This window comes from Bacteroides difficilis (assembly GCF_048319815.1).
GTDB classification, from domain to species: domain Bacteria; phylum Bacteroidota; class Bacteroidia; order Bacteroidales; family Bacteroidaceae; genus Bacteroides; species Bacteroides zhangwenhongii.
This window is the reverse complement of sequence record NZ_CP182814.1, coordinates 2825899-2883569: the sequence shown is the minus strand read 5'-3', so window position 1 is coordinate 2883569 and position 57671 is coordinate 2825899. Positions and strand designations below refer to the sequence as shown.

At 42.0% G+C, this 57671-nt stretch carries 48 protein-coding genes and 1 pseudogene (2 of these 49 only partly in view); 19 read left to right on the top strand and 30 right to left on the bottom strand.

Annotation, left to right across the window (positions count from 1 at the left end; genetic code table 11):
• Positions 1-1237, top strand: partial view of a YncE family protein gene (locus tag ACNOGP_RS10770; RefSeq protein WP_418212860.1) — the 3' portion only. It extends 782 nt beyond the left edge of the window; only the last 1237 of its 2019 coding nucleotides appear in the window; its start codon lies beyond the left edge, outside the window; the stop codon is at positions 1235-1237.
• 34 nt (positions 1238-1271) lie between these two features.
• Positions 1272-2555: a DUF5074 domain-containing protein gene (locus ACNOGP_RS10765; RefSeq protein WP_186968097.1), complete on the top strand. Its 1284-nt coding sequence runs from the start codon at positions 1272-1274 to the stop codon at positions 2553-2555.
• A 211-nt stretch (positions 2556-2766) separates the two neighbouring features.
• Here ACNOGP_RS10765 and ACNOGP_RS10760 read toward each other — a convergent pair whose 3' ends face one another.
• The 4 genes from ACNOGP_RS10760 to mutY form a co-directional block, all read right to left on the bottom strand.
• Positions 2767-3399, bottom strand: coding sequence for a 4'-phosphopantetheinyl transferase family protein (locus ACNOGP_RS10760; protein ID WP_186968096.1), 633 nt, complete (start codon positions 3397-3399; stop codon positions 2767-2769).
• Position 3400: 1 nt separating this feature from the next.
• Complete coding sequence (locus ACNOGP_RS10755; RefSeq protein WP_022275550.1) at positions 3401-4753, bottom strand: gliding motility-associated protein GldE; 1353 nt, start codon at positions 4751-4753, stop codon at positions 3401-3403.
• 77 nt (positions 4754-4830) lie between these two features.
• On the bottom strand, positions 4831-5298 hold the full coding sequence (locus ACNOGP_RS10750; protein WP_418212859.1) for a single-stranded DNA-binding protein: 468 nt from the start codon (positions 5296-5298) through the stop codon (positions 4831-4833).
• An 87-nt stretch (positions 5299-5385) separates the two neighbouring features.
• On the bottom strand, positions 5386-6447 hold the full coding sequence (mutY, locus tag ACNOGP_RS10745; RefSeq protein WP_186968093.1) for an A/G-specific adenine glycosylase: 1062 nt from the start codon (positions 6445-6447) through the stop codon (positions 5386-5388).
• A 171-nt stretch (positions 6448-6618) separates the two neighbouring features.
• Between mutY and ACNOGP_RS10740 the strand changes: the two genes are divergently transcribed.
• Together ACNOGP_RS10740 and ACNOGP_RS10735 are read left to right on the top strand one after the other, a co-directional pair.
• The gene (locus ACNOGP_RS10740) at positions 6619-6894 is read left to right on the top strand and encodes an HU family DNA-binding protein (protein ID WP_004300646.1); all 276 of its coding nucleotides are present in this window, start codon (positions 6619-6621) and stop codon (positions 6892-6894) included.
• A gap of 283 nt (positions 6895-7177) precedes the next feature.
• Positions 7178-8752: an Rne/Rng family ribonuclease gene (locus ACNOGP_RS10735; RefSeq protein ID WP_007749668.1), complete on the top strand. Its 1575-nt coding sequence runs from the start codon at positions 7178-7180 to the stop codon at positions 8750-8752.
• A gap of 52 nt (positions 8753-8804) precedes the next feature.
• Here the strand turns inward: ACNOGP_RS10735 and ACNOGP_RS10730 are convergent, their stop codons facing one another.
• The 10 genes from ACNOGP_RS10730 to ACNOGP_RS10685 all read right to left on the bottom strand — a co-directional run bounded on the left by ACNOGP_RS10730 (position 8805) and on the right by ACNOGP_RS10685 (position 22166).
• Positions 8805-9521, bottom strand: coding sequence for an HAD family hydrolase (locus ACNOGP_RS10730; RefSeq protein WP_186968092.1), 717 nt, complete (start codon positions 9519-9521; stop codon positions 8805-8807).
• A complete protein-coding gene (locus ACNOGP_RS10725) occupies positions 9518-10507 on the bottom strand; it encodes a lysylphosphatidylglycerol synthase transmembrane domain-containing protein (RefSeq protein WP_418211846.1) in 990 nt (329 codons plus the stop codon). The genes ACNOGP_RS10730 and ACNOGP_RS10725 overlap by 4 nt, the downstream gene beginning before the upstream one ends.
• Before the next feature lie 5 nt (positions 10508-10512).
• On the bottom strand, positions 10513-11418 hold the full coding sequence (locus ACNOGP_RS10720; RefSeq protein ID WP_287669457.1) for a CDP-alcohol phosphatidyltransferase family protein: 906 nt from the start codon (positions 11416-11418) through the stop codon (positions 10513-10515).
• Positions 11415-12287, bottom strand: a complete 873-nt coding sequence (locus ACNOGP_RS10715; protein WP_418212858.1) for a hypothetical protein — start codon at positions 12285-12287, stop codon at positions 11415-11417. Before ACNOGP_RS10715 ends, ACNOGP_RS10720 begins: the two co-directional genes overlap by 4 nt.
• Positions 12284-13003, bottom strand: a complete 720-nt coding sequence (locus ACNOGP_RS10710) for a nucleotidyltransferase family protein (protein ID WP_418212857.1) — start codon at positions 13001-13003, stop codon at positions 12284-12286. The genes ACNOGP_RS10715 and ACNOGP_RS10710 overlap by 4 nt, the downstream gene beginning before the upstream one ends.
• Before the next feature lie 18 nt (positions 13004-13021).
• Positions 13022-14311 (bottom strand): inositol-3-phosphate synthase, encoded by a 1290-nt coding sequence (locus ACNOGP_RS10705; RefSeq protein WP_007765839.1) that lies wholly within the window; start codon positions 14309-14311, stop codon positions 13022-13024.
• Positions 14312-14419: 108 nt separating this feature from the next.
• Entirely contained in the window at positions 14420-16972 is a 2553-nt protein-coding gene (locus ACNOGP_RS10700; RefSeq protein ID WP_418212856.1) for a DUF5686 family protein, read from the bottom strand.
• Positions 16973-17089: 117 nt separating this feature from the next.
• On the bottom strand, positions 17090-19699 hold the full coding sequence (locus ACNOGP_RS10695) for an ATP-binding protein (RefSeq protein WP_186968089.1): 2610 nt from the start codon (positions 19697-19699) through the stop codon (positions 17090-17092).
• Between the two features lie 128 nt (positions 19700-19827).
• Entirely contained in the window at positions 19828-21177 is a 1350-nt protein-coding gene (locus ACNOGP_RS10690) for an NAD(P)/FAD-dependent oxidoreductase (protein WP_186968088.1), read from the bottom strand.
• An 83-nt stretch (positions 21178-21260) separates the two neighbouring features.
• Positions 21261-22166, bottom strand: coding sequence for a glucosaminidase domain-containing protein (locus tag ACNOGP_RS10685; RefSeq protein WP_418212855.1), 906 nt, complete (start codon positions 22164-22166; stop codon positions 21261-21263).
• Between the two features lie 111 nt (positions 22167-22277).
• On the opposite strand from ACNOGP_RS10685, the gene ACNOGP_RS10680 reads away from it, so the two are divergent.
• From ACNOGP_RS10680 to ACNOGP_RS10645, 8 genes are all read left to right on the top strand, one after another.
• Positions 22278-22760 carry a cytidine deaminase gene (locus ACNOGP_RS10680; RefSeq protein ID WP_418212854.1) on the top strand — a complete coding sequence of 161 codons (483 nt, stop codon included), beginning with the start codon at positions 22278-22280 and terminating at the stop codon, positions 22758-22760.
• A gap of 2 nt (positions 22761-22762) precedes the next feature.
• Entirely contained in the window at positions 22763-23602 is an 840-nt protein-coding gene (locus ACNOGP_RS10675; RefSeq protein WP_418212853.1) for a helix-turn-helix domain-containing protein, read from the top strand.
• Between the two features lie 87 nt (positions 23603-23689).
• Positions 23690-24271 (top strand): DUF417 family protein, encoded by a 582-nt coding sequence (locus ACNOGP_RS10670; RefSeq protein ID WP_007765824.1) that lies wholly within the window; start codon positions 23690-23692, stop codon positions 24269-24271.
• Positions 24272-24370: 99 nt separating this feature from the next.
• On the top strand, positions 24371-25744 hold the full coding sequence (locus ACNOGP_RS10665; protein ID WP_418212852.1) for an FAD-dependent oxidoreductase: 1374 nt from the start codon (positions 24371-24373) through the stop codon (positions 25742-25744).
• A 117-nt stretch (positions 25745-25861) separates the two neighbouring features.
• Positions 25862-26350, top strand: a complete 489-nt coding sequence (locus ACNOGP_RS10660) for an N-acetyltransferase family protein (protein ID WP_418212851.1) — start codon at positions 25862-25864, stop codon at positions 26348-26350.
• A 366-nt stretch (positions 26351-26716) separates the two neighbouring features.
• Entirely contained in the window at positions 26717-28417 is a 1701-nt protein-coding gene (locus ACNOGP_RS10655) for an ABC-F family ATP-binding cassette domain-containing protein (protein WP_418212850.1), read from the top strand.
• A gap of 47 nt (positions 28418-28464) precedes the next feature.
• Positions 28465-29301 (top strand): NAD(+) diphosphatase, encoded by an 837-nt coding sequence (nudC, locus tag ACNOGP_RS10650; RefSeq protein WP_418214756.1) that lies wholly within the window; start codon positions 28465-28467, stop codon positions 29299-29301.
• A gap of 17 nt (positions 29302-29318) precedes the next feature.
• Positions 29319-30494 carry a DUF418 domain-containing protein gene (locus tag ACNOGP_RS10645; protein WP_418212849.1) on the top strand — a complete coding sequence of 392 codons (1176 nt, stop codon included), beginning with the start codon at positions 29319-29321 and terminating at the stop codon, positions 30492-30494.
• A 338-nt stretch (positions 30495-30832) separates the two neighbouring features.
• Here ACNOGP_RS10645 and ACNOGP_RS10640 read toward each other — a convergent pair whose 3' ends face one another.
• From ACNOGP_RS10640 to ACNOGP_RS10625, 4 genes are all read right to left on the bottom strand, one after another.
• Entirely contained in the window at positions 30833-32488 is a 1656-nt protein-coding gene (locus tag ACNOGP_RS10640; RefSeq protein ID WP_418212848.1) for an IS1182 family transposase, read from the bottom strand.
• A gap of 169 nt (positions 32489-32657) precedes the next feature.
• Positions 32658-34403: a phospho-sugar mutase gene (locus tag ACNOGP_RS10635; RefSeq protein ID WP_418212847.1), complete on the bottom strand. Its 1746-nt coding sequence runs from the start codon at positions 34401-34403 to the stop codon at positions 32658-32660.
• 123 nt (positions 34404-34526) lie between these two features.
• The gene (locus tag ACNOGP_RS10630) at positions 34527-36164 is read right to left on the bottom strand and encodes a C69 family dipeptidase (protein ID WP_418212846.1); all 1638 of its coding nucleotides are present in this window, start codon (positions 36162-36164) and stop codon (positions 34527-34529) included.
• 23 nt (positions 36165-36187) lie between these two features.
• The gene (locus tag ACNOGP_RS10625; protein ID WP_418212845.1) at positions 36188-37843 is read right to left on the bottom strand and encodes a M23 family metallopeptidase; all 1656 of its coding nucleotides are present in this window, start codon (positions 37841-37843) and stop codon (positions 36188-36190) included.
• Positions 37844-38029: 186 nt separating this feature from the next.
• Between ACNOGP_RS10625 and ACNOGP_RS10620 the strand changes: the two genes are divergently transcribed.
• The 3 genes from ACNOGP_RS10620 to ACNOGP_RS10610 are packed head-to-tail and all read left to right on the top strand — an operon-like array spanning position 38030 to position 45374.
• Positions 38030-40663, top strand: a complete 2634-nt coding sequence (locus ACNOGP_RS10620) for a zinc-dependent metalloprotease (RefSeq protein WP_418212844.1) — start codon at positions 38030-38032, stop codon at positions 40661-40663.
• Positions 40664-40693: 30 nt separating this feature from the next.
• Complete coding sequence (locus tag ACNOGP_RS10615) at positions 40694-44017, top strand: SusC/RagA family TonB-linked outer membrane protein (RefSeq protein WP_418212843.1); 3324 nt, start codon at positions 40694-40696, stop codon at positions 44015-44017.
• 13 nt (positions 44018-44030) lie between these two features.
• Positions 44031-45374 carry a RagB/SusD family nutrient uptake outer membrane protein gene (locus tag ACNOGP_RS10610; protein WP_418212842.1) on the top strand — a complete coding sequence of 448 codons (1344 nt, stop codon included), beginning with the start codon at positions 44031-44033 and terminating at the stop codon, positions 45372-45374.
• Positions 45375-45457: 83 nt separating this feature from the next.
• Here the strand turns inward: ACNOGP_RS10610 and ACNOGP_RS10605 are convergent, their stop codons facing one another.
• A complete protein-coding gene (locus ACNOGP_RS10605) occupies positions 45458-46534 on the bottom strand; it encodes an alpha/beta hydrolase (protein ID WP_229099143.1) in 1077 nt (358 codons plus the stop codon).
• Positions 46535-46819: 285 nt separating this feature from the next.
• Here ACNOGP_RS10605 and ACNOGP_RS10600 point away from each other — a divergent pair, with 285 nt between their 5' ends.
• From ACNOGP_RS10600 to ACNOGP_RS10590, 3 genes are all read left to right on the top strand, one after another.
• Positions 46820-47725 carry a helix-turn-helix domain-containing protein gene (locus ACNOGP_RS10600; RefSeq protein WP_418212841.1) on the top strand — a complete coding sequence of 302 codons (906 nt, stop codon included), beginning with the start codon at positions 46820-46822 and terminating at the stop codon, positions 47723-47725.
• 7 nt (positions 47726-47732) lie between these two features.
• The gene (locus ACNOGP_RS10595; protein ID WP_186968073.1) at positions 47733-48635 is read left to right on the top strand and encodes a helix-turn-helix domain-containing protein; all 903 of its coding nucleotides are present in this window, start codon (positions 47733-47735) and stop codon (positions 48633-48635) included.
• 318 nt (positions 48636-48953) lie between these two features.
• Positions 48954-49637, top strand: coding sequence for a WG repeat-containing protein (locus ACNOGP_RS10590; protein ID WP_418212840.1), 684 nt, complete (start codon positions 48954-48956; stop codon positions 49635-49637).
• Between the two features lie 170 nt (positions 49638-49807).
• Here the strand turns inward: ACNOGP_RS10590 and ACNOGP_RS10585 are convergent, their stop codons facing one another.
• The 7 genes from ACNOGP_RS10585 to ACNOGP_RS10555 form a co-directional block, all read right to left on the bottom strand.
• Positions 49808-50743 (bottom strand): NAD(P)H-dependent flavin oxidoreductase, encoded by a 936-nt coding sequence (locus ACNOGP_RS10585; protein ID WP_418212839.1) that lies wholly within the window; start codon positions 50741-50743, stop codon positions 49808-49810.
• 36 nt (positions 50744-50779) lie between these two features.
• Positions 50780-51385: a DUF4858 domain-containing protein gene (locus ACNOGP_RS10580; RefSeq protein WP_418212838.1), complete on the bottom strand. Its 606-nt coding sequence runs from the start codon at positions 51383-51385 to the stop codon at positions 50780-50782.
• A 38-nt stretch (positions 51386-51423) separates the two neighbouring features.
• Positions 51424-51948: a DUF4943 family protein gene (locus ACNOGP_RS10575; protein WP_029425789.1), complete on the bottom strand. Its 525-nt coding sequence runs from the start codon at positions 51946-51948 to the stop codon at positions 51424-51426.
• Between the two features lie 11 nt (positions 51949-51959).
• Positions 51960-53009 carry a porin family protein gene (locus ACNOGP_RS10570; RefSeq protein ID WP_418212837.1) on the bottom strand — a complete coding sequence of 350 codons (1050 nt, stop codon included), beginning with the start codon at positions 53007-53009 and terminating at the stop codon, positions 51960-51962.
• A complete protein-coding gene (locus ACNOGP_RS10565) occupies positions 52993-53544 on the bottom strand; it encodes an RNA polymerase sigma factor (protein WP_007765761.1) in 552 nt (183 codons plus the stop codon). The genes ACNOGP_RS10570 and ACNOGP_RS10565 overlap by 17 nt, the downstream gene beginning before the upstream one ends.
• 215 nt (positions 53545-53759) lie before the next feature.
• Positions 53760-54608, bottom strand: coding sequence for a carboxylating nicotinate-nucleotide diphosphorylase (nadC, locus tag ACNOGP_RS10560; RefSeq protein WP_195476264.1), 849 nt, complete (start codon positions 54606-54608; stop codon positions 53760-53762).
• A complete protein-coding gene (locus ACNOGP_RS10555; RefSeq protein ID WP_143866527.1) occupies positions 54601-54993 on the bottom strand; it encodes a DUF4783 domain-containing protein in 393 nt (130 codons plus the stop codon). The genes nadC and ACNOGP_RS10555 overlap by 8 nt, the downstream gene beginning before the upstream one ends.
• 128 nt (positions 54994-55121) lie before the next feature.
• Between ACNOGP_RS10555 and rlmH the strand changes: the two genes are divergently transcribed.
• Positions 55122-55595, top strand: a complete 474-nt coding sequence (gene rlmH, locus ACNOGP_RS10550; protein WP_418212836.1) for a 23S rRNA (pseudouridine(1915)-N(3))-methyltransferase RlmH — start codon at positions 55122-55124, stop codon at positions 55593-55595.
• A 17-nt stretch (positions 55596-55612) separates the two neighbouring features.
• On the opposite strand, the pseudogene ACNOGP_RS10545 reads toward rlmH, so the two are convergent.
• The 4 genes and pseudogenes from ACNOGP_RS10545 to queC all read right to left on the bottom strand — a co-directional run.
• Positions 55613-55825, bottom strand: a pseudogene (locus ACNOGP_RS10545) (hypothetical protein); the annotation flags it as partial.
• Positions 55824-56123 (bottom strand): DUF6922 domain-containing protein, encoded by a 300-nt coding sequence (locus ACNOGP_RS10540; protein WP_418212835.1) that lies wholly within the window; start codon positions 56121-56123, stop codon positions 55824-55826. The pseudogene ACNOGP_RS10545 and the gene ACNOGP_RS10540, both read right to left, overlap by 2 nt.
• Positions 56124-56206: 83 nt before the next feature.
• A complete protein-coding gene (gene queF / locus ACNOGP_RS10535; RefSeq protein WP_143866531.1) occupies positions 56207-56662 on the bottom strand; it encodes a preQ(1) synthase in 456 nt (151 codons plus the stop codon).
• Between the two features lie 572 nt (positions 56663-57234).
• Positions 57235-57671 carry the 3' portion of a 7-cyano-7-deazaguanine synthase QueC gene (queC, locus tag ACNOGP_RS10530; protein WP_418212834.1) on the bottom strand. It continues 223 nt past the right edge of the window, so the window shows 437 of its 660 coding nt (coding positions 224-660); the start codon falls outside the window, past its right edge; the stop codon is at positions 57235-57237.

Below are 57671 nucleotides of genomic sequence, written 5' to 3'. Positions count from 1 at the left end.
AACAGATGAAGTAGCACATATTCATGACGAAAAAGTCATGAATTTTGCAATCAGTGGCAATATCGCTTATTTATATAATTACAACTACAATACAGAGTCATCTTCTATCAAGGTTTTCAATCTAAAGACCGGACAGACTATACGCGACAACTTTATCACAGACGGAACCCGGATCAACACCCCTTACGGTATTAATATCAATCCATACAGTGACAATATCTACATAACGGAAGCATATAGTTACACCATAACCGGTGACATACTTTGCTTCAATCAGAACGGACAGTTGCAATTCAGAATCAACCGTGTCGGACTGAACCCTAATACCGTTGTGTTCAGCAACAAAGTATCATCAGGAGACAGCAGTGAAGAGGACTCGGATTCGAATGCCCCCTCTGCATTTGCCACTAGAGTATTGGAATACAGACCGGCTCCCTGCCAGTTTATGAATACATCCACAACTGCTTATAACGAAAACTATACATCTGAAGATGTGAGAAAATACGCAGAAGAGCTACTCAAAGATCCAGACCTATGTCTTCTTAGTCTTGGAGCATACGGAGGTTATATCACGGTAGGATTTGATCATACAGTACCTAACGTTCCCGGACAATATGATTTCAAAATATATGGCAACGCGTACTATGACGCATTCGGGACATTAACCGGAAAGCTTGGTGGAAGCTCAGAGCCAGGCATTGTATTAGTTTCGAAAGATGTTAATGGTAACCAGTTACCTGATGATGAATGGTATGAGCTTGCCGGCAGCGAATATACGTCTTCCGCAACTATAAAAAATTATACTATTACTTATCACCGTCCCACATCAATATTGGATAAAGTTAAATGGACAGATAATCAAGGAAACGAGGGATATGTAAACAGAAATGATTTCTATACTACCAATTCATATTATCCATTATGGATAGAAGAGAACGAGATGACATTCCATGGTAGCCGTTTGAAAGATAACGCTGTGAATGAACCTCGTGAAGATATGCCAGAACATTGGGTAGGATACTGCTATCCATACGGATATGCAGACAATCACCCTAATAACACAGAAAAAAGTAAATTTCAAATAGACTGGGCAGTAGACAAAAATGGACATCCCGTTCAATTAGATGGCATTGATTTCGTTAGAATTTACACAGCTGTCAATCAAAATACAGGGTGGATGGGAGAAATTTCAACCGAAATACAAGCTGTTGAAGATTTACATTTTGGGAAACAATAAACAATTATGTATAAATTATTTAATTAAAAGAAGAATGAAAAAGATGAAATTCTTAGTTAGCCAACTATATATGTTGGCATTGCTGGCATTGCCATTCATTTCATCATCATGTAGTGACGATGATGATGATCCAAAAGTTGAAATCACTAGTCTAGGTATTGAAGATGGTGCAACAGTTAATGCAGGGCAAGCTGTTGAACTAAAAGCGCAGATCAACAATAATCACGGAACAACTAGTTACTCATGGGTTATAAATGGAAAAGAAGTTTCTACAGAAAACATATATACTTTCCAAAGTGACACTGTCAAAACCTACACAATACAACTAACAGTTAATAACGAATATAATACTGTTAAAAAAGAGATAAATATCACTGTTGCATATCCAGCCTCATTCTATGTCATTAACGAAGGAAAAGAATATTCCTCTATTAATCAATACAAGGAAGGCAAATGGAACAAAAAGATTATTGAAGACTTAGGTCTAACCGCAACAATAGGAGTAATCTACGAAAACTATATGTACATTGTCTCTAAAGTTTCACCAAACTTAACCAAAATGAATATGGACAATTTCAGTAATACAGGTCAAATCGATAATATAGATGGACAAGGATACAATATTTGCATTATCAATCAAGAGACAGCTGTCATGACCACCAGCAGTGGGGCATACAAAGTGAAATTAAATCCACTTACAGTTGAAGATAAACTCACTAATACTAGCAATAGTAAGGACATATATAAAATAAAGGAGCAGCTATTCATTTTGGACGGGAATACGATAAAAGTATATAATATAAATGATTTTAGTTTTAAAAAAGGCCTTACCAACCAAGCAAATGCAGGCTTTGCCCAAGCCAAAGACGGTTCATTATGGGCTGCAAATGGTAACAAACTAGTCAAAATTGATACTAACAAATTAGAGAGCGAGGAGATTCAATTGCCAAACGACTTAAACATCTTTTTTGACAAATTTGCTTACAGACCAAGCGGTTTATGCGCTTCTACTACAGAAAATGCTCTATATTTTGCTCATGCACCCAATTTCAGCGGCACAGATATCTATAAATTTGATATTACTACCCAAAGCGTAAATAAATTCTTCACTGCTCCAACAAATTACTCCGGATATGGTGCAGGCATACAGGTAAATCCCCAAAATGGTGACGTATACCTCATTTATACAGAAGACGGATGGGGAGCACATTATTTAAATACCTATATTTACGTAGTCGATGGAGTGACCGGAACCCAAAAAGCTATTATTGATTACACCGGTGAATATTGGTTCCCGTCAACCATAACTTTCCAATAACAAGAGTGTGATTTATAGATAAAAAGACAAATAGTCGCAAAAATAATAAGAAAGCGTTAGGCTACTTCTTGGGAAGTCTGACGCTTCTTTTTATTCTCTACCATATGTTCTTGTGGGTACAAATCGAGAATATAACAACAGAAGAATTAATTACACAAATCAGTAAATGTCCGTCAAAAGCATTAGTGAACATTTCTTATTCAGCCTGCACTCAGTTCTCCGCCCACGTCAACACAAAATCCGGCTCAATACGATAACCAACCGTATAGAGTTTTTGCTGCTGCGTTGCGAATTCCTGAACCTGAAATGTTCCCTCCACTTGAGGAATAAAATGCGCCAGACGAAGTTTACGGAGATCTGCATCGGCGTTCTCCATGCGCTTGAAGATTGTTTCTTTAGCAGACCAATACAACAACAGCCCCCAAGTCAGATCTTCCTGATAAGATTCTACCTGTTCGTCAGGGCGGATATAACGGTCGGATACTCGATGAACCCGTTGCCCGTATTGCTCAATATCAATGCCAACAGGATTCAAAGAACTAAGTGCTACCGCCACATATCCTCTTGTATGAGAAATACTGATATAAAAGGAATGATCTGAAAGAAACGGTTTTCCTTCGGAAGAGTAAACAATCTCTTTGTCTTCCTGTAACATCGAATACAACAAAACACGAACAGACAACCATTCCATCTTCCGGCGTTCAGAAGTAAAACGCAGTAATTCCTTTTCACAAGATATTTTCCGTGTATTGGGCAACAAAGACAATAATACGTCCAAAGACTCTTCCATCTTCCAGACAGCCCATTGTATGCCGTCTTCCCTATGTCGCAGGTATAACGCCATCTTATTCTTTTCCTTCCGACACTTCGGGTTCTTTTGGCAAAATCGTAAACTTCACTTTCAAGATACGGCGACTGTCCATCTCCAGTACTTCGAATTCATAATTATGATAAGTCACCTTCTCGTGTAAGGCAGGAAATTCACCTTTTATCTCAAGCAACATACCAGCCAAAGTATCCGCATCCCCTATCACCTTCTCAAACTCATCTTCGTCTACTTTTACAATCTTATAGAAATCGGTCAATTGTGTCTTCGCTTCAAAAATCCAAGTATGGTCGTTCAATACAACGTATGTACGTTCTTCATCGTCATATTCATCATGAATCTCACCCACAATTTCTTCAATAATATCTTCCATCGTCACCAATCCGGACGTTCCTCCGAATTCATCAACAACAATGGCTATATGAATCTTATTCGCCTGAAAATCACGCAACAAATCATCGATCATCTTCGTCTCCGGCACAAAATAAGCCGGACGAATCAACGATTGCCAACGAAAGTTATCCCCTTTGTTCACATGAGGCAGAAGATCCTTGATATACAACACTCCCTTGATATTATCCCGCGAACCGGAATAGATAGGAATACGCGAATAAGCATTCTCAATGATACATTGCATCACTTCCTTGAAAGGTGTACGGATATCCAAATCGACCATATCCAGACGTGATGTCATCACCTCCTTCACTGTTTCTCCGCCAAAACGGATAATTCCTTCCAAGATATTATTCTCCTCAGACAATTCCGCCTTATCTGTCAGTTCCAATGCGTGCGACAACTCGTCAACAGAGATATTATGACTCTTTTTGGCGAAATGCTTATTAAGAAAAGCCGTTGAACGTACCAAGACAGTAGCCACCGGACGGAATATCTTCTCTAGATAATAAATTCCCGGTGCGGAGAAACGGCAAAAAGCCAAAGTTTTCTGTGCAGAATAGATCTTCGGCATTATTTCACCGAACAACAATAACAGAAAAGTAAGTATTACAGTCAGTATAAGAAACTCTGCCAATGGAGAATGGAAGATAAACACATTCATGAAAAAGAAATTGCAGAGCATGATAATAGTCACGTTCACAAAGTTATTAGTGATCAGTATCGTCGCCAGAAGGCGTTCGGAATCACCAAGAAGTGCACTTATTTTTTCATCGGAAGGATGATTGCGTTCGTCAATATCATTCCGGTCCGAAGGAGAAAGCGAGAAAAAAGCTATTTCAGAAGCCGAAGCAAAACCGGAAGCAAGCAGGAGCACACCAGCCAATACTATGGCGATAATAGCAGAGATAGAAGGAGTAAGTACGGTAATACCGTCGAAAATGCCAGCTAACTGGCTTAAATAACCATCTGAGTCCAAAGATTCTATATTTTAGTTAAACAAAAGATAATGTGCCTATAAGTTTGCGAAAGCCAGTCGGCACACTACCATATTATCTAGAACGGCAAATCATCCGCCGAATTATCTTGTATTGATTGAGCCTGCGATTGCTGTGACTGTTGCGGCTGCTGTACCGGAGCGGCAACGGGTTGCTGCGTGGAAGCTGTAGCTCCCGCACCGGGGCTAGTTCCTTTCGGAGTCAGCATTTCCATATTATCTACATAAATTTCTGTAGTATAACGTGTAGCACCAGCCTGGTCTGTGTACGAACGGGTTCTAATCTTTCCTTCCAGATACAACTTGTCACCTTTGTGTACGTATTTGTCTACAATCTCAGCCAAACGGTTGGATGCAACGATATTATGCCACTCTGTCCTGTCGGGAATCTGAGTCCCATTTGCTAACGTATAACCGCGTTCTGTTGTTGCCAACGGAAAAGTAGCTACAGCCGAGCCTGCATCGAAGTATTTTACACGTGGATCCTGACCCACGTTTCCTAACAATATCACTTTATTTACTGACATATACGTATCAAGTTTATGATTCTTAAATTCAAATCTGCTGCCAAAATTAAACAGAATAACAATAGAATGCAAGAATTGTTATAACTTTTATTTCAGACCGATATACTTCTCAATGAAAGCGTGCACCAAGCGGGAAACAGCGTATCGCTCCAATTCCTCAGCTTTTATTTTTTGGAATTTACCGAAAGAAGCAGTTCCTTCGGGCAATATCACTTCATAAAAATTAGCATAAATCACCCGATGCGACAATACATGTTTTACCTCTCTGCATACCGAACGCACCACAGGTTGCTCTCCGGCTGCAAACAACGTCTGAAATTCCGGCAAAGCCAAAAACTCTTCTTCCGGCAAAGAGGATGAAGTCTCTATTAAAGGCAGTTCAAACAGATTCTTCCAGATATCATTATCCGTCCGTTTATTAATAAAGGTATGCGCGCCCGCACGTACATAGATATAATTGAAGTAACGATTCGTTGTCTTCGTCTTATGCTGTTTCACCGGAAGCACGGTAACCAGCCCCTTCAATAAAGCCGAACAGCCGGCAGATAACGGGCAAAACAGACAGTCGGGTGACTGCGGTGTACATTGAATCGCCCCGAAATCCATAATACCCTGATTATACAGGGCAGGCTGTTTCTTGTCCAACATCTCGTTCGCCAATTCTGTAAACAGTTTCTTCCCTGCTGTCGAGTCAATCGGTGTTTCAATACCAAAATAGCGCGAAAGTACACGATACACATTCCCGTCCACCACCGCATAAGGCATATTATATGCAAACGAACAGATGGCAGCCGCCGTATATTCCCCTACTCCTTTCAAAGCCAGTACCTCCGGATACGTTTTCGGGAAAACACCATTCATGCTTTTTGCCGCCGCATGAAGATTGCGGGCACGGGAATAATATCCCAACCCCTGCCAATACTTCATCACCTCGTCCTCCTCCGCATCCGCCAATGTAGATACATCGGGAAAGCGTCCGATAAAACGAAGGAAATAATCATATCCTTGAGCTACACGCGTCTGTTGAAGAATAATTTCCGAAATCCATATCAAATAAGGATCAGAAGAATCACGCCACGGCAAATCACGTTTATTTTCTTTATACCATTCTATAATCGTTTCCGTAAACATATTAGCATATTGGCACATCAGTATATCTTTTTTCCGACAAAAGTAACTCTTTTGGTTCTAAGAAACCTCTATGCAACCATTTTTTTAGAAAAATGTGTAGAATATATTTTTTTAGGAGCTTAAAAAGCTATATATTTGCAGTCCAAAAAATTAGCAATAACATAGTAATAATATTTTTTTTAAGGAAAAATGACTAAAGCAGATATTGTAAACGAGATTACAAAGAAAACTGGGATTGACAAGCAGACAGTTCTTACTACAGTAGAAGCCTTCATGGATGCTGTAAAAGATTCTTTGTCTAACGATGAAAATGTGTATTTACGTGGATTTGGTAGTTTCGTAGTGAAAAAAAGAGCACAGAAAACTGCTCGTAATATTTCAAAGAATACTACTATCATTATCCCTGAGCACAACATTCCGGCTTTCAAACCGGCTAAGACATTTACAATTTCAGTAAAGAAATAATAAACAAGAGTATTAACCCATAAAATGTGAAGCTATGCCAAGCGGAAAAAAGAAGAAAAGACATAAAATGTCTACGCACAAGCGTAAAAAAAGATTAAGAAAGAACAGACATAAAAGCAAAAAATAATTTTTAGGTCTGGATCACACAGAAATAAAGAACAAACTTGCGAAGCTAATGTCTTTCAAGTTTGTTCTTTGTTTAAGTAGTTAACTCAAAATGAACAATTTGTTAAAATAGTTGTTCATACAAATGAGATTCAATCAATAATAAGGAAACAAAACAGTGACAAGTGAACTAGTAGTTGACGTACAGCCTAAAGAGGTTTCCATCGCTCTTCTCGAAGATAAGAGCTTAGTGGAACTTCAAAGCGAAGGAAGAAATATTTCCTTTTCTGTGGGCAATATGTATTTAGGACGTATCAAGAAATTGATGCCCGGACTGAATGCATGCTTTGTGGACGTTGGTTACGAGAAAGACGCTTTCCTCCATTATTTAGATTTGGGTCCTCAATTTAACTCACTCGAAAAGTTTGTAAAGCAGACTTTAAGCGACAAAAAGAAGCTGAACTCCATCAGCAAGGCAACCCTGCTTCCCGACCTCGACAAGGATGGGACTGTATCCAACACACTCAAGGTGGGACAAGAAGTAGTGGTGCAAATCGTAAAGGAACCGATCTCCACCAAGGGACCGCGACTGACGTCCGAAATTTCGTTTGCTGGGCGCTATCTCGTACTCATCCCTTTCAATGACAAGGTTTCCGTATCACAAAAAATTAAATCGAGCGAAGAACGCGCCCGTCTGAAACAACTGCTGATGAGTATCAAGCCGAAAAACTTCGGTGTCATCGTCCGTACCGTAGCAGAAGGAAAACGCGTAGCCGAACTCGACGGAGAGCTTAGAGTCCTGATCAAACATTGGGAAGATGCAATGGTGAAAGTACAGAAAGCCACCAAGTATCCGACGTTGATTTATGAAGAAACCAGCCGCGCCGTAGGTTTGTTGCGCGACCTCTTCAACCCTTCTTTTGAGAACATCCACGTCAACGACGAGGCCGTGTACAATGAAATTAAAGATTACGTAACATTAATTGCGCCCGACCGGGCCAATATCGTAAAACTGTACAAAGGCCAACTTCCCATTTACGACAATTTCGGTATCACCAAACAGATTAAATCATCGTTTGGTAAAACAATCTCTTACAAGAGTGGTGCCTATCTGATTATTGAGCACACTGAGGCGCTTCACGTAGTAGACGTGAACAGCGGCAACCGCACCAAGAATGCCAACGGGCAGGAAGGTAACGCACTCGAAGTAAATCTTGGAGCCGCCGATGAGCTGGCACGCCAATTGAGATTAAGAGATATGGGTGGTATCATTGTCGTCGACTTTATCGACATGAATGAAGCCGAAAACCGTCAGAAGCTTTATGAACGTATGTGTGCCAATATGCAAAAAGACAGGGCACGGCATAATATTCTGCCGCTCAGCAAATTCGGGCTGATGCAGATTACACGCCAACGTGTGCGTCCGGCAATGGACGTCAACACGACCGAAACTTGTCCTACTTGCTTCGGCAAGGGCACTATCAAATCGTCCATTCTCTTTACGGACACTTTGGAGAGTAAAATTGACTACCTGGTCAACAAACTGAAGGTTAAGAAATTCTCGTTACATGTCCATCCGTATGTTGCCGCCTATATCAATCAGGGACTCGTTTCTCTGAAACGGAAATGGCAGATGAAATACGGATTCGGTATTAAGGTTATTCCAAGTCAGAAACTCGCTTTCCTACAATATGTATTCTACGATACACATGGAGAGGAAATCGATATGAAGGAAGAAATCGAAATCAAATAGACAGAGAAACGGCGTCTCGTTGTAACGAGACGCCGTTTCTCTGTTATTGGAACTATATAGAAAGCAATGCCGGAAGCTCCGATAAACGGGTAATAAAAGGTATACCGGCTTCTCCTGTTTTACCTTCCGGACAACCTTGAACAACCTGACAACCAAGAGACAATCCCGGTTGGATGTCATTTTTCATCGAGTCACCGACAACCAGCACTTCTTCATAGGCAAATCCGGCACGGTCAATTGCCCGTTTCCACAAGGAAGGATCAGGCTTACGGACACCTTCAAGCGTCGAATCTGTAATAGAGTGAAAATAAGATACAATTCCCAAATCCGTTACAATCTTCTTAAGATTTCCATAATAATTGGAAACAAGCAACAGGGTGTATGAGCGATGTAACTCATCAAGTACAGTACGGGATGCGACCACATAATCCGATGAATAATCCGTCACAAGGCGGGCTGCTTTTAAAGGCAAACTCTTCCTATTCTCCGGTGTATCCGGCAAAACACCACGTTCTATCAGACTTTTAAACTGTAAGTCGGTCTTAAATGCCTGCGTCTCAAGCAGGGAATGTCCGGGCTTTACCAATTGTAATTGCTCCATCATCCGCTCCGCATATACATACGAATCTCGAAAATTTTCTTTTGTCAAAGGAAGATTCAACTTCGTCGTATAAAGATGAATGTAAATATCCATCCAATGCAAAAAAGGCGAGTCAAGCGTTCCGCCAAAATCAAAAGCAACCGCTTTTATCTTATCTTTATCTATCATTTTTTATTTCCTATCTTCATTAATGCAAGACCTATCACAATCCAGAATAATTCGCGAACACGGGTGATCAGTGCTGTATATACGCCATAGGCTCCCGACAGGGACAAGCCACCTACCGCCAAAGCAAATCCGCCTTCACGGCCTCCTAACTGCATAGGCAAGAAAAACAATAAATTGGCCAGTAAGGAAGAGAATGCCAAAATCAAAACACAACTCACAAAACTGACATTAGTAGTAAGCACATTCAATATAAGCCATACTTCCATACAACTAACAATACGTGCGAGATATTCCAAAAACAATGCACTATAAAATGTACTTTTCTTTTGACGATGCAACAAGGCAATCTGGCTATCTATATTTTCCAGTTTCGCCTTATGAGTCTCCGAGAAACGGATAACCCATTTCTTCAGAAACGGTATTTTACTTCCCAAATGGACACAAGCCACTGCCATCCCATGACGGTATCCCTTCACAAACAGAATACTCAACAACAAACAGAAAACCGTTACCAGTCCCAGTACAATCCCCATTTCCCAACTGACGGGATAGAACACCGCATAAATTACGACAGCGCTCAACCATAAACAGAAATGCGAGAAAATGTGCATCATCACATAAAGGATGACCGACGAAGTAGCACGTTCCACTCCTACGTAGGGAGTAAGTTCCATGATACGGTAAGGCTCCCCTCCCATCAGTCCCACCGGAGTAACATAGTTGATTGCGAATCCGGAGACCGTAAATTTATATAACTTAGAGAAAGTCAATGAAGATACTTTTCCCCCGCTACGCACAATAATATACCAGGAAAGAGCGTTAATGGCATAGATAACCAGCCACAGCAACAACACCAACGGCAAGTAAATCCCCGCACGCTTCAGATTGTTTAACAACTCCTCATAAGATACATCAAAAGTGAAAAGCATGATAACAACAGCTACAATGCCAAACACAAGGAAAATGTTTCTAAAACGACTCTTCATAAATATTATAAGTTTTGGTACATTTGTCTGCACAACCGCTCGTGCTGACATATCATATATATCAGTAATCCGTTAAGTACGGTCAGTTCAAAGACAAAATAAATCCAAGGCAGATTGACCAATAACGAAATAAACAACACAATAACACGTGTATTGAATGAAAGAATATTGGTGTATTTCATTAGTGGAAGACTACCTTCACGAAAACGGTTTCTAACCTCTTGCGGATATACTTCGCCATATTTCTCACGTAACGCCGCAAAAAAACGCTGGAAAGCCGGAGAGAATTGTTCCTGCGAATGCGTATAACCCGTATAAAACCAAAGGAATGTTTTCCGCACCAAGTCTTTCTTCCATGACAACGAAAGATACAACTCGCGTTGTTGTACGGAATTATCCAACTCACTGCCGGATTTCCCTTTCAAGAAGAAAAGATGCACATTCCGGTAATAATCCGCCATAGCCGCCTGCTTACTATGCGAAAATCCTGCTACCGCAGCCAATAGCCAAATCCAATACCCCCATTCCGGTGTCAGCCGTAAACAGATAGCTACATAAATAGAAATAAACCAAAAATCACCGGATACTCCATCCAGAATACGACCAATTTCAGACTTTTGCCCAGTCATACGTGCTAACTGTCCGTCAGCACTGTCATACATATTCGCCCAAACGAGCAAACACATACCTATTATATTTATCAGCAGATCATTATAATAAAACAATATACCGGCAGCTATCCCCAGAAAAATAGAAGCTATGGTGATAGCGTTAGGAGTAACTCCCAAATGACGAAACAGAAGAGCCCAACGATAACCGATAGGACGGTAGAACAACAAGTCGATCCATTCTTCCGTATCAGCAGACTTCAAGGTTGCCTCCAGCCCCTTTGCACTTACTTCATTATTCATAATCCTACGTTCTCTACTTTTCTTATGATAATTCCACCAATCGCCTTCGCCGCTTCCTGACGACAAGGAGCAAAACTAGGCCAATCATTAAAATCAATGATACGAATCGTTCCATCCGATGCTACGATACAGTCGCCACCATATACCGTCACATCCAGCACTTTCGCCGCATCACTGCAAAGTTGGTGCAACCCCTCTTCCGAGAAAGGAATGCCGGACGGAGCACCATTAATCTCTTCAAGGCCAAATTTGCTATGATTACCCTCCTGCGGATAAAACCAATAGAAGAAATCAGTACCGGCTACTCCATAGAATTTAACCAAATCACCTTTCAAATGCTCATTAATCACCACACGCTCAATACCACGTAAGGCATATTCCGCAATGACCTCCTGCAATTCGGCAGAAGTACGTACAAACGTTACATCTTCACGATGAATGGCATGAAAGTCCGCACGTTTCAACCAACAAGGCTCAAATACAGGTTTTATCAATGTTTCGGGGACACCATCATTCGTATCCCATATCAAACTTCGAGGGTGAGAAATCTGATTTTCAAGCAGCAGAGTAGTCATTCGCTCACGTGTACAATTCTCGATACCATGTCCGGAATTGATCGCAAAGCAATCCTCTTTTTCTTCCAGCTTCTGCAACTTCCGCACAGAAGCCTTACTACGCATCATGGTAAATATATACTTCTCGCCTTTCAACGAATTAGTCAGGAATTCCTGTTCCGTATACATATTCACCTGATGACCATTTTCTTTCAAATACTGGGCAACAGCCGAAAAGATGGCGGCATCATTGCCGACATGATTGGGTGAAAAAAGAGAATATCGCTGTATTCCCGCAAAAATCAAGGATCTCATTTAATCAGTTGTTCATCTAAAAAAAGTTCGGCTTTCTTCACATCCGCCGCATGATCTATGTCTATTACTTTTGAGAATGGGTAAGCCCGCAACTGCAAACCGGCATCAACCAGATATTGCTGGAAACCGCGCATACGGGAAACGCCTGCCTCCATCGCTAAAGGCAACTGTGCCAAAGCACGCTGATTCATACAATAAATTCCTCCCGATATATAACGCAAACCGTCATAAGCCTCACTGGCATATCCCGTAATCCGCAAATCATCCGCTGTCTTGACATAAAGAGGACGTTCGTCGTCAATATAATCCGTGACAGCCATCAAAGCATCAGCAGATTCATCAGCACGAAAAGTACGAATATAATCAGCAAACTCTGCTTCACGAAAGATCGGGTCTACCGTTGTCAGACAGAATTTTCCTTCGCCTTGCAGATAAGGCATAAGTTCATAAAAACTATGGAAAGAATCGGGAGTGGATTTTACAATCACATTCAGAGGTATGGGTAGTTGTCGCTGTTGTTGTTCCAAAAAACAACGAACCTCGGACATTTCTTCATTAATAATGATGCAGATAGACTCTGCATCATTATCAAGGAAAATGCGAAATAATCGGCTTAATAGAGTAGTTCCCCCCACTTGTACAAGCGGTTTAGGAACCTTCACCCCTTCAGAAACAAGGCGAGAACCTTGCCCTGCGGCTATTAACGCATATTTCATTCTATTATATCTTCCTATTTAAGCCAAATAATCAGGTTCTTTTTCACCAATCATGTTACGCAATGTCTGTTTTACCATTCTCCATTGAGTGAACAAGTCGTGTTCCGGTTGGTGTTCAAAATCATGCATCGGGCTCTTGCAAAAGAATGACAACCAAGTCTGGATGCCACACATACCTGCACGCATTGCCAAATCACTGAACAATACAAGGTCGAGCGCGATAGGAGCAGCAAGGATAGAGTCGCGGCAAAGGAAGTTCACCTTGATTTCCATCGGATAGCCCATCCATCCAAAGATGTCAATGTTGTCCCATGCTTCTTTGTTGTCTTTGCGAGGAGGATAGTAGTTGATACGTACCTTATGATAAACATCTCCGTAAAGATCGGGGAATTTTTCAGGTTCGAAGATAGTATCGATTACAGACAGCTTGCTGACTTCTTTTGTTTTGAAGTTTTCCGGCTGATCAAGCACTTCACCGTCACGATTACCCAATATATTGGTAGAGAACCAACCGCTCACACCCAACATACGAGTCTTGAACATCGGAGCCAATACAGTCTTCATCAAAGTCTGACCACTCTTGAAGTCCTTTCCTGAGATAGGCACATTCATCTTCTTAGAGAATTCCCACATAGCCGGAGTATCTACGCACAAGTTAGGAGCACCCATAATAAACGGAGCACCTTCTGCAATAGCAGCATAAGCGTAACACATACTCGGAGAAATAACTTCCGTATTATTCTCCTTCATTGCTTTTTCCAAAGCAGCGAGTGACTGATGTTCGTCAGACAACGGAACGTAGATTTCTGTGCTGGCAGCCCAAAGAACAACAATGCGGTCGCAGTTGTTAGCAGCCTTAAAGTCACGGATATCCTGACGGAGTTGTTCTACCATGTCCCAACGGGTAGCAGCATTCTTGATATAAGTACCATTCAGACGTTTAGCAAAATTGTGATCGAAAGCGGCCGGCATTGGCTTGATGGCTTCCAATTCGTCTTTTACTCCGTTCAAGTCTTTTTCTTTCAAGACTTCTGCATACATTGCAGCCTCGTATGCGTTATCCGGGAAAATATCCCAACCTCCGAAAACAATGTCATTCAAATCTGTCAAAGGTACAACATCTTTGATAAGTTTTTCCTCATTGTTTTCCATGCGCATAGTAGCCAACTGTGAAATAGATCCTATCGGTTTTGCCAGTCCCTTGCGAGAGGCTAGTGTACCCGTAATCATTGTGGTAGCAACTGCTCCACCCACTCCAACTACCAACACGCCGAGACGTCCGGTAGCGGGCTTAATTTCTTGTTTCATTTCTATTCTATTAAAATTAAACTAAAATTGTTGCAAAAATAAGATTAATTAATTACTAAAACGAGCTTTATTTGTCATATAAATATGGCAATTAGCAGGATTTAACTTTTAAAAGGTCATGTGGAGACTTATCCTCAAGCCTGATTTGTCAATTCCGGGTGCATCACGGTATGTAAGCCTCCACACATAGTCCAAGCGTAATACCTTGAGAATATTTTCAATACCTATCCCCGCCTCCACGTATGGTGTTTTCCCCATTGACTGTGTGTTCGCTATCGGAAAAGCGAACAAACCATCACTCAAGACCGGATTGTTCTTATCACTTAAATGCCCATACAACCCGCGACATGAGACAACCTCCCTCCATTTTAGCTTCTTTAACAATGGAATACGATTGAATAACCACCCGTTGAGGAAATAGGTAACATCCCATGAGAAATATTCGTCATTCATAAATTCCATCGCATTCATCAATGAATAAGATTCGGGCTGAATGGTATAAGAAAGGTTGGCATTGGGCATGATTAACAAGGGGAAAGGAACTTTGTCCCACACTTTACCCGCTTTCAGAATAATATCCGTATAGCCGAAAGCAGAAAACCAGAACCGCTTCTGGATACCGGCCTCAGTATGGTTATATGTATAATCGCTACCTAAAATACCCTTACCGGCAATAGTATGCGACAAGGTAAAGACAGGTGCATCCAACGAAACGGGGAAACGGTTCCATTGAGTTTGGAAAAACTTCTCATTAGGAGCATAACGCAACTTCAACTCTGCCGCACTGGTAGAAAAATCCTTGACCGGAGTATAAACATCGCCCTCTTTTCGCAGGAAAGGAATCAGATACGAAGACTCATCCGTCCGCCTGCGGGCTGTCAATTGGAAAGAAAAGCCCGAATAGAATTCATTGGTATAGGTCATTTCCGCCTGTTTGAAATAACCGATACGGTCATCCTTTTCACGTTTCAAAGCCAGAAACACATTATCTTTACTCGTATACAGGTAGTTTTGCCCGTATTGGTTGACATCAGACTCGTAACGTAACTTCAAAGAGTGAATAGGAAATTCGTTAGCATATTCTTTTTTCTTTTTGAACGAATATTCCAGTTCCGCCAATCCTTTCACACGTTCATCCTTAAAACCGTACGCAATGTACCCTTTTGCAAACAGATGAGGATTGAGCCAGGCAGTTGTCATCCCTCCGGCACGAATACGGGGACCTTCGAGTGTATTACCGCTAATAGTGGCGTTCATCGGACCAATATAGAAAAGAGGTGCTTCCTTAGAGGTCGGGATATATCCGGTAAAGAGGATAGAAAGCACCTTCTCTGTCCAATAATAGACCGGATAACTGCGCAACTGTGCCATCAAGTGATCTACCGAATTTTCTTGTTGCGAGATAGCGGCTTCCGGGCGATTCTCCGCCCAAAAAGATTCGGAACGCGCCAAAGCCTCCGTTTCTTCAATGATACGTTCCGGCTTGGTGAAAGCCTTGTCGGCTTCTGCAGTCGGTGCAAATGTATAATTGCTATAATCCGCCACACGACGGGCAAAGATCCCATCCTGTCCTTCGGTCAACTTAAATTCAACCGTAATGCTTTCATGATCGAGCAGGCGCGTACCGTCTTCGGCACGTTTGAATTCCTGTTCGAGCAACATATAGTCTACAAAATTCAGGTTTATCTTTTTGGGAAAGTTAAACACGGCACGTTTGACAAAATAAGTAGAGTCGAGCACTACATACAGATGTCCGTTGAACCCGAAAGACTCGGAGTTAAATGGGGTGAAAGCCAGATCTACACAAGGTTCACCGGCTATCTGCAATGTATCCATCAGATAATACTTATAGAATCCCGTACCGATGCGGGACAGTGGACTGACAAACTTATTGGTAAACAGGGAAATGTTATTTTCGTAAATATCCACATCCTTGAAAACTTCGTTGATAGCAGCCTGCATCCCTTGTTTGGAAAGGAACTCATCAACACCCGCCTGTTTGCGTCCTTTCACCCATTGTTTCTCGGAGCGGGGAGATTTCCGATAATAGTCCGTAGCAAGCAACTCTCGGGCTGATACGGTAAGAATAGGTTTACCGGTGACGGCAGAAGTATCTATATACTCGGTAAGAAAATCAAATTTACGATATAACCACTTCTTTTGCTTCTCTTCATCAAAATTATTCAGCGCGAAAGTAGTCTTCTCATAACGTTCGCGTTGCCAAAAATCTTTTTCATTTGGAGAATGATTATCACGACTCTCAATCATCCGACGAACAAATTCCACTGCCGGATTATCTTTTTTCCGGTAACGCTCCCGTTTGGGCTTTACCACAACTTCAGAAAGGTCATAAGCAGTAGGCGCAAGCGCTACTTTGTAGGATAAATTACGGGCTGGATAAATCCTCCGACTATTTTCGTTATAGCCGATGACCGATATCACAAGAATTGCTTCGGAACGGTTGGTCTTGAAATAAAAGCGTCCGTCACTACCGGTCGTAGTTCCCTCAGTCGTGTCTTTCAGACGTACAGATGCATAAGGTAGAGATTCTTTTGTCAGAGAATCAGTCACCACTCCTTGCACTACATACTGTGCGCTTAGAGGAATACTGATTAACAATAAAAGAAAGAGCGTCAGTGTACCTTTTACGATTAGTCTCATACCTTAAAATCCTATTGAATTGAGCGGGGCAAAGGTACGGGTATTTAAGGACAAAAAAAGGTCTGTTTGACGGAAGAAGTGTTCTTATTTGACACAATCAAAAAAGAACAGTCCGATTTATTCGCAATAATCGGGAAGGCGCACAGTGAAACGGGTTCCCTTACCCACTTCGGAAGTTACAGAGATAGTCCCTTTTAAACGCTCGACAATTGTTTGACAGATACTCAATCCCAATCCTGCCCCTTGTGTGAAATTATCAACTTTATAGAACCGTTCAAAGATATGCCGGATACCTTCTTCCGAAATGCCGACTCCGGTATCTTCTACAAAGATACGGGTATATCCAGGCTCTTCCTCTTCTTCATAACCGAAAGTGATAGAACCGCTGAATGTAAACTTAGCCGCATTATTAATCAGATTATTCACTACCTGTTGCAGGCGTACGTTATCTGTCTGAAGGTACTTTTTATCCCCTTCGGGCATACGTAGCAGCAGTTCCACTCCCGGAGGCATATTCAACCGCTGCGAATCGTGAACAGTCTTCAACAGCAGAGGTAAGTTATGTTCCGCAAAGATAAATTCCATCGTACCTGACTCTATACGGGACAAGTCAAGAATATCATTAATCAATGCCAACAGCAAACCACAATTTTTATTAATAGTCGCAATAAACTGAGCAACTTCTTCTGTTGTAAACCCACTTGTATCACTCAGCAAATCGGAGAAACCAACAATAGCATTCAATGGAGTACGAATCTCATGGCTCATATTGGCAAGGAAGGCTGATTTCAGTTTATCAGTCTGAAGAGCTTTATCACGCGCTTCCCTCATTTCCTGTTCGGCCGTCTTATATCGCTGAATACTTTGACAGACACCTAATATATTATACAGCGAGTCTTGCGTCAATCCTGTGATAACGGAAGAACGGTATTCCCACCACTCGTATTCACCATCGGCGTTACGTTGACGGAAGTTCAGGCGCGTATTCGTATCTTCTCCGGTCAGCGCCCTGTCAAATAACAGTTTCACTTCCTTCAAATCGTCCGGATGAACCGTCCGCTCCATATCCTCACGTGAGATTATCGTAACCGATTCTTCATATCCCAGACGTGTCAAAAAGCCCTGAGGAAAGATAAAACAATTTGTTTCCACATCGAATTGCCACGGATAAATGGAACTTTCATCCATCGCCATATCAAAAAAACGTTTTTGCATTTCTTCATCCGAGATATTCCGGGCGGAAAACGCCATACCAGTAATCATACCCCTTGAACGGATAGGTACAATTTCTCCAGACACCGGGAAATACTTATCGCTATGCACCTCTTTCATAAAAGAACCCTGAGGTATCTGCACGCTCTCCCCTGTGCCGGCCACTTGTTTCAACATCTTATGAAGAATATCCTGCCCCTCATTATATATATTGAAAATACTGCCTGCCATCCTCCCTTCATAGACACGTCCTCCCGCCTCACTAGGCAGATGAAGCATTTTCAGCAGAGAACTATTCGTAAAATGAATATGCAAATCAGTATCATACGTTATCACCCCATCGCGGATAGAATGGAAAATATTATCAAACTCATTACGCTGTTCTACCAACTTATTCTGCACCAATAAACGGGTTTGTGCTTGAATCCGCCGTTTAGACTCGCGCCGGTTAACCCTCATCAGCCATACGACGGAAACAACCAACAACGCCAAAATAGACGGATAAAGAAGAATAAATAGGAATTTATACTTCTCCCAATAAGGCTCATTGACAATTATTCCACTTGAGGCTACCTTATCAGGATCAACGTAGAAGAAATCCAATTGCTTATAATCATATATAAATCCCTGCTTGCTTTCCGTTACTCCTATTTCTTGTGGAGATATCCCCTTCAATACTTGAGAAGCCTTTTGCCCAGCCAATAATGCCGAAGTATAAGCATCACTGTCATAGGCACAGAATACACCATTAGTCAGCCCCACATTCTGGCTTGCAAACACAGGAGCCTTAGAGTTCTTCCCAACAAATGAGAGAAAAGGAGACCATTTAGGAGCTATGACAAGACGCCCATGACTGTTACGCGGATAACAAATAGCTGCAATAATATGACTGGTCGTATGATTCTGGGTATTATAGATTTTCATATCATAATCCGGATGATCTTTCTGAAAAATGTCCCACTCCTCTTGAAAGTCATTAAGCCCTCTTGCACTCAGAAAACTATTGTCTATCACACAAAGCACTTCTTTCCGTAAAGGAAATATTTTCTGAGCCTGACGGAGAATCACATCAAAGTCAGGATTGGCAATAAACCCGCAAACATTAGGATGGGCAGCAATCAATTTTTCATCAGGATATTTAATGTCGAAAAACACTACCGGAATCTGTAGAGGCAACGAATCTCCACAGGCAAAAAGCGTGTAAAAGGCCTCATCACTTGCCGTAACAATCAAATCGGTCTTCCTTTCACGGGCACGTTCACAAAAGCGGCGCATGATTACCTTCTCCGACCGGAATGTCCAAAAATCGGCATCCAGATATTCTGTTGTAATATTCACCTTTATCCCACTCTCTCTGAATCCTTTTGCCAATCCTTGGTTCAGGCTGCTATGCCAAGGAGTCTGCGCTGTATAAGATTGTAAGAAAAGTATATTGAATGTACGTTCCGTAGCTGCCGCCTGAATAAGAACAGCCCAAAAGATAACTACAAACAAACAGCAATATCGTCGATTCATAAGCAAAAGCCAGCGTTGTTTTCAATATTATGTGCACAAAGATAAGTTATTATATTGAAAACAATGCAAATAGCCCTATATTTTTATTCCTTCCACAAAGCTGTATCCGGTTATGTATGATGGAAAGGCTACTGATCTTCCGACAGCAAATCCTGCCCTAAATGAGTAGTTGCCTCCACCTTTTCCCGATCACGAATTTCTTTTGCTTTTCGCGCATAGACAATCATACGCATAGATTGATCATAAGTGAAATAATTCCATATCCAGTTAAGAAGCACGACCACCTTGTTACGCACTCCAAGAATGGAACGCAGATGGACTACCAACCACATAACCCAAGCCAACCAGCCTTGCATCTTCACTTTACTAAATTCCGCAACAGCACGGTTACGTCCTACTGTCGCCATAGAGCCCAGATTACGATAATGGAAAGGTTTCATCTCCTGTCCTTTTTCAAGACGTATCAGGTTCTTTGCCAACAGTTCACCTTGCTGGATAGCGACTTGTGCCAATTGCGGGTGCCCGTTCGGATAACTTTCATCAGTAGATTGAATACATTGATCACCGATAGCGAATACATTATCCATTCCTTCTACACGGTTAAATTGATCTACTTTAATACGTCCGCCACGACCTATCAACGATGGGTTCATGTTACCGATAGTTACTCCGGTAACACCACTTACCCAAATAAAAGTACGTGTAGCGATTTCTGTTCCATCCTCGAGTATAACTTTATGGTCGCGATAGTCTATCACTCGCTTATTCAGCAAAATATTCACTCCCATCTCACGAAGAAATTTTTCCGCGTGCAATGACGAATCCTCCGACATCCCGGCAAGTAATCTCGGTCCCGCTTCTATCAAATATATGTGCATCAGGCTGCTAGGCATATCCGGATAGTCATTCGGCAATACGAACCTCTTCATCTCTGAAAGTATTCCGGCCACTTCTATTCCCGTCGCTCCGCCTCCAACGATGACAATGTTCAATAATTCCTGTTGTTCCTGCTTGGTAGAACAAGTGAGAGCCCGCTCCAAATTAGCCAAAAGAGCATTTCTCAACCCCATTGCCTCCGACACGTTTTTCATCGGCATTGCTTCCTCTTCAATGTGTTTATTGCCAAAGAAATTGGTGGTCGTACCCGCCGCCAAAACCAAATAATCATATTCGGCTTTCCCGATGGAAGTCTGTATCATGTTCTTTTCGGGAAAAATGGCACGCACCTCCGCCATACGGAAGTAGAAATCTTTCCGGTGCTGAAAAATTTTGCGGAAAGGAAAGGAGATGGAAGTCGGTTCCATACCCGCCGAAGCTACCTGATAAATTAAAGGAGGAAACTGGTGATAGTTGTTCTTATCTATCAACACGACTTGAAAGCCTGACTTTTTCAACTTGTTTGCCAACTTCAGACCACCGAAACCGCCGCCCACTATGACGACCCGTTTCTTATTATTTTTTGCTATGTTAAGACTCATATTCCAATCATGTTTTATCCAAATAATAACAGATGAATGAGTCAATAAGTTTTAGCAAAAGTTCTTTTTTATCTAGCAGTAACCTACCGCAGACGCAAACGGTCTCCTACTTCGGGGACATATTCGCCATCCTTACGATTCATCTTATACAGATTCTTAAGGCGGATACCGTATTTTTGAGAGATGCCATGCATGGAATCTCCATCTTTTACAATATATACGGTATAAGGTTTGGAAGCCTTTTTCTTCTTGCTCTTCAGATAGATAATATCTCCTTCTACTAACGTATAATCACGTTGCAGATCATTGTATTTCACAAGCTTCTTCCAACTAATATCAAACTCCTTACCTAAATCTTTAAAGGTATCGCCGTTACGGGCAACGATATAGGCAATATCATTGGCAATATATACCTGATGAGGATTCATCAGCCAAGGTTTTTTGCGTAACTTACGTTCCGAATAAACACCTTTGCGGTCATATTTGTAGAGATCGTAATCTTCGATAATCGTAATCAAGCGGTTAGCATAAGAAGGATCAGTTGCGTATCCCGCCTTCTTCAATCCGCGCGCCCATCCTTTATAATCGGTAATATCGAGTTTGAAAAGGAAGGCATAACGGGCTCCTCTTCGAAGAAAATCGGAATGGTCTTCGTAAGAATCACGCGGGTGCTTATAAGCACGAAAACATTCATTGCGCGCATCGTCATCATGACGGACGCTGCGTCCTCGCCAACTGCCGCCACATTTGATACCAAAATGGTTATTGCTCTTTCGCGCCAACTGACTATATCCTGCACCACTTTCCAGCAATCCCTGCGCCAACGTGATACTGGCGGGAATCTTATGAAGTTTCATTTGTTCAACAGCCAGCTCGCTATACTTGTTTATATATTCTACATAGCGGGCATTCCGCCTCTGCGCTTGCATCCCTATGGCAAAGAAGAAAACTACGGTTAAAAAGACAAGTCTATACAGTTTGTTCTCCATTTTAATTCAGATATGTATTATAAGGACACAAAAATCCGAAAAATAATTGGGATTATCAATCTCTTTCCTAACTTTGTAACATTAATTGTAGAAACCAATACCGTAACGCGTATGAAAGACCTCATAATTACCGCAGTGATTAAAGTATATCAATATGATGAGCTGAATGAGACCGACCAGGCACTCGTTAAAACCGCCAAAGATGCAACAGCACGCAGTTATTCCCCTTATTCGCATTTTTCGGTAGGTGCCGCCGCACTTCTCGGCAACGGAATTGTCGTAACAGGAACAAATCAAGAGAATGCCGCCTACCCGTCGGGACTTTGCGCGGAACGTACCACGCTGTTCTATGCCAATTCCCAATATCCCGACCAACCGGTCGTTACCCTTGCCATTGCAGCAAGAACGGAAAAAGATTTTATAGACCGACCGATTCCTCCGTGCGGTGCCTGCCGACAAGTGATTCTGGAAACGGAGAAACGCTATGGGCAACCAATACGTATCTTGCTCTACGGCAAAGAATGTATTTACGAAATAAAGAATATAGGTGATTTGCTACCGCTATCATTTGACGCATCAGCTATGGAGGAATAAGTATGTTACAACAATATCACACAAAACTAAAAGGCACTCTCGCACTCACGGATTCTTATCTGACAGAGAAAGCGTTACAAAAAGAAAAAGGACTCTATAAGTTTATATGGGTGCGCGACGGAAGTATAACGGTAGAAATTGACCACCAGGAAATGATATTGATTAAGGATGAAGTAATCTCACTTACCCATCTGCAACACCTCGAATTCAAATCAATCGACGGTGAATACCTGACCCTCCTATTCAACAGCAACTTCTATTGTATTTATGGGAATGACCATGAAGTATCATGCAGCGGTTTTCTATTCAACGGTTCGTCCCATCTGATCCGCTTCATGCTGAATGAGCAAGAACGCAAGGAATTGGATACCATCACCGAAGCATTGGAAAACGAGTTCACCGTAACTGACAGTTTGCAGGAAGAAATGTTGCGTATCCTGCTGAAACGGTTCATCATTCAATGTACGCGCATTGCACGCAACCGTATGAATATCACCCGCGAAAAAGAATCCGGCTTTGAAATCGTACGCCAATACTACAATCTGGTTGACGAGCATTTCCGTACGAAGAAGCAGGTTCAGGATTATGCCGATATGTTACACAAATCCCCCAAAACACTATCGAATATCTTTTCCACATGCAAACTCCCCTCTCCGCTCCGAGTGATTCACGAGAGAGTAGAAGCGGAAGCCAAACGCCTCCTGCTTTACAGCAACAAAAGTGCAAAGGAGATTGCTGATATTCTAGGTTTTGAGGATCAGGCTTCTTTCAGCCGTTTCTTTAAAAATATAACCGGACAGAGTGCCGTACAATTTAGAAATACACAAGAAGGGAAAAATTGATAAGGGATACGGAAGTATTGCCATTGGGAAAGTATTGGAAAAGCACGATCTTTGCGGTGTAAATTAAACCAATAAAACCCCAACAAGATGAAAGAGAAATTTATCACTCTACTAACCTTCACATCCGGTCTGAAGAATTTCGGTATCAAATTTATCCGCGTAGCTATTTTAGTAGTATTCGTATGGATTGGCGGATTGAAGTATTTTCACTATGAAGCTGACGGGATTGTTCCGTTCGTTGCCAACAGTCCTTTCATGAGTTTCTTCTATGCTAAAGACGCACCCGAGTACAAAGAATACAAAAATCCGGAAGGCGCTTTCGTGCCGGAGAATCGTGCATGGCACGAAGCAAACAATACATATATTTTCTCCTATGGATTGGGAGCGCTCATCATGAGTATCGGCATTCTAGTATTTCTTGGAATCTTTTTCCCGAAAGTAGGACTGATAGGTGACACATTAGCCATTATCATGACACTCGGCACACTCTCCTTTCTCGTCACGACTCCCGAAGTATGGGTTCCTAATCTGGGTAGTGGAGAATTCGGCTTTCCATTACTCTCCGGTGCAGGGCGGCTGGTGATTAAAGACATTGTGATCCTAGCCGGTGCTGTAGTATTATTATCCGACTCGTCACAACGCGTACTCAAAATAATTAAAAAAGACTAATCTGACTGCCGTAAGGAGTTCCGACTTCTTGAGATAACGAAACAAATAGGCTTTACCCTGTGTTATATAGCCTAATACAAATCGTTAATCAAAGAAGTTATGAAACAGTATGATGCAATTATTATAGGATTCGGCAAGGCAGGAAAAGTCCTGGCTGCCGAACTTTCCAATCGAGGATGGCAAGTTGCCATCGTAGAACGCTCCAACATGATGTACGGAGGTTCTTGCCCTAACATAGCCTGTATCCCGACAAAGACATTGATACATGAAGCAGAGATGTCTTCACTGCTATACCATGGGGATTTTCTGAAGCAGACTAATATGTATAAGCAGGCTATTGCCCGTAAGAACAGGCTAACCTCTTTTCTCCGGGAAACTAATTACGAGAATCTAAGCAAGCGTCCGAATGTGACTATTTATACAGGGACAGCTTCCTTTGTATCGCCTAACACTATAAAAGTAGCGCTTCCCGACGGAGATATTGAACTGCAAGGAAAGGAGATTTTCATCAATACCGGTTCCACTCCGATTATTCCGGCAATCGACGGGATTCAACAAAGTAAGTATGTGTATACCAGCTCCACACTTTTGGATATGAATGTCCTGCCAAAACATTTAATTATTGTCGGCGGCGGATATATCGGTTTGGAGTTCGCTTCGATGTTTGCCGGATTTGGCAGTAAAGTGACGATTCTTGAAGGAGGCAACCGTTTTATGCCTCGCAACGATCAAGATATCGCTAACAATGTCAAAGATGTAATGGAGAAAAAAGGCATTGAGATTCATCTGAATACACGCGCACAGTCTATTCATGATACGAGTGACGGAGTGACACTGACTTATTCGGATGTATCTGACGGCACTCCTTACTTTGTAGACGGAGACGCAATTCTTATCGCAACAGGGCGGAAACCGATGATCGAAGGATTGAATTTACAAGCAGCAGGTGTAAAAGTAGATGCACACGGAGCAATTGTTGTAAACGATCAGTTGCGCACCACCGTTCCTCACATATGGGCAATGGGAGACGTAAAAGGCGGACCGCAATTTACTTATCTTTCACTAGATGATTTTCGGATTATACGCGATCAACTCTTCGGAGATAAAAAGCGTGATATCGGCGATAGGGATCCTGTTCAATATGCTGTATTTATTGATCCGCCTTTAGCGCATATCGGCATTACCGAAGAAGAAGCACTGAAAAGAGGTTATTCGTTCAAAGTATCCCGACTTCCGGCAACTTCCGTTGTCCGTTCACGTACATTGCAACAGACGGACGGTATGCTGAAAGCAATCATCAACAATCATAATGGAAAAATTATGGGATGTACCTTATTTTGCGCTGACGCTTCGGAAATTATAAATATTGTAGCTATGGCAATAAAGACAGGGCAGAATGCCACTTTCCTGCGCGATTTCATCTTTACTCACCCCAGCATGAGTGAAGGATTAAACCAATTATTTGACGTATAAGATAAATAGGCTGTTTGCTTGCAAAAAACAGAAAAAATAACGTACTTCGTTCCATAATTGATTGAATACAGGAAAACTCCCTAATAAAAAGGAGGATTCCGCTAGCTATACGAAATTATGATAAGGAAAGTAGATTTAGAAGATGCAAAAGCAATTACAGCAATCTATAACGAGTACGTTATAAATAGTACGGCCACATTCGAAACCGAACCTGTTGCTGTTGAAGATATGCGTGAGCGCATAACACAGATTTCTGCTAACTTCCCTTATTTTGTTTATGAGATAGATAATGAAGTGGCAGGTTACTGTTATGCGCATCTGTGGAAAGAAAGAGCTGCATATCGATATACATTAGAAACAACAGTCTACTTATCTACAAAACATATTGGAAAAGGTATCGGGCGACTACTCATGCAAAGACTCATAGAGGAGTGTCGAGAGAGTGGTTTTCATGCGCTGATTGCTTGCATAACGGAAGGGAATGAACCCAGTTACGCTTTACATGCGAAACTGGGTTTTAAGCAAGTAGCCGGATATGAGCAAGTTGGGCGGAAATTTAATCGCTGGCTGGGAGTAGTGGATTATGAGTTGTTGCTCATTCCGTAGTTATAAACTATCATATAAACCACAGCTTCTAAATAGGATAAACAGAGGCTGTATTTGGAGTAATCAGAGGCTCTGGATGAGGCAAACAGAGCCTCTAAATAAATGAATTTTATTCTTTTTCAACCTTCATAGAGTGAAATCTAACAGAAAGTGTTATCTTTGCAACCAAGTTAAACTATATACCTACCGCAATGAGAATTAGTAAGTAAGACAACACTTCTAAGTAAACATCACTTTTCTTATATGCTTTTTCTATTTTGTTAAGCATCACGAAATCCGTGTTGTTTAGCCAGTATTGTGTTTGTCGTTCCCCTATCCTGTGATTTTCTTTCACTCTATTATCAACCTCAAACCCAATAGATCATCATGTCTATAAGTATTCAACAAATCAGCTATATCCATCCGGATAAAGAAGTATTATTCAGTGATCTCAATTTCGCCATCAGCAAGGGGCAGAAACTGGGATTAGTCGGTAACAATGGTTGCGGTAAATCTACTTTGCTGCAAATTATTGCCGGACAACTTTCACCCTCTTCCGGTGTCATTGTCCATCCGGACGACCTGTATTATATCCCGCAACATTTCGGGCAATATGATTCATTGACTATCGCCCAGGCACTCCGGATAGAACGCAAGCAACAAGCCTTACATGCTATCCTGTCAGGAGATGCCTCAAACGAAAATTTCGTCGTCCTGGATGATGACTGGAATATTGAAGAACGTTCCATTGCCGCTCTCGATTTATGGGGGCTAGGACAGTTTACTCTATCCTACCCGATGAATTTGCTTAGCGGCGGTGAAAAGACCCGTGTATTTCTGGCAGGGATGGACATCCATCACCCATCTGTCGTACTTATGGATGAACCGACCAATCATCTTGATTCTTCCGGCAGACAACGTTTATATGACTGGGTAGAGAAATGTCGCTCCACGCTGTTAGTGGTGAGTCATGACCGCACTCTGCTTAATCTTCTCCCCGAAATATGCGAACTGGAAAAGCATCAAATCAATTACTATGGAGGAAATTATGAATTCTACAAAGAACAAAAAACGCTGATGCAGGAAGCATTGCAGCAACGTATCGAAGAAAAAGAGAAAGCACTGCGCATTGCCCGCAAAGTGGCACGCGAAACGGCCGAACGCAGGGACAAACAAAATGTGCGCGGAGAAAAGAATAATATAAAAAAGGGAGTTCCTCGTATTGTGCTCAACGCGCTTCAAGGAAAATCGGAAAAGAGTACCAGTAAACTTAACAGTGCCCATCAGGAAAAAGCCGAGAAGTTAACAGACGAACGCAACCAGCTTCGAGGTTCGCTCTCCCCGACCGCCACACTAAAAACAGATTTTAATAGTTCCTCGCTCCACACCGGAAAGATATTGGTGACAGCAAAAGAGATTAACTTCGGTTATCATCCCCATTCAATCAACAGTCATATTCAGATGAATAATGAAGCAAATCTTGCTGATACAGGTAATCATTCCGGTCCAGACAGTAATGATATTCAGGATAATGGTGACTTCAAACAGCAACTTTGGCAAACACCCATCAGCTTCCAACTAAAGAGTGGAGACCGCCTCCGTATAGAAGGAGCCAACGGCAGTGGGAAAACAACTCTTTTGAAGCTAATCACCGGACAGCTTCAGCCACAGGAAGGAAACCTGACACGCATGGAATTCACCTATGTCTATCTGAATCAGGAATATTCTATCATCGACGACCGTAACAGTATTCTGGAACAGGCTTACGCTTTTAATAACCGGAACCTGCCGGAGCATGAAATAAAGATTATTCTGAACCGTTATTTATTCCCCGCTTCCGAATGGGACAAATCCTGCCGGAAACTTAGCGGTGGAGAGAAAATGCGCCTTGCTTTCTGCTGCCTGATGATTAGCAATAATACTCCCGATATGTTTATTCTGGATGAACCAACCAACAATCTGGATATACAGAGCATTGAAATCATCACTGCTACCATCAAGAACTATACGGGTACTGTAATTGCAATCTCACACGACGATTATTTTATTCAGGAAATCGGTATCGAGCAACGTATTTTATTAAGCTAGCCTATTGATATTTTATCCGGTAAGTCTAAATATCAACCTAGTTTTTTATAACTTCGCAGCGCGAAGAAAAGAATTGGAATAAAATGGATCAGACAACACAATCATGGTGGTTTATCTTTTATAAAGATCAACTGCTTCTTGAGAAAAAAGGGGATGGTAAGTATGCCGTCCCATGTGGAGAAAGTTCTCCTATCGTTATTAAAGAAAAAACAACAGTACACAATATCACAACACTGGAAGGGAGAAACTGCAATGCTTTCTCCCTCTCCTCTCCCATTGAAGAATCGGAGCAATGGGCAATGACAGGACTTCGTGCCTCTTACGATTATCTTACTTTATCGCATTACCAGACTGCAGGAAAAGCGCATGAGATTCTGCATTGGGATAGAAACAGCCGTTTCTGTTCCGCCTGTGGCACGCCGATGGAACAGAAAGAGTCTATCATGAAACGTTGCCCCAAATGCGGTCGGGAGGCATATCCTTCCATATCCACAGCGATTCTTGTATTAGTGAGAAAAAAAGATTCACTGCTCTTAGTGCATGCCCGCAATTTTAAAGGAACATTCAACAGTCTCGTTGCCGGGTTCCTGGAAACCGGAGAAACATTAGAAGAATGTGTAGCACGTGAAGTGAAAGAAGAAACCGGACTGGACGTAAAGAATATCACTTATTTTGGTAACCAGCCCTGGCCTTATCCCAGCGGTCTGATGGTTGGCTTTATGGCAGATTATGCCGGAGGGGAAATCACACTCCAAGATGAGGAGTTGAGTTCGGGAGACTTTTACACAAGGGATCATTTGCCCGAACTTCCCAGAAAACTTAGTCTTGCACGAAAGATGATCGATTGGTGGATTGAGCATCCAAATGAACATGTAGCAAACTAATAATCATAAATCAACCCATGGAATTATCAACAAAAACACCCCGAATTGAAGTAGTAGATGCTCTTAGAGGATTTGCTGTAATGGCGATCCTTTTAGTACATAACCTGGAACATTTTATTTTCCCTGTTTATCCGGAAAGCTCTCCCGAATGGCTCACCATTTTGGATGCGGGAGTATTGAATGCAACCTTCTCGCTTCTTGCCGGAAAATCTTATGCCATATTCGCTCTGCTTTTTGGATTCACTTTCTTTATCCAGTCGCACAACCAGCAATTAAAAGGAAAAGATTTCGGTTACCGTTTTTTATGGAGAATGGTATTACTTGCAGGATTTGCCACTCTTAATGCCGCTTTCTTTCCCGCAGGAGATGTCCTGTTGCTGTTCGTTGTAGTCAGTCTCGTACTGTTTATCGTACGTAAGTGGAGCGACAAAGCTATTCTAATCACCGCCATCTTGTTTTCATTGCAACCGATTGAATGGTTCCATTACATAATGAGTCTTTTCAATCCTGCCTATACCCTACCCGATTTGAATGTCGGAGCAATGTATGCTGAAGTAGCAGATTACACCAAAGCCGGAAACTTCTGGGATTTTCTGATAGGCAATATCACTCTGGGACAGAAAGCAAGTCTGTTCTGGGCTATCGGTGCGGGACGCTTTTTGCAAACTGCCGGACTATTCCTGTTTGGCTTGTATATCGGACGCAAAGAATTGTTTGTAGCCACCGAATCTCATCTGAAATTCTGGACGAAAGCGCTCATTATCACAGCTATCAGTTTCGCACCATTATATTCTTTAAAAGAACAGATCATGCAAAGTGACAGCAGTCTGATTCAGCAAACAGTAGGTACTGCTTTTGATATGTGGCAGAAGTTTGCATTCACGATTGTACTTGTTTCTTCTTTCATATTGCTTTATCAGAAGGATAAATTCAAGAAAGCCGTATCCAACCTACGATTCTACGGAAAAATGAGTTTGACCAACTATATTTCCCAATCTATTTTAGGAGCTATTATCTATTTCCCATTCGGGCTTTATCTTGCTCCTTACTGTGGATATACTCTTAGCTTGATTATAGGTATCGTTCTTTTCCTGTTACAGGTTAAGTTCTGCAAATGGTGGCTGTCTAAACATAAACAAGGCCCATTGGAAACAATATGGCATAAATGGACTTGGATAGGAACCAAGAAATAACAGGAAGAAAAGCAGGCTACGAAATATGCACAACTACAAACGAACAACTTACGAATATGAAACTGAACGTATCACTCTAAAGCATCAACAACACATGTGTATATCCGCAGCCTGCCTGTTGAAATTGAGATGATGCCAATACAACAAGATTCTCGCAAGAAGGATTTGCAAGTCGACTTAAAGAATGCAAAGGAAATGAAAGAACTGTACCAAGTGAGGGAAAATACCCGAAAATAGGCAGAATCAGGGCTATGTACAGAGAAAAAAGAAGGGGGTGTGTCGTAATGCACGATGCACCTTCTTTTTTTTCGTTAGCTATAAAAATCAGTTAGTCTTCTTTAAGCAGCGATATTTTGACTATTACTTCGGTTTATGTGTTCCCAGCATCCAAATAGAGCAGCTGTAAGCTCATGAAACAGTTTAATCAGCCAGTTTATACCTTCTTCTTTCATTTTCGCACACATCTTTTTTATATTGAAGGCAATGGCAAAGAAGCAAAAGTCCATGAAAACCTTATCCTTTCCAAAATGACGGAAACGTTTGTAGTTCATATTGTATTTTATTTGTCCGAACACAGCTTCCGGTTCTATACATCTTTGTTCTCTATGTTTCAGCCCTTCCTCTGAACAGAGCAGCTCTTTGGCTTTTTGCTTGTATCTTCTGAGCCTGTGATTCAGTTCTATCGTCCTGTTTCCTTTTGCTTTAAAACATCGGCATCTTAGCGGACAGCCTTCACACCTGATAGCTCTGTACCTGGCATTTTCACTTACATATCCGGATGCCGTTTTCTGATGTCCGGTTCCTATCCTCTGCATCCTTTGTCCCATGGGGCAGATACAATAGTCATGTTCTTCATTGTAGTAGAAGTTTTCCGCCTTGAACGGATCCGGTTTGAATCTCGGCCGCTGTTCCATATGGAAGTAGTTGTATTTGACGTAGGCTTCCATGCCGTTTTCTGACATGAAGCGGTAGTTTTCCTCAGAACCATAGCCTGAATCGGCAACCACCGTATGCGCTGTCCTGTCATATCTGTCTGAAAAGGATTTTAGGAAAGGTATCATGGTCAGTGTATCCGTAGGGTTCGGGAAGAGTGCAAAATCAGTAATGAACTGGTTCTCGGTACCGATCTGAAGATTGTAACCGGGCTTCGTCTGACCATTGCGCATGGCATCTTCCTTCATTCTCATAAAAGTAGCGTCCTTGTCTGTTTTGGAATAGGAGTTCCGGTTCTGCAGAGTGTCCAGATGGTTGTCGTATTCCTGCAGTTTATCTCTGTGTTCTTCCAACTCCTTCAGTTGTTTGCGTTTCTTTTTCAGCTCAGTCTTTTCCTCTTTGGTGGAAGACTCCGGAACCTGTTCAAGTGCATGACGCAACTCTCTCGCCATTTCGGTCAGCATAGCCGGAGTGAATTCAACTTCCTCATTACTTTCCGATGATTTCTCCTGGGCGATGACATCGTCTATCTGCCCTAACAGAACGTGTATCTTCTTCATTAGGCGTTCACGGTTCCGCTCAACCGTTTTTCTCCAGACGAAAGTGTACTTGTTGGACTTGGACTCAATCTTTGTTCCGTCAATGTATTCCACATTCAGACTGATGAAGCCCTTGCAAGAGAGCAGAAGTACGGTTTGGGTAAAAACCTCGTTGATTTCCTTCTTCACCCGGTTGCGGAAACGGTTGATGGTAATGAAATCCGGTTTCTCATACCCGGCCAGCCAGATATAATGAATGTCACGATGAAGGAGCTTCTCTATTTTCCGGCAGGAGTAGATGTTGTTCATGTAGGCATACAGAATGACCTTGAGCATCATCTTGGGATGGTAAGGGCTGCGACCGCATTCTTTATATAACTTCCTGAAACTTTCAAGATTCAAACTTTCAACCAGAGCGTCAACCATGCGCACCGGATCGTTTTCTGCAATATCCTCATCAATTCTTTGAGGAAATAGCACTGTTTGATTGGGAATGTAAGGACGATAATGTATCTTTGACATAGTTAAATTTGTATGCTTAAAGATACAAAATCTTTAGGTAATAACAAAGCCCCAGCTTGTGAAAGTCGGGGCTTTGTCCATAAAAAAAGAAGGTGTGCATTTTGACACACCTTCTATTTTATTATTTATCTTTTTATGATCTATATCTGAAATTTCAGAAGAGACAATATCAGATACCCAATGATTTCTTCACTGCTTCAATCTTTTCCATGGCGGCAGACTCGGCAGAAGCATAACAGTTGCGGCATCCCATTTCACCCTGAACTTCCATATAGAACTTAATCTTCGGTTCTGTACCTGAAGGACGAACAGAGACTTTACTACCGTCTTCTGTGAAATATTGAAGAACATTAGATGGTTCCGGCATATCAATTACAGCTACGATCCCTTTATCGTCTGTCTGTTTCAGAGTCTTATAATCTTTGCTCAAGATCACTTTTGAGCCACCCAATTCTTTCGGAGGATTAGCGCGGAAGTTTTCCATCATCGCTTTGATTTCTTCAGCACCGCTCTTACCCGGTTTCACTACGTTTACAGTAAACTCTTTAGAGAATCCATATTCTACGTAGATATCGAGCAACAACTGATACAAAGATTTGCCATTATCTTTTGCCCATGCAGCAACTTCAGCAATCAGACAGCAAGCAGATACAGCATCTTTATCACGAACAAAATCTTCAGCAAGGAATCCGTAGCTTTCTTCACCACCACCGATATATTTCTTTTTACCTTCACGCAGACGGATTTCACGGGCAATCCACTTAAATCCGGTGTAGCAGTCAAGCATTTCGATGTTATTCTTATCTGCGATTTTCTTGATAAGTTCGGTAGTAACGATTGTCTTTACACAGAACTCATTACCTTTAATCTTACCCAGTTGTTTGTATTGAGTCAGAATATAATAAAGGTACATCATACAAGTCTGGTTACCGTTAATCAGTACCCATTCACCCTTGTCATCCTTACAAGCGATACCCACACGGTCAGCATCCGGATCGGAAGCCATTACAAGGTCAGCATCAATTTCTTTGGCAAGATTCACAGCCATAGAAAGAGCTTCCGCATTTTCAGGATTCGGAGATACAACAGTCGGGAAGTTACCGTCCTTAACCATTTGTTCGGGAACAGTGAATACGTTTTCGAATCCCCACATCTTCAATGCACGCGGAATCAACATCATACCTGTACCGTGAATCGGAGTATAGACAATCTTCATATCTTTGTGACGGGCGATAGCTGCCGGATCAATAGAAACGGTTTTCACCATGTCCAGATAAATCTTATCAATGTCTTCACCGATAATCTGAATCAAATCAGGATTTCCCTGGAATTTAATGTCAGCAGCAGAAGCAATGGCATTCACTTCATCAATGATACCCTTATCATGCGGAGCCAACACTTGTGCACCATCATCCCAATATGCCTTGTAACCGTTGTATTCTTTCGGATTGTGAGAAGCAGTCAGAATGATACCGCTCTGGCAACCGAGGTGACGGATAGCAAAAGACATTTCCGGAGTCGGACGCATATCGTCAAACAGATACACTTTAATGCCATTGGCAGAGAAAATATTAGCAGAAGTCTCTGCAAACAAACGGCTGTTGTTACGACAGTCGTGACCTACTACTACAGAAATCTGTGGCAGATCCTTGAAGTTCTTCTTCAGATAATTGGAAAGCCCTTGAGTGGCAGCCCCTACTGTATAAATGTTCATACGGTTGCTACCTACCCCCATGATACCGCGCAAACCGCCTGTACCAAATTCCAAATCCTTATAGAAAGCTTCAATTAGTTCGGTTTTATCATCGTTTTCCAACATACGTTTCACTTCAGCCTGAGTTTCAGCATCATAAGCTGGGGTCAGCCATTTTTCGGCTTTCTCAGTGACCTGTTTAATTAGTTCCTGATTTTCCATTTCGATTGTTATTTATTGGTTAATGAATTATTCATTGCTATTTTCTTGAGCACACAAATGTAAAATAATAAGTTTACAATTCCTAGTTATTTAATGGATAATTATCGATTATCCATTAAATAACTATTTCACTAAATATCTGTCACCGGTTTGTTTCACATACTCCAGCAAAAACTCTTTCGGGTATCCGGGACGAAGCACTCCTGTAGGTTGTCCGATAGAATTACGTTCAAACTGTCCGTCTTTCATACGCTTCACTACCCCATCGTTGTACTTTACAATCAGGAACGTACCCAATTGCTTCCAAGTATCAAAAGTACTTTGAGCGGTCATGTTAGTATAATTTGTCAGGAAATTGATTGCTGCATCCTTATCCTTTTCCAATAGTTTGACTGCCATTTCTTCAATACCAGCCTGTGCTGTGTTGAATGTGCTTTCCATCTCTTTCTGTGTTTCCCGCACATCCCCAATCATCAGATCATAACGCGGATAAACCATATTGGACACCCAATTGAAAATCCAGAAAGCGGAATTCCATGAGAACGTAATGTAGTCGGCACCATCCACACGTGTGTAACATACCGGCACCTTAGTAGCGCAACAATAAACAGGAGTAAATACAGTCATATTCGCATCATCCACACCAAACCAAAGTACTCCCCCTACCGGATCCGGCATATGAGCACGCATCTGTGCAACAAATACAAAACCGCTCTGTTGAGTAGAGATAGGACGTTCATTGAAATATTCCTTATCATCGACTTTAAAGTTCAGAGGAGAAAGGCGATAGGGTGTTTTATAAGGACCGGCTCCAAAATCATTGGAGATATCAAGCGGAGTACCTTCGTAATGATCGCGCATCATATTTTTCACATCCTGCACGGATAATTTTTGCTTCGGCTTAACGAAAAGCGGCATCGGAGTATCGGTTTTTCCTTCGATGTAAGGAAGATATTCATTTCCTCTATCAGTGAATTTGTTGAAATAACTCCATACACGAGCTTCACAAAAGCGGCGTGCACCAAAATCAAGAGGGGCATAAGCCAATGAAAAACTAAAATCCTTGTTTACTCCATTAAAATATCCCTTCTCACGGGCAAAAGAAACGACATCTGGAGAGTACATACAGTTTTCCTTATCATTCATATCAAACTGATGAATGCGCGCTTGATTAGCATGAGCCGAGATACAATCGTCCGGCACACGGACAGCTACCCAAACCGCTCCGCGAATGCCGGGACCTTTACCAATCATCTCCATAATCCATACTTCGTTCGGATCGGCAACGGTAAAAGACTCACCCCCACTATAATATCCATATTCCTGTACCAGATCAGTCATAATTTTTATAGCTTCGCGAGCAGTACGCGAACGTTGCAATCCAATATAAATCAAACTTCCATAATCAATAATACCCGTAGAATCCGTCAACTCGGGACGACCGCCGAAAGTAGTTTCCCCAATAGTGACCTGATATTCATTCATATTGCCAACCACATTGTAAGTCTGACGAGCCTGCTCGATTTCTCCCAGATATTTACCGGTGTCCCATTCGTACACTTTCAACATGGTTCCTTTCGGATACGTAGCTGCCGGATAATGATAAAGTTCTCCGAATAAGCCATACGAGTCGGCTGAATAGGAAACAATGGTCGAACCATCAGCGGACGCATTCTTTCCGACAATCAAATTAGTACAGGCGAAAGTATTCGCCACAGCCGTCATCCATACGGCAAAACACAAAATAATACTTCTCTTCATAATATATCATTCATTTTTTATAATTACCAGACAAAACTTTCACGGGCAATACTCGTATTCCCGCAATGATCGACAACCGTAAATTCAACAGTATGTTTTCTCCCTTTCTTCACACGCTTCGGATCAAGTTTGCATTCCCAATAAGACTTTACAATATTAGGCCGTCCGAAAAGTGCATATTTTCCGTCAATCGTTCCCCGATAAGAAGCAATGCCACTTCCTTTATCTTTCAACCGATAGACTATCTTTCCATTCCTTCCCCACTGATTCTTATTGACAGGGATAATTTCCGGTGGAACCGTATCAACAGCGACAGTATAAGTCCCCAGTTCACGAATAGACGTCTTCATGTATCCGTCTTCGTATTTTCCTCCTACACTGTACTTACTTCCTTTCGGAGTAACCCGTGCCACATAATACTTGGTCGTATCAGCAACCGTTTTCCTACGCAGTCCGATACGGAGTTCACAACCCGCATGAAGCGGAATGGATTTATCATTAATCTGATAGGTGAACGCCACTGCCCCACTATCGGCTTTTACCTGATAATTGAGCGGAGCATCCTTATATAACATTCCTTTCGGAACCACCAGGCTCAATCCCGGTTCTTGCAGATAATTGGTTTTATCCCAAGCAAAGAAATACTTTTCCCGATAATTGAAAGGTTCAATCGGCTGCTTTCGCCCACGCACGATAAAGCTATATTTTGAAGTATTTCCAAAAGCGTCTTTCAAAGTATACAGAAATTGATAATCCCTCTCTTCGTCAATCGTGACCAGACCGCGATTTTCATTTGAGACTTTCAGCAAACGCAACGTATTTCCCGGATCGATAAAAGATTTCATATATTGCCCGTACGTCCACGAATTGATCAGCCGGTTTTCCTCTTGAGAGAAACGGTCTACTGTACTACGGAACACCTCATTACCATCCACCGTAAGAATAACGGAATATACTCCGTAATGGTTGTTTACGCCATCCATGTAATCGTATGCCTTAATACCCGTACCTATCACCCCCCACGCCTCCACCGGACGTTCACTATTCGGGAGTATCGTTTTTATCTCTTGTTTTCCGTCTACCACTCCCTCACCGGGCTGCGGGAAAAACATAATGCCATCAGCTTTCGGAGCACGTGTATCCTTTATTTTCGATTTAAAGAAAGGCATAGGATCTACATAATCTCCCGATTCCGTTTCAAACATATCCAGATGGAGATGCGGACCGAAAGAATATCCGGTATTCCCGCTCCAAGCTATCTGCTGTCCGCTTTTTACCGGATATTCATCCGGTTCGGGAATAATCTCAACCTCCCAGCTCTCATTCTCATATTGAAGTTCCTCCACCCTTTCGGCAATGGGAGAAATAAAACCGCTCAAATGCCGGTTAATAGTAGAATATCCATTATGATAGCAGACATCAAGCACATACCCCGAACCGTTAGTCACCCGAATACGCGAGATATAACCATCGGCAAGGGCACGAACCGGTTTGCCGATCACACCTCCTGTTTTAAAATCCAACCCGCCATGAAAGTGGTTGGAACGGATTTCGCCGAAATTTCCGCTCAATGTAAGAGGAAAATCAAAAGGGGGCACAAAAGTCGCTTGCTTTTTTTCCTGCCCATAACCTCCGATGCAGCAAGCCAACATCAAAGCAGTGATATATTGTTTTATCATTCCATTCTCTTTTTTACTTCCGGCAAATGTACACTATTCCAACTAAATTACGAAATATCCAGAAAGAATGATGCAATAAGAGACTAGTTAATAATTCTTTTATTATTAGATTCATTATTGCCTTAAATCCATTATATTCGTATTTTTGTATCCGTTTTTTAATTATAATTAAATATAAAGAACTCAATGAGAATGTATGTAAGAGTAATGGCAGCGGTCATTGCATGTATATTGCTGAGTGGAGAAGCCCTTTCGGCATTTGCAATTACCCCCGCTACAGAAAATCTGAGTTGGTTTAAGAAGAAAAAGAAAAAACCAGAAGAGAGAGAAGAGAAGAGTAAAAGTGACTACGAGAAACTAGTGGAAGGCAGCAAAACGACAAAAGGAATGTTTGCTGTACATCAAAAGAAAAATGATTTCTATTTTGAAATTCCTACCGCACTTTTAGGACGCGACTTATTGGTTGTCAATAAACTGCAACGGGTTCCTGCCGAATTGAATGAGGCAGGTGTGAATCGTGGAGTAAACTACGAGAATCAGATGGTTTGCATGGAATGGGACAAAGCAAATGGCAAACTGATGTTCCGCCAACAACGCCCGTTACCTCTTGCGCCCCGTACTGACGCCATTTTCCGTTCGGTACAAGATAATTTTATTTCTCCATTGATTGCCGCATTCAAAATCGAAGCTGTCAATGCCGATTCTACTGCACTGGTAATCAAAGTGAATGATATTTATGACGGCACGGAAACCAGTATCAATAATGTGTTTACCAATATCAATCTGGGCACATCGGCTATCAAGAATTTATCACGTATCCTGTCTATCAAATCTTTCTCAAACAATGTCGTGGCAACTTCCGAGCTGACAACCAGAGTGACAGAAGGAACTACAACAGTGTATGTGACAGTGGAAGTCAGTTCTTCCATTCTTTTATTACCCGAAACACCGATGATGGGACGTTTTGATAATCAGAAAGTCGGATACTTCACCAACCCTTTATTGAACTTCAGCGACGCCCAACAAGGAACGGACAAGACACAATACATTACCCGTTGGCGCATGGAGCCGAAACCGGAAGACCGTGAAGCCTATCTAAAAGGACAGATTGTGGAGCCTGCCAAACCAATCGTATTTTATATTGATAACTCAACTCCCTACCAATGGCGTTCGTACATCAAAAAAGGAATCGAAGATTGGCAGGTCGCTTTTGAGAAAGCCGGTTTCAAAAATGCGATTATCGCCAAAGAAATAACGGACAGTATGCACGTAGACATGGATGATGTCAATTACTCCGTGCTGACATACGCTGCTTCGGAAAAGAAAAACGCAATGGGACCTTCTCTTCTGGACCCTCGTTCCGGAGAGATTCTGGAAGCGGATATCATGTGGTGGCACAACGTGCTTTCTATGGTACGTGAATGGATTACGGTACAGACCGGAACCGTTTGCCCCGAAGCACGCAAAGTACAACTGCCCGATGACTTGATGGGAGACGCCATCCGGTTCGTTGCCTGCCACGAAGTAGGACACTCATTGGGCTTACGTCATAACATGATGGGATCGTGGGCTTTCCCGACGGATTCATTGCGTTCCGAAACATTCACTTCCAGAATGAATTCTACAGCTTCATCCATTATGGATTATGCACGCTTCAACTATATCGCCCAGCCGGGAGACGGTGTGAAGGTTCTTTCTCCGCACATCGGTCCATACGATATGTTCGCTATCGAATACGGTTACCGTTGGTATGGGAAAAATACTCCGGAAGAAGAAAAAGCTCTCTTATTTGACTTTTTGAGCAAACACACCGACCGCCTCTATAAATATAGCGAAGCACAAGATGTTCGTGACGCAGTAGATCCGCGCGCACAAAATGAAGATTTAGGTGACGACCCGGTTCGTTCTTCCCTACTAGGTATTGAGAACCTGAAACGTATTGTGCCACAGATTCTCCAATGGACTACAACCGGAGAAAAGGGACAGACTTATGAAGAAGCGTCACGCCTCTATTATGCTGTCATCAATCAGTGGAACAACTACTTATATCATGTACTCGCCAACATCGGTGGTATTTATATCGAAAATACAACTGTGGGAGATGGCATCAGGACCTATACATTCGTAGAAAAAGAGAAGCAACAGGCCGCACTTAAGTTCCTGTTGAATGAGGTATTGACCTATCCTAAATGGTTGTTTGACACGGAAGTGGGACAGTACACCTATCTCCTGCGTAATACTCCGGTGGGAAAACAGGAGAACGCTCCTACTCAGATTCTCAAAAATGCACAGGCTTACATTCTTTGGGATTTATTGGGCAACAATCGCTTGATGCGTATGATTGAAAATGAATCCGTCAATGGGAAAAAGGCCTTTACGGTAGTAGAACTGATGGATGGACTTCATAAAAATATTTTTGGAGTTACCGAACGGGGAGGTGTCCCCAATGTCATGGAACGTTCTTTACAAAAAAATTTCCTTGATGCATTGCTGACAGCCGCAGCAGAACCCGAAGCAGTAAAAATCAACAAAAAGATTGCCGATGAACACTTCTTGCTTGACCATGCCACTCCGTTCTGTAGCTGTTATGCAGCTGAACAACGGGCACTTCGCCAGGAAGACCGCATGGGAGCTCCACGTGTGCTCAACTTCTACGGTAGCCAGCTTAACCGCATCTCAGATGCAATCTCAGTAAAGCGCGGTGAGTTGTTACGTATCAAGAAGCTGTTGCAGAATCGTCTTGGAACTTCCGATACGGCTACACGCTACCATTATGAAGATATGATTTTACGAATTAACACAGCTCTAGGAGTCAAATAAAACAAATCAATCACTAAACATTTACAATTAATGAGAAAAAGACATCTTTGTATTTTGATATGCCTTTTCGCCAACGCATTGTTTTTTGCCAATGCCGCGAATCGCACTATCACCGGAGTCGTGATCTCCGGTGAAGATAATGAACCACTCATCGGCGCCTCAGTTTACGTATCAGCCGATGAACTGAAAAAAGCCGGAGTATCACAAACATCTCTAGGTACGATTACAGATATAGACGGAAAGTTTTCCTTGTCTGTCCCGGAAAAAGTAACCCGGATTCATTGTAGCTACATCGGTTTTGAAGAGCAAAGTATACCATTACAATCTGGAAAAGAAAATTACCGTATTGTACTTCAAGCCTCATCACATACATTAGGGGACGTAGTAGTAACCGGTTATCAAGAGTTGGAACGCCGCAAACTGACCGCCTCCATTGCCAAAGTAGATGTTACAGATGCAATGGTAGGTGCCGCAAAAAGTATCGACCAGGCATTAGCCGGACAAATAGCCGGTGTATCCGTTACGACAACCTCCGGTGCTCCGGGTGCCCCCGCACGTATCCGTATTCGTGGTACAGCGTCGCTAAACGGAACGCAAGACCCGCTGTGGGTGTTGGACGGAATTCCATTGGAAGGGACGGATATTCCGAATTTAGACAGTGATACGGATAATGATATTGTAAACATAGGACAATCATCTATTGCCGGAATCAGTCCGTACGACATTGAAAGTATTACAATTTTGAAAGACGCTGCTGCAACAGCTATTTACGGTGCACGCGCAGCAAACGGTGTAATTGTAATTACTACCAAAAGAGGACGCACAGGTAAACCTATAGTCAATTTCAACACAAGATTGAGTTATACGCCCAATTTGAATACTTCGCGACTGAATCTATTAAATTCCGAGCAGAAAATCAATTTGGAATTGGAATTGATGAAAGAACCGGATGACATATTCACTGCCCATCCTTTTTATCGCAAGGGAGGAGTCGCTTCTGTCTTAAGGCAATACAATTTATTTGAAACTTACCAACAGCAAGGATGGGACGGATTAAGCAGCGAGGCTCAAAACGCTATCAACCGATTGAAAACAATTAATACTGATTGGAACGACCTCTTGTTCAGAAGTGCATTTACCCAAGAATACAATTTCAGTATTTCAGGAGGTAGCGAAAAAACCACCTATTACAATTCATTAAGTTACTCTAAAGAAAATGGTAATGTACCAGGTGTTGATATGAGCCGTTTTAACCTGACAAGCAAAACCTCTTATCAGGTAAACCGAATGCTAAAAATCGGGGCTTCCATATTTGCCAACCGACGGAAGAACCAAGATTTTGTAAGTGACAAATACGGTTACTCAAATCCAATTTATTATTCGCGTGTGGCAAACCCATATCAGGAAATATACGATGCGGAAAATAACTATATCTACGACTACGATATCCGCTCGACAAGTGATAACGAACCGGACCTCAAACGAGGGCTCAATATCCTTGAAGAACGTGCCAATACGAGTAAAGAGACAGTGACAACTGCTATTAATTCGATCTTCAATGTTGATTTACGTTTCAATGATCATTGGAAAGTGACTTCACAAGTCGGATTGCAATGGGAACAATCTAAAGTTGAACAATATATCGGTCCAAACACATTCTCCATGCGTTATATGCGCGAAGAGAGCAAAGATGGAGAGAGTTATATTATTCCGGAAGGAGGAATGCATAAAGTAAGCAACTCCACTACCTCGCAAATCACTTGGAAGATACAAGGCGAATGGAACCAGACTTTCAAAGATATCCATGAGGTACAAATTATGGGTGGTTCGGAAATCCGCAAAAACTGGTATGATGCACTTGCATCCACCGCTTACGGTTATGATCCTAAGACACTCACAACAAAACCACTTAACATTGACCTAAGAGACGCTGACAATTATCCGCTGCACATAAAATCTTATACAGAAAACGCTTTTGCATCTTTCTATGCTAACGGTTCCTATACACTTATGAAACGTTACACATTAGGAGCAAGCGTACGTATGGATGGCTCCGATCTATTCGGGGTAGACAAGAAGTACCGTTTCTTACCCATTTACTCTGTCAGTGGATTATGGAGAATCTCCAATGAGCCATTCTTGAAACCGGCTAATCAATGGATGGATAATTTAGCTTTGAGATTATCCTACGGTCTGCAAGGTAATATTGATAAAAATACCTCTCCTTTCTTGCTCGGTAATTATGGTAACCAAACAGTAATTGATAAAAATGAGACAATTATAACCATCGGTTCAGCTCCCAACGACAAACTGCGTTGGGAAAAGACTGCGTCTTACAATGCCGGAATAGATCTCTCCGTACTCAAATCAGCCATCAATCTCAGTATAGACTATTATTACAGAAGGGGAAGCGACCTTATCGGCTACAAGGACTTGCCTTTGGAAAACGGCTTCTCCTCACAAGCAATCAATTGGGCCAGCATGGAGAACAAGGGGGTAGAAATAAACCTGGAAACCCGTAATATAACAACTAAGGATTTTTCTTGGTCCACTACATTCAATTTTGCTTATAACAACAACAAAGTACTTAAAGATCATAAAAAGGAAAACAGCCCGACTCCAGGACTGGAAGGTTACCCGGTAGGTACTATTTTTGCAATCAAAAGCAAGGTTGATCCGGAAACAGGACGCATACTTATCTATCCAAAAGGAAGCGATGAAGCTGTTACTGTTGAAAAATTATTCGAAATGGTAGACCTAACCGGAGGATTTGGAGGCTTTTATGAGTATGATGCGACTGCAGAATTCCAACAAAGCCTATACGAATATGCCGGAACAAATGACGCTCCCTACACAGGTGGTTTAATCAATACATTCAACTACCGCAATTGGGAATTGAATCTCAACTTTTCATATTACTTTGGTGCACATGTACGTACAAATCCTTCTTACAATGTTGTCGGATTTGACCCCGGACATAATGCAAATCAGGATATCCTTGAACGCTGGACACCCGAAAACCATAGTGGAAAGTTTCCGGCTTTACTCACAAAAAATAATTATCCTGCCGATTATGCACTTTTCGGTGATCTACCTGCTATTTATAAGAACCTTGACTTATGGGTAAAACGTCTCAACTATGTACGCCTACAGAATATAAGACTAGCATATAAGTTACCGCAAGAATGGCTCCGTAAAATCAACATCAACGGAGCGACTGTTGCTGTAGAAGGACGTAATCTATTAGTTTTTGGCTCTAGTTACAAAAACTATATGGACCCGGAATCAATGAGCAATCTCTATTCCACTCCGGTGCCCAAATCAGTAACATTCAACCTCAGTCTTAATTTTTAAGTAATTCTCCAATATGAAAAGAATAAAATCAATATATAGATTTCTTGTATTGACAGGTTGCATTGTCATGACATCATGCAGTAACTACCTCGACATACAGCCTGTCGGAAAAGTCATCCCCAACACTCTAGAAGAATACAGAGCATTGATGACTACGGCATACTCAAAAGACCTTTTGGACAGGAGTGTTTGTGATATGCGTACAAAAGACATCACCATAAAAAAAGATAACATAGACCAAAGTGATTACGGCGATATAGAAAAATGGATAAACAATAGTACATCTGCCAGAGAATTCGGCTGGCTAGATTATTATGAAAATATATATTATGCCAATGCCATCATCGACAAGCAAGATGAAATAACGGAAGGAAGCGAACAGGACATCAACCAATTGGTGGGAGAAGCCTATTTAATGAGAGGATATATGCACTTCCTTTTGGTCAACTTCTACGGGCAACCTTACACCAAAGAGGGTGCACCGAAGACAAAATCCATTCCATTGAAACTAACCCTCGACCTTGAAGAGATTCCATCACGCAATACAGTAGAAGAAGTATATACTTCTATTCTTGAGGACATAGAAAGCGCACGCAATCTCATTACAAAAAAAGAATGGGAATTAGGTTATAATTATCGGTTCAACACTCTTTCCGTAGATGCTTTTGAAGCACGGGTACGCCTTTACAAAGGAGAATGGCAACTTGCATACGCTGCAGCAGAACGTGTCTTAAAACAAAAAGCGACACTCGAAGATTACAATAATCCGGATGCCAAAGCCAATTTATATACCTCTGTTGAATCAATTACTGCGTATGAGAGGATTTATGGGCCAACCAACACATTAGATGCATCAAAAGCTACACAATCATTTGTAGATATGTTTAGTGAAGGAGATTTACGCCCTATAAGATATTTCGGAGAAAAGGACAATGAGGTTGATTATTATCCCATAATTAAAACAAGCGGAAGTGTAGATTATAAATGTAGCTTCCGTGTCGGTGAACTTTATTTGAATTCAGCAGAAGCAGCTGCCCGTCTAGGTCATTTATCTGAAGCCAGAAACCGCTTATTACAATTAATGGAAAAGAGATATAATCCGGAAAAATATGAGCTGAAAAAGAATGAGATAAATAATATGGAGCAAGAAATTCTAATTTCTGAAATATTGGATGAACGTGCCCGCGAATTGGCATTCGAAGGTCATCGCTGGTTTGACTTACGCCGTACTACCCGTCCGAGAATAGAAAAAACTTTATATAGCGGACAGACCATCATTTTGGAACAGAATGACGAACGCTATACCTTACGCATTCCTCAAAGTGCTATTGAAGCTAATCCGAATCTCTCCAATTAGCCATTTACTCTGATACCCACTATAAACTCCCTTTGCAAAATCATCAGCAAAGGGAGTTTTTTCATTGTATCATATTTATTCTGCTATTTCAAATTATTATTGAAGAACTGTTCTATCTTATCGAATGGGATTACTTGCAGATTATCGTACAAATCTACATGATTGGCTCCGGGAATAATCAATAATCCCTTATTGTCACCTTTCAGTTTCTTGAACGCATCCTCACTAAAGTAACGGGAATGAGCTTTTTCTCCGTGAATCATCAGCACTGCACTACGTATCTCGTCGCTATAGGACAGAATAGGCATATTGATAAACGAAAGCGAAGAAGTCTTATTCCAACCATCATTAGAATTGAGTGAACGTTTGTGGTAACCGCGTTCGGTTTTGTAATAGTCGTAATATTCTTTCACAAATTGTGGAGCATCATCCGGTAATGGATCAATCACCCCTCCGGCAAGTGTATAAGAACCATTGCGGTAGTCTTCGGTTCGCTGAGCATTGAGTTGCTTGCGTAATTCATAACGGGCGTCGGCATCCATTATATCATTGTAACCATTAGCGTTCACACGGCTCATGTCATACATCGTAACCGTTACTGTTGCTTTGATTCGAGTATCGATAGCCGCCGCATTGAGCGCCATACCACCCCAGCCGCAAATACCGAGTATACCGATACGATCCGTATCCACATCGTCACGGTTGGCAAGATAATCCACCGCTGCACTGAAATCTTCCGTATTAATATCCGGTGAAGCCACATAACGAGGCTCACCACCACTCTCACCTGTATAAGACGGATCGAAAGCAATCGTCAAGAATCCCCTTTCTGCCAGCGTTTGGGCATACAGTCCCGAAGATTGTTCTTTCACCGCACCAAACGGGCCGCTAATGGCGATTGCCGGCAATTTACCTTCTGCATTTTTGGGGATATACAAGTCAGCAGCAAGCGTGATACCATAACGGTTGTGAAAAGTAACTTTCGAGTGACGTACTTTATCGTTTTCGGGAAACGTCTTGTCCCACTCTTGAATCAGGTTTAATTTCTTTTCCGTAAACTTATTATTTCTGTCAGAAAGATTACCTGCTGACAACAGCTTGCCTGCAATACAAAGACATATTGTCATTACTACACGCGAAAAATTCAATGTTCGTCTCATACATTCTATTATTTATGTTATCAATCATTTTTCTATTCCCTTTTAGGAATGTTACAAAATTAGATAGATTTATGCCTAACCCCGGTAGACAAATTACTGATATTACATCTCAATCATAACCTTAATTACAGATTTTATAATACTGACGGAAGCTGTAAGTAAGGTGGAATCCGTAACTGAGGTTATATAATCCGTAATTAAGGTTGTTGGAATGACAGAATTATCCCGTATTTTTGTAAACGATATACGACGGAAGTGCTTTTAAAACATTAAACAGCAATAATTATGAACAAGATATTCAACTTGAACAGTGTAGACCAATACAATAAATTGTACGGCCTTGAAACTTTGAATCCGTTGGTCAGTGTGATCGATTTAAATAAAGCCACCCGGCAGATGAATTATGCACACTGGCATTATGGTATCTATGCACTTTACCTGAAACTCGAAAAAGCGTGTGACATCAGATATGGGCGGCAAAATTATGATTATCAAGAAGGAACCATTGTATGTTTTGCTCCCGGACAGGATGCGGAAACGACATTGATCACAGATCGCGTGCAAGTGAATGCACTTGGCATACTTTTTCATCCGGATTTATTACTAGGAACATCACTTGGCAAGACAATCAAGAAATACACGTTCTTCTCGTATGAAGTAAACGAAGCCCTTCATCTTTCTGAAGAGGAACGGAATATTATTATGGATTGCCTGAGAATCATCCGCCTTGAACTAGAGCACGGAGTGGATAAGCATAGTAAAACATTGCTTGTAAACTATATAGAACTGCTCCTTAACTACTGTATGCGTTTCTATGAACGACAATTCGTCACCCGCAGTAAAGCGAACCATGATGTGTTGACTCGTTTCGAGCAATTACTTGACAACTACTTTTCAGGAACTTTTGCAGAACAAAACGGCTTACCTACTGTCAAATATTTCGCTGACAAAATATGCCTTTCCCCCAATTACTTCGGCGATATGGTAAAGAAAGAAACCGGCAGGACACCACAGGAACATATTCAGGAAAAAGTAATCGAAATGGCAAAGGAACGTATGATCGGCACAGAAGATACAGTCAGCCAGATTGCCTACTCATTGGGATTCCAGTACCCGCAGCATTTTTGCCGCCTGTTCAAAAAACGGGTAGGATGTACTCCTAACGAATACCGTGTACAGAATAATCTGTGAAAAGAATATGAAGAAGAAAAATACATTGGACTTGAATACCGTGCATGAATGCAATCGTTGTCTGGACTGCAAAACATTGCATCCTCAGGTGAGTCTTATTAATTTGGAGAATCCGTGTCTGGAGCAGGATACTGTCAAGTTCGAGTTCTACGCTATCTTACTGATAGAAGACTGTCCGGACGAATGTTCATGTTGCGGCCGGAAGTATTATGATTATTCCAATGCGACAATGGTCTTTCTTAAACCGGGTGAAGTTTTCCGAATGAGCAAGGAAAAGACCTTACCCAGCAAAGGCTTTTTGCTGGTGTTTCATCCGGACTTGCTGTTTCAGACCACATTGAAGAACCATATCAATAATTACACCTTCTTCCACTACCACAAAGAAGAGGCATTGCATCTATCGCAGCGTGAAACAGAGAAAGTCACCTGCTGTCTATGGAATATAGAGGAAGAACTGCATCATTCGATTGATACACATAGCAGGACTATCCTTTCACGGCATATCGAACTATTACTGGATTACTGCACTCGTTACTACGAACGTCAGTTTATCACCCGCGAAAACAGGAATAAGGCAATTCTCAGAAAAATGGAACAGTTGCTTGAGGATTATATAGAGTTGGGGAAATTACAAAATGGCAAACTTCCTACACCCGACTATCTGGCGGAAAGGCTCAATCTTTCTCCTGTTTATTTTACAGACCTGCTGAAATTTGAAACAGGCAAGACTTTGGAACAGTATTTCCAACTCAAACGATTGGAGACTGCTAAACGAATGCTGATGAAAGACGGTGCCACACCCACTGCCGTTTCCCGTCAATTAGGCTATCCGAATGTACAGCATTTCAGCCTTATATTCAAGAAAATAACAGGTATGTCACCAAGTGATTATCCAAAACAGGTGAATTAAAACTACTCTTTTTTCATATTTATCCTCCAAAAGCATTGTTATTCAACAAGAAAACAATATCTTTGTTCCCACTTATTACGATTAATAACGTAGAAGCGTTTAGAATATTATCTCTGGTCAGAATCTGGTAAATTCATCTATTGGGGAGATAATGGCAACTAAGCGTTCACGTCTTTGTTATATGCAAGGGCGTGGACTCTGTTGTTCATTTCCCAATAGGTTTACCAGAGCCCTGAACAAGATGAACTAACGACGTCCACGCTTCTTTTGTATATATACGGTATCTGGACGCATACTACCACAACAAACAATCGTAAAATGAACAACATTATTACAAAGTTCTTTGCATCTTTATTAGCCTACGGGGTGGCTAATAAGAAAAAGCGTTTTTCGGCAATCGGTCATTTTTCAGAGGGATTAGCTCCGGCTAGAGGTACAATACAATGGGGATACATCAACAAAGGATATGATATCATCATTCCTTTACAATATGAACGGGCTTTTTCCTTCAAAGAGAACTTAGCTATGGTAGTACGCGACTCCCAATATGGATATATCGACCGCACAGGACATATACAAATTCCTTTTAACTTTTCAGCAGCCCATTCGTTCGAACAAGAATGTGCACGAGTATGCAATGACGGATTATGGGGGCTGATCGACAGACAAGGCAATTATATTCTTCCACCAACATACAGTCTGATAGAGCAATTCACCGAAGGACTGGCACTCGTCTCTCTTAATAGTAAGGTGGGATTCATCAACATGAAAGGCAAAGTCGTCATTCCATTAGAATATGACAACGGTTGTCCTTTTTCCGAAGGACTGGCAGCCGTCTGCATTGAAAAACAATCCGCCAAATGGGGATACATAGACAAAGAAAATCAAGAAATACTTCCTTTTAAATACGATATAGCAGAACCCTTTTATAACAACATAGCCCGAGTGGGTCTCTATGGAAAAAGCATGAAAATCAATAAGCAGGGCAGCGAATGTCTGTAACCAACCACTCCGGCATTCATTTCATCTCAGCCTACAGTATTCTGCCTTAACGCTCATTTTCACCACAGATTACACGGATTTACACAGATAATAAATATTGATTATTGATATATTAAAATCTAATCTGAGAAAATCCGTGTAAATCTGTGATGAATTATGATACAGCCTTACTAGAAATATTTCTTCTCCGCCGCCCGTTGCCAAGCCTCCACCAATTCCGTCATGACTTCCGATACTGACTGTCTGCGGGATACAATGGCGGATACTTGACCGATCTCCAGCTCACCCTCTTCCAAATCACCTTCAAATATACCTTTCTTGGCACGACCGCGTCCGAGCAAGATTCTTAATTCTTCGGGAGTAGCACCACTATCCTCCGCTTTCTCCACAGCTTCCCGAAAAGCATTCTTCACTAAACGTGTCGGAGCCAGTTTCTTCAACAGCAATTTCGTGTCTCCTTCACCCAAACTCAAACAATAGTCTTTGAATACCGGACTGGCAGAGCTTTCTTCCGTCAGGGCAAAACGGGTTCCGATCTGCACTCCTTCAGCTCCCAACACCATAGCTGCTAGAATACCTTCCCCCGTACCGATGCCACCTGCCGCAATCAACGGCAATGTAGTAGCTTCACGCACGGCCGGAATCAGACAGAAAGTCGTTGTTTCCTCACGTCCATTGTGCCCGCCGGCTTCAAAACCTTCGGCAACTACCGCATCCACTCCCGCTTCCTCACATTTCACTGCAAAACGGGAAGAAGAAACGACATGAATCACCGTAATGCCACGTTCTTTCAGCCATCCTGTCCACGTTTTCGGATTTCCTGCAGAAGTAAAGACAATCTTTACTCCTTCCTCCACCACAATATTCATTATTTCTTCTATCTGAGGATACATCAAAGGAATGTTCACCCCAAAAGGAAATCTCGTTGCCGCACGGCATTTACAGATATGCTCGCGCAAAGTCTCCGGATGCATGGATCCGGCACCGATCAGTCCTAAGCCACCCGCGTTACTCACTGCGGAAGCCAATCGCCAACCGCTACACCAAACCATACCACCTTGAATAATGGGATACCGGATCCCTAGAAGAGAAGTTATTCTGTTCATAATAAATAATGTATCAATACATTTTATATAACGCTTTTACCGGGTAATCTGTTCGATAGGTTTATTTATCAACACGGTAGTTGAATCTCCATAAGTTTTCAACACTTCCAACGTGCGGATACGGTTATCTCTTCCTGTTTTGTTCCAGAATTCTTTCGTAAAGGCAGCCATCAAATCAAGCCCGCTAATAGTTCCGCCACAAACTGAGACATTCTCCCCTATCCGTATTTCATTCGCTTTCCGGTTACGTGTCCGGTTCGTATAGAATCTCTGCCGACGCAGTTCGTAGAAAGAATCTCCCCGCCATGTATTCTTGTTCACTCTGATCTTTTTCTGATAAACTGGATCCCAGTTATAGCGGGTATTTGCCTTATACGGCATAAGAGTCAACACAACTTTCGGTTTAGGCAGTGCTTCGGGAAGCGACTCATCGGGCAACATCCAACGCTTCTCCTCCGACATACGGGGAGTACCCACCGCACCGCCGAAATCAATCTGCTTGACCGCCTTCGGGTTCAGCTTCAGTTCTTCACTGCCTTCCAACAACTTTTGCAGTTTGAGCGAATCTTGCACAGACCATTGGGCATAGCATACCCCTGTCAGCAGCAGTGAGACTGCCGATATAAATAAACGTTTCCTCATTTTTTATTGTTTTTTATCTTCCGAAGGCTCTCCCCTTTTTACCACCAACGATAGCCTGTTCCACAAAGCGGCTCATCATGACACGGGTCAATCGTCCACCGGGTTTTAGGATATTGCCGTTCCTCCCACCAGCTACGGTAACAGGCAGCTGCATCGAGCACTTCCTCATCGGTCAGGAAATAGATGGCCTCATAATTTTCAGCATTTGCCAGCACCATCTTGCAGCCTAACGACGGAGGTGTACCTTGACGGATATACTCGATCACCCAAAGCATACACTCACCCAAACGGATCTTACCGTTGTTCGTATTATAGACCGACGGGAACGAAGGAATAATTGTCAGATCTTCCGCATATTTCAAAAGTTCGGGAATATCCTCCTCCATGAAATGAGGCACTTCCACCACTCCTTTATCATTCTTCATTTTATATGTACCCGCCTTCAATTGTTTCACAAAGAGATCAACATCCGGATTGTTATAATCCATTTCTTCGCTGCTGCATCCCGCAAAAGATACAATCAGGCAAACAGCCATCCACAGCATTAATAGTGTTTTTTTCATTTTCATAAGGGTTAATACGTCATGCGAAGTCCGCAGAGCAAGTTAAAGTTAGTCGGCCGCTTCGTGCGTACCGTAGCCAGTTTCGAATCGGTACTGAAATGATGCGAAACACCGGGCTCGGCAAAAACCGCAAGCCGGTCATTAATCTTATAATTGATTCCAATACCGGCAGTTACCGCCAATTGGACAGGTTCTTCCTTAAAACTGTTATCCGTCGCACCGGCTATACATTTATCCGCCACTCCGCCTACGGTAGCATAAAGGTCTACTTTCTTCGTATCTACCAGTGTCACGTTTACCCGCACGGGTATACCCAGATAATGTAAATGCTGTCCGGCCGAACGAAGATTTGAATAAAGCAGTCCGGTTTCTATCCCCAGATAGTCGTTCAACTTTCGTTCTACTGTTACTCCTGCGGAAACAGGTATCTTGTAAGTACCGTCCTCTGCCGGAAGCGCCATGCCTACTTGAGCTTTCACAGCCCAGCAACGTTTCTTCATTATTTTCTCCGAAGTCACAGGCAAACCCGCCCGTTCTTCCTCCCGGCCGACAGAAGTTTCCATATTTCCATTCGCTACCTGCCAATAACCACTATGGCGTTCGTTACCGTAAGGCCGCTCATGCCCTGTAGCCGTGGACGAGAAAGAGAACGACATCGAGAAAGTAAAGGCAAGCGAGTCCTCATCTTCCGTATATTGCGACAACATTCCGAATGACTGGGGAGCCGGTTTCTGCAATACCGGTTCTACCGGCAGCGGCAGTTGATTGACACGTATCCCGTCTCCGTCCATCTGCCCTCCATTCGTCGCGGCTATCTTGGTAAACGCTTCCTCCATCTCTTCTTTAGGTGAGAAATACAAGAAAGTGGCTGACGAAGCTGCCAGAACAAGCAGTACGGACGCCGCAGCCGCCACACGGAAGAGCAGGAGCCGACGACGATGTTGACAAGCCACAGGAATATCCTGCAAAAGCTCTTCCCAAAAACCATCCCGTACATTCATCCCGGTATCGGCGAGACGTGCGCGAAACAGATCGGTTATTTCATCATTTTCTTTCTTCATGGTTCCTATACTCTTTAATTCTTTTTGCTAACAAATATTTGGCCCGGTGTAACTGCGAAGTAGACGAGTGCTCTTTAATATGAAGCAGCTTGGCTATCTCCTTGTGTGACTTCTCTTCAAACACATAAAGGTTGAAAACGGTTCGACAACCATCCGGCAATTCGGCAACAAATGTCATCAATTGCTCTTCGGAGATGCCTGCCCCTCCTCCCGAATCTGATATATCGGGGATATCGGGAAGTTGCTCTTCATGCACCACCAACTGATTTACCCGTTTCTCCCGCCGCAGGTAATCAAGTGCTTGAGTCACCATCACTCGGGTTATCCATGTACAGAGCGAAGACTCGCCCCGAAAGGAGAAATTGGTAAAAATCTTGATGAAACCGTCATGCAGTACATCGTGCGCCACATCCATATCACCCGTATAGCGGAAACATACCGCCAGCATTTGTTTGGAATAGAGGGTGTAAAGTTCCTTTCGGGCTGAATCCTTTCCTGCCCGACAGCCCTTTATCAGTTCTATCTCGTTTTCCAAAGTCAATTACCTTTTTAAAATCGGACGTATGTCTGCGTCGTTTTACTCATTAGACGCAAGAATTTGAGGAATGCTGCAAGGAATATTGCTAAAAGAAGTTAAACAGATTCACCACAGAGGACACAGAGTACACAGAGGATTTAAACTTACTTTATAGGAAAAATTTCCTATCATTATTCCTCTGTGTACTCTGTGTCCTCTGTGGTGAAAAAAAATCAGCACGCTTTGAAGCTCATGTCCAGTCCTTTCACGGAATGCGTCAAAGCCCCGACGGAGATAAAGTCAACGCCACATTCGGCATAATCACGAAGAGTATCAAAGGTGATACCGCCGGAAGATTCGGTTTCATACTTGCCAGCCACCATTTCTACTGCCTTTTTAGTCATTTCGGGAGTGAAGTTATCGAACATGATACGGTCTACACCACCTAAATCAAGCACTTGTTGCAGTTCGTCGAAGTTGCGGACTTCTATTTCTATCTTCAGATCTTTACCTTTTTCCTTGCAGTATTCTTTGGCACGGGTGATGGCCTTGTCGATACCTCCGGCAAAATCCACATGATTGTCTTTCAACAGAATCATGTCGAACAACCCGATACGATGATTTACGCCACCGCCAATCTTTACCGCCATCTTTTCAAGGATACGCATACCGGGAGTTGTCTTACGGGTATCCAATACGCGGGTATGAGTGCCTTCAAGTTTCTTCGCATATTTGCGTGTCATGGTCGCGATACCGCTCATGCGCTGCATCACGTTCAACATCAGGCGTTCGGTTTGAAGCAAGGATTGCACCTTACCTTCCACCACCATTGCCACATCACCCGGCTTCACTTCCGCACCGTCATTGATAAACACTTCGACTTTCATCGTCGGGTCGAAACGATTGAAGATTTCTTTAGCCACTTCGATACCGGCCAGCACACCGGCTTCCTTGATAAGCAATTTTGATTTTCCCATTGCCGTAGCGGGAATACATGAAAGGGTGGTATGGTCACCATCGCCTATATCTTCTGCAAAAGCAAGATCGATCAGTTTGTCGATCAGTTCTTTTTCCTTATTCATTGATTTTGTCTATTCTTATTTGGTGTATTAAACATTTATCCTGTACTTTTTTCAGAAAGCAGTTCACACGAAAGTTTCCGTTCGTTGTGGCCAACGTACCGATAACGAAACTTGACTCGTCCCGCTTTCCCTGATGGTTCACTGTAAACCCATTGACTTTATTCTTCGTGAAGAAGTCTTGCATCACAGCGGTCGCTTTCTGTTTGTCAACGTTTGTCGAGCTACCTTGGAGCACCAGGTTTACCTTGTCCCCCATATACTTACTCAGCTCTTGTGAGCTTCCTCTTTTAAATGCCGTAATCACTCCTGCCGGTATCTCCTGCGCCATTAGCAACGAGAAGGAAAGAAGCAAAGCGGCCATTCCTACGAGCACTCGTTTTCTCATAAATACAAGCTTTTAAGTTGTAGTCTAAAGGTTTAGACTTTCAACTAATGATAGGCAAAGGTAAGCATTAATTGCAGAATAACATAAAAAATGCCTATTTTTGTGCAATTAAATACAATTGCAGAGATATGAAAACAACCTTGCTCGTCGTAGGACGAACCGTAGAACAGCATTATATTACAGCTATCAACGACTATATACAGCGTACGAAACGTTATATCACTTTTGATATAGAAGTGATCCCCGAACTGAAAAATACAAAAAGTCTTTCGATGGAGGTGCAGAAAGAAAAGGAAGGGGAGCTGATTCTGAAAGCCCTTCAACCGGGTGATGTGGTGGTGTTATTGGATGAGCACGGGAAAGAGATGCGTTCCCTTGAATTTGCCGATTATATGAAACGGAAAATGAATACGGTGAACAAACGACTGGTTTTCATTATCGGAGGACCGTATGGCTTTTCGGAAAAAGTATATCAAGCGGCACACGAAAAGATTTCAATGTCAAAAATGACTTTCTCGCATCAGATGATCCGGTTGATATTCGTCGAGCAGATTTATCGGGCGATGACTATATTGAATGGAGGGCCGTATCATCACGAATAAAAACATTATCTCATATACTATAAATGAGATAATATGGATCTTTTAATCTCGTCCCAAGACACATCTACAAACATATAAGGCATTGGATCCTCCTCCGCATCTTCAAAATAGGCTAAACTTTTCATTGCCATAAAAGAAGATGAGTCGGAATATTTTTGAGCATAGAAATCCAATATATTATTCAATGAATACGTTTTCAACAAAAAAAAATAGATATCTACAAAATCCTTAGTTCCAATGTTGTGGATTCAACCGTTGATAAGTATAACATTTGAACTGTTCTTTAGGAGTTTGTGAAATGGCTGAAAGATAGGCTAAAGCCCTAGGCTCCAATTCACGAAACCCTTTAGCCTCTTCAACAATTCTGGTAATTCCATAATATTGCTTTACAATATTCCAATCTTGTAACATTCCATATTCAAGCACTCTCTTTATAATATACCGTGAATGCTTCTCCATATCTAAATCGTCTTTATTGACATCCCCAAAAAGATATGCCGAAAATTGAGTAATATATTTCTCCATCATCTATCGTACTATAATCCTTATATGACAAAGATAGGCATAAAAATGAATCGAATGCAAGTTAATAGCTATATTTATTTCACAAATTACTCCCGATTCATCAGCCGATGTTCCGCCATCTGTTCGAACCTTGTTCCCGGACGACCGTAATTAGCGTATGGATAGATGGAAATACCACCACGAGGAGTAAATATTCCCGTTACTTCAATGTATTTGGGATTCATCAACTTTATCAAATCTTTCATTATAATATTCACACAATCTTCATGAAAGGCTCCATGATTACGGAAACTGAAAAGATAGAGTTTCAAGCTCTTGCTTTCTACCATTTTTATATCGGGAATGTAGCTGATACGTATTTCCGCAAAATCCGGCTGTCCTGTAATAGGACACAGACTTGTGAACTCCGGGCAGTTGAAACGTACCCAATAATCATTTTCAGGATGCTTATTATCAAAGGCTTCCAATACTTCCGGAGCATAATCTTGCTTATACTCGGTTTTTCTTCCCAATAAGGAAAGCTGGTCTTTTAATTCAGTCATTGCACTTACTAGTTACAACCTCTACACTAAACAAAAAACGTATTTTCTCTATCACCTATCACCGACAAGCCTCAAATGCCTTATTCATCGATGTTTCAGTGGTGAATGATTCATTTTACAACCTATCACCACATCTATCACCTATCACCATCAACTCCCAGCCCACGTTTGCTTTATCCTCATCTTACTTGTTACGGTGTGTTTCACGGCATGAAACAGAATGTTTCACACTGGAGAACAGATAGTTTCTTACGGCAGAACCCATAGTTTCAAGCGCCGGAAACTTTAGTTTCATGCCGCTGAAACTTTAGTTTCTCACCGATGAAACAACAGTTTCAAGCTGTTGAAACTAATTTAAACCGCCGCTTATCAGACAAAACTACCGTAGATACAAAGCTTACTATCACTTGCTAGCCGGAGCTTACCGGTGACAACAGATGTGACAACAAAACTTCAAATTCAACTGCTATCACTGCTTGCTGTCACAAGCTATACAATTTATAATCAATTGTTTATCTATAAGAATGTGACAGATGACAGCAAAAATACATTTTAATCTCTGTGTAGAGATATTATTGATTCTTACTTTTTAAATACTTCTCCAATCCTTCCCGACGCAACTTACAAGCCGGACAATGTCCGCAGCCATCCCCTTGAACGCCATTATAGCACGTCAAAGTCTCGTTACGAATCAACTCCAGCACACCCAATTCGTCGGCCAAAGCCCATGTTTCCGCTTTATCAATCCACATCAAAGGAGTATGAATCACAAATTGTTCATCCATAGCCAAGTTCAACGTTACATTGAGAGACTTGATAAAGGAATCACGGCAATCGGGATAACCGCTGAAATCGGTTTGGGAAACCCCTGTTACCAAGTGGTTTATACCGCGTTCACGGGCATACACCGCTGCAATGCTCAGAAAAAACAGATTACGTCCCGGCACAAAAGTATTGGGAACACTATCTGCAGGCTTTTCCTGATCCATCACCATTGTAGTGTCAGTCA

What these genes read in the sequence shown, in the direction of transcription:
- ACNOGP_RS10765 (WP_186968097.1), top strand. Translation starts at nt 1,272, where the DNA reads ATGAAAAAGATGAAATTCTTAGTTAGCCAACTATATATGTTGGCATTG.
- ACNOGP_RS10760 (WP_186968096.1), bottom strand. Translation starts at nt 3,399, where the DNA reads ATGGCGTTATACCTGCGACATAGGGAAGACGGCATACAATGGGCTGTC.
- ACNOGP_RS10750 (WP_418212859.1), bottom strand. Translation starts at nt 5,298, where the DNA reads ATGTCAGTAAATAAAGTGATATTGTTAGGAAACGTGGGTCAGGATCCA.
- mutY (WP_186968093.1), bottom strand. Translation starts at nt 6,447, where the DNA reads ATGTGCCAATATGCTAATATGTTTACGGAAACGATTATAGAATGGTAT.
- ACNOGP_RS10740 (WP_004300646.1), top strand. Translation starts at nt 6,619, where the DNA reads ATGACTAAAGCAGATATTGTAAACGAGATTACAAAGAAAACTGGGATT.
- ACNOGP_RS10730 (WP_186968092.1), bottom strand. Translation starts at nt 9,521, where the DNA reads ATGATAGATAAAGATAAGATAAAAGCGGTTGCTTTTGATTTTGGCGGA.
- ACNOGP_RS10725 (WP_418211846.1), bottom strand. Translation starts at nt 10,507, where the DNA reads ATGAAGAGTCGTTTTAGAAACATTTTCCTTGTGTTTGGCATTGTAGCT.
- ACNOGP_RS10720 (WP_287669457.1), bottom strand. Translation starts at nt 11,418, where the DNA reads ATGAATAATGAAGTAAGTGCAAAGGGGCTGGAGGCAACCTTGAAGTCT.
- ACNOGP_RS10715 (WP_418212858.1), bottom strand. Translation starts at nt 12,287, where the DNA reads ATGAGATCCTTGATTTTTGCGGGAATACAGCGATATTCTCTTTTTTCA.
- ACNOGP_RS10710 (WP_418212857.1), bottom strand. Translation starts at nt 13,003, where the DNA reads ATGAAATATGCGTTAATAGCCGCAGGGCAAGGTTCTCGCCTTGTTTCT.
- ACNOGP_RS10705 (WP_007765839.1), bottom strand. Translation starts at nt 14,311, where the DNA reads ATGAAACAAGAAATTAAGCCCGCTACCGGACGTCTCGGCGTGTTGGTA.
- ACNOGP_RS10700 (WP_418212856.1), bottom strand. Translation starts at nt 16,972, where the DNA reads ATGAGACTAATCGTAAAAGGTACACTGACGCTCTTTCTTTTATTGTTA.
- ACNOGP_RS10695 (WP_186968089.1), bottom strand. Translation starts at nt 19,699, where the DNA reads ATGAATCGACGATATTGCTGTTTGTTTGTAGTTATCTTTTGGGCTGTT.
- ACNOGP_RS10690 (WP_186968088.1), bottom strand. Translation starts at nt 21,177, where the DNA reads ATGAGTCTTAACATAGCAAAAAATAATAAGAAACGGGTCGTCATAGTG.
- ACNOGP_RS10685 (WP_418212855.1), bottom strand. Translation starts at nt 22,166, where the DNA reads ATGGAGAACAAACTGTATAGACTTGTCTTTTTAACCGTAGTTTTCTTC.
- ACNOGP_RS10680 (WP_418212854.1), top strand. Translation starts at nt 22,278, where the DNA reads ATGAAAGACCTCATAATTACCGCAGTGATTAAAGTATATCAATATGAT.
- ACNOGP_RS10675 (WP_418212853.1), top strand. Translation starts at nt 22,763, where the DNA reads ATGTTACAACAATATCACACAAAACTAAAAGGCACTCTCGCACTCACG.
- ACNOGP_RS10670 (WP_007765824.1), top strand. Translation starts at nt 23,690, where the DNA reads ATGAAAGAGAAATTTATCACTCTACTAACCTTCACATCCGGTCTGAAG.
- ACNOGP_RS10665 (WP_418212852.1), top strand. Translation starts at nt 24,371, where the DNA reads ATGAAACAGTATGATGCAATTATTATAGGATTCGGCAAGGCAGGAAAA.
- ACNOGP_RS10660 (WP_418212851.1), top strand. Translation starts at nt 25,862, where the DNA reads ATGATAAGGAAAGTAGATTTAGAAGATGCAAAAGCAATTACAGCAATC.
- ACNOGP_RS10655 (WP_418212850.1), top strand. Translation starts at nt 26,717, where the DNA reads ATGTCTATAAGTATTCAACAAATCAGCTATATCCATCCGGATAAAGAA.
- ACNOGP_RS10645 (WP_418212849.1), top strand. Translation starts at nt 29,319, where the DNA reads ATGGAATTATCAACAAAAACACCCCGAATTGAAGTAGTAGATGCTCTT.
- ACNOGP_RS10640 (WP_418212848.1), bottom strand. Translation starts at nt 32,488, where the DNA reads ATGTCAAAGATACATTATCGTCCTTACATTCCCAATCAAACAGTGCTA.
- ACNOGP_RS10635 (WP_418212847.1), bottom strand. Translation starts at nt 34,403, where the DNA reads ATGGAAAATCAGGAACTAATTAAACAGGTCACTGAGAAAGCCGAAAAA.
- ACNOGP_RS10630 (WP_418212846.1), bottom strand. Translation starts at nt 36,164, where the DNA reads ATGAAGAGAAGTATTATTTTGTGTTTTGCCGTATGGATGACGGCTGTG.
- ACNOGP_RS10625 (WP_418212845.1), bottom strand. Translation starts at nt 37,843, where the DNA reads ATGATAAAACAATATATCACTGCTTTGATGTTGGCTTGCTGCATCGGA.
- ACNOGP_RS10620 (WP_418212844.1), top strand. Translation starts at nt 38,030, where the DNA reads ATGAGAATGTATGTAAGAGTAATGGCAGCGGTCATTGCATGTATATTG.
- ACNOGP_RS10615 (WP_418212843.1), top strand. Translation starts at nt 40,694, where the DNA reads ATGAGAAAAAGACATCTTTGTATTTTGATATGCCTTTTCGCCAACGCA.
- ACNOGP_RS10610 (WP_418212842.1), top strand. Translation starts at nt 44,031, where the DNA reads ATGAAAAGAATAAAATCAATATATAGATTTCTTGTATTGACAGGTTGC.
- ACNOGP_RS10605 (WP_229099143.1), bottom strand. Translation starts at nt 46,534, where the DNA reads ATGAGACGAACATTGAATTTTTCGCGTGTAGTAATGACAATATGTCTT.
- ACNOGP_RS10600 (WP_418212841.1), top strand. Translation starts at nt 46,820, where the DNA reads ATGAACAAGATATTCAACTTGAACAGTGTAGACCAATACAATAAATTG.
- ACNOGP_RS10595 (WP_186968073.1), top strand. Translation starts at nt 47,733, where the DNA reads ATGAAGAAGAAAAATACATTGGACTTGAATACCGTGCATGAATGCAAT.
- ACNOGP_RS10590 (WP_418212840.1), top strand. Translation starts at nt 48,954, where the DNA reads ATGAACAACATTATTACAAAGTTCTTTGCATCTTTATTAGCCTACGGG.
- ACNOGP_RS10585 (WP_418212839.1), bottom strand. Translation starts at nt 50,743, where the DNA reads ATGAACAGAATAACTTCTCTTCTAGGGATCCGGTATCCCATTATTCAA.
- ACNOGP_RS10580 (WP_418212838.1), bottom strand. Translation starts at nt 51,385, where the DNA reads ATGAGGAAACGTTTATTTATATCGGCAGTCTCACTGCTGCTGACAGGG.
- ACNOGP_RS10575 (WP_029425789.1), bottom strand. Translation starts at nt 51,948, where the DNA reads ATGAAAAAAACACTATTAATGCTGTGGATGGCTGTTTGCCTGATTGTA.
- ACNOGP_RS10570 (WP_418212837.1), bottom strand. Translation starts at nt 53,009, where the DNA reads ATGAAGAAAGAAAATGATGAAATAACCGATCTGTTTCGCGCACGTCTC.
- nadC (WP_195476264.1), bottom strand. Translation starts at nt 54,608, where the DNA reads ATGAATAAGGAAAAAGAACTGATCGACAAACTGATCGATCTTGCTTTT.
- ACNOGP_RS10555 (WP_143866527.1), bottom strand. Translation starts at nt 54,993, where the DNA reads ATGAGAAAACGAGTGCTCGTAGGAATGGCCGCTTTGCTTCTTTCCTTC.
- rlmH (WP_418212836.1), top strand. Translation starts at nt 55,122, where the DNA reads ATGAAAACAACCTTGCTCGTCGTAGGACGAACCGTAGAACAGCATTAT.
- ACNOGP_RS10540 (WP_418212835.1), bottom strand. Translation starts at nt 56,123, where the DNA reads ATGATGGAGAAATATATTACTCAATTTTCGGCATATCTTTTTGGGGAT.
- queF (WP_143866531.1), bottom strand. Translation starts at nt 56,662, where the DNA reads ATGACTGAATTAAAAGACCAGCTTTCCTTATTGGGAAGAAAAACCGAG.